Genomic DNA, 45,462 nt, shown 5'->3' with positions numbered 1-45,462 from the left:
CTACCGCAAATCACCTCCAACCTCCGCCGCTTCGCATGCCAACCCCGAAAACTCTTACGCTTCCTAGGCATCATGAAAAACTGATTCGCCCTGCCCTCGCGCGGCGGCGTGAGCGCTTAGTGATTAAACAAGAACTCCTTCGTGTTCAACAGCGCCCAAAGCACGTCTTCGTAGGCTTGTTGCTTGTTCTCGGTTTTTTCGAGGTGCGCCACCGCCACTTGCAACTCCTCGGCGATCGGCTCCCGTGAATAGACCCACAGGTACAGCTCGCGCACTTTTTCTGTCGGCGTACGGGCCGCATCGGCCGCCAGTTTGGCCGCGCGGCCGTTGGCATCGGAGAGTTTGCCTTGCACTTCACTGGAGTTCAGTAAGTGTAGACTCTGCGCGAGGTTGGCTTCTTGCGAACGTTCGCACTCGCAGGCCGTGTCTGCTTCCGGCTTGCCGAACACTGCGAGGAAATAGGTGTTCGCGCCGCTGTCCGGCAGTTGAATCGCCTGCGTCCCGAGCGGCAGGCCGCCGAACTTGGTTTGCGTGCCGGTTGCCAGATCGATCGCGTCCAGCAGCGATTCCGCCGCTAGCCTGCGCGGATAGTATCGCGAGTAGTTCTGCTTGTCGTTGGCGTTGTACTCGTTCGGAATTGAACTGAGTTGATACGTCGAACTGCGGCAAATCGTCCGCACCAGGTCTTTCAAGTCGAACCCGCTGTCGATGAAATGTTTGGCGAGCGCGTCGAGCAATTCCGGATTCGACGCCGGGTTCGTCACTCGCATGTCGTCTTCGGGGTCGACCAGGCCACGGTTGAAGAAGTGCTTCCAATACCGGTTCACCAGCGCCGGTGCGAAGAAGCGATTGTCGCGGTCCGACATCCAGTCCACCAGGTAATGTCGGGGATCGTCCTCGGCCGCAATCGCTTCGGGCGGCACGTCCAATCCCGTGGCCGGAATTTTCTCCCCCGTCTTCGGATGATCGGCCGAGGCCACGCCGTAGCGATGATAAATCGTCGGTTCGTCGGGCGTCATGCCCTCTTTGCGTCCGACCCGCGAGAAAAAGGCGGCGAAGCCGTGGTAGTCGCGCTGGCTCCATTTCTCGAACGGATGGTGATGGCACTTTGCGCATTGAATCCGCAGCCCAAGGAACAACTGTGCGCTGTCTTCCACTTGCTGCTCGGCGGTCTTCACTTCGCGGTACCATGCCACCGGCGGATTCGTGCCGATCTCGCCCGACGCCGTGAGGATCGACCGGACGAACTCGTCGTACGGCATGTTGTCGAGCAGGGCTTGCCGAATCCATTCGTGAAACGCGTAGCTTCCGCGCATGGCACCGGGGCTGCGGCGCTTGTTGCGGAGAATGGAATTCCATTTGTTGGCGAAGAAATCGGCGTAGTTGGGATCGTCCAAGAACGTGTCCACCAACCGATCACGTTTGTCGGGCCGCGTGTCCGCGCTAAAGGCCAGCACCTCCTCAGGCGTCGGCGTCCGACCAGCAATGTCGAGCGCTGCGCGACGGATGAACGTCGCATCGTCGCAGACCGTGGACGGCGGCATGCCGAGCGCATGCAACTTGTTGAATACGAGATCGTCGACAAAATTGCGCACCGGCGGGACCGTCTCAACCGGCGCGCCGAGCGGAATCGTAGCGCGGAACACCGTTACCTGACCTTGATAACGGCACATCACCGCCACGTCGCCGGTGAGTTTCAGCGTCTTTACCAAGCCCGTCACGGTGACTTCGGACATCTCTGTATCGTTCGGCGTGAACTGCGTCATCCGCGTCACGTCCTCGACCGTTCCGTCGGAGTATTTCGCGAGCACGATCAACTGCTGTTCGGCGTCGCGCCCCAGCGAACGCGCCGGCGGCACGACTTCAATCGCCGTCACCTTGGGATCGCTGTCTTTCCCGTAAGGCATGCCTTGCGAAATCCAACGCCGCATCAGGCGATACTCGTGCGAATCGGCCTGCATCCGCTGCCCGCCGCCATGCGGCGAGGCGTTAATCGGTTTCGTCAACAACAAGCTGCGATCCGGTGCGGCCGGAAACACGCGGCGTCCGCGCGATTCCTTCACCAGGTGCTCGTAGTCTTCCGTCGGCTCGAAACCCAGCAACGAGAGCTTGAAGCCATTCTGCCCGCTGGCCTTGCCGTGGCAGCCGCCGCCGTTGCAGCCGAACTTGGTGAAAATCGGTACGATTTGATTCGGAAAGTTGATCGGCAAGTCGTTGGAGATTCCCTCAACCAACACCGAAAGCTTCGCCGCCGCGACGCCTTCCAACGACGCCAAGACCATCGCTTCCCCATCCGCCAACGGTGTCACCAATCCTGTCGGATCGATCGAAACCACGCCCGCCGGCTCCGCGAAAAACTGCACGCGCCGCGTCAGATCGCTCAAAGCGCCATCGCGGGCGACGCCGGTCACCAACAACTGCTGCCGCGCGTCGGCCCCCTTCAACTTGGCGACCTCGCCGTCCGGCAGCCCGGCGCTCACGTCGAGATGATCCCAGACCGGAGTCGATTCGGCCGAGCCGGGGGCATCTTGCGCCGCGGCAATGCCGGCGAACAAGCCGGCGATCAACAACGTCAAGGTCGACGAGACGATGGCATGACGACGAAGCATAGGTGTCCTTCCTGCGTCGTTGCTCGTGGCGGGAAACATTCGGCGGGAGCCGTCGTGGGCGCGTGGAGCGCCCGCGACCGGCCGGTAGCCGCATTATGATGCCTCACCGGGGCTTACATCAATAGGCGTTGATGTTTTTCTGGGCTATTTCCCGCTGCATCCGGCAGCGGGCCCCTGCGTTGAAGCATGCGATTGATTGACGGATCGGGTGCCACTGGCGGCTCGTCCGCCAGTGTTTAGAAGCGTCCACTCCAGCACTGGCGGACGAGCCGCCAGTGGCACCCCACATTCGGTCAAATGGCAAATGTCGCCGCCGGCCCTAGTGAATTCCCGGCCTGCCCGTGACAATGGTTGGACGCTGGCCATTCTTGGGCCGGCGGCATCGACCGATTTGGAGCGCAACTTGTCCACGACTTCCGCGACCGCTGAACCCGAGGTCGCCACGTATCCGCGCGTGCTGCTCAAGCCGCGCAAAGCGAACCCGTTCTACGCCCGGCATCCCTGGGTGCTCGATAGCGCGATCCATCGCATCGAAGGGGACCCGGCCGATGGCGCCGTCGTCGACCTGATCTCCGACAAAGGCAAATGGATCGCCCGCGGCGTGTTCAATCGGCGCAGTCGAATTCAGGTGCGCCTGTATTCTTGGCGCGCGGACGAAGCGCTCGACGAGACATTCTTCCGGCAACGGCTCGAACGCGCGATTCGTCTCCGCGCAGATCTGGGACTTGCCGACCCGCGCGGCGGGGCGCGCCTCGTTTACAGCGAAGCCGATGAGCTGAGCGGCTTGATCGTCGATCGTTACGGCGAACATTTGGTCATCTATGTCACGGCACTCGCGATCGCGCAGCGCGTGGAGATGATCGCGGGTCTGCTGGAAGAATTGCTCCACCCTGTGAGCATTCTCTTGCGCATCGATCCCACGCTGGCCAGCACTGAGGGCATCGAAGTCGCCGACGGCGTACTCCGCGGCGCTGCGCCCGAGGCGCCGGTGCTGATCAACGAATATGGCGTGCAGTTCACGGTGGATTTGACCACCGGCCAGAAGACCGGCTATTTTCTCGACCAGCGCGAGAATCGTCGCGTCGCCGCGGAATATCTGCGCGGGCGCCGCGTCCTCGATATGTTCTGCTACACCGGCGGCTTCGGTCTCGCCGCGGCCAAGCTCGGTGGCGCGACGGACGTGCTGGCCGTCGATTCCAGCCGCAAAGCCCTGGCCATGGCCGAAAGCAACGCCGCGCTGAACGGCCTCACGCAAATTCGCTTTCAAGTCGGCGAGGCCTTCACCGTGCTCGACGAGCTGGTGGCCGCCAAGGACAAATTCTCCGGCATCATCCTCGATCCGCCGAAATTCGCCCGGGGGCGCAAGTCGCTGGAGCAAGCGCTGCGCGCCTACCATCGCCTTAACCGTCAGGCGTTGGAATTGCTCGAACCGGGCGGCATCCTGGTCACGTGCAGTTGCTCCGGCCACGTTACGCCCGACGATTTTCTCTACATGTTGATCGGCGTCGCGCACAAGTCCGGCCGCAGTCTGCAATTCCTCGAACGCCGCGGGGCTGCTCCGGATCACCCCGTCAGCGCGGATTGCCTCGAAAACGAATACCTAAAATGCATCATCTGCCGCGTGAGTTGACGCCGCCGATCTAACACATTCGCGTTGGGCGCCTGGGGCAGGGGCAATGGAAAACGGCCCTATACGTCCACGCATCTGGGGCTTCGACACTTTGTATTGACGCGTGAAACGATGCCCCAGCGGATAGGTCAATGACGTCAAATCCGCTGCCCCAGCCCCAGGCACCCGCGCTTCATTTCTTGGCGTTCACGTAGGCGCGCTGGCCCACCGACGATCCGCTTGTAACGATTGCGCCGATCGCTCCTTTCATCTCCTCTCGCACGGATAATACCTCTCCCGTACGGCCTGTCGCAAGCCGTTTGCGCCCTATCCTTTTCCGGGATTCCGCGCCGCGACCGAGGCCAGTACATGTTCGCGAAAGAGCAGGATTGGGATTTGTTCGGCCAGAGCGAGCTGATTAGCGCGCTGGCCGAATTGGAGCAAAGCTCGCAAGAGAATGTTACGCGGCTCCGCGCACACGAGCGGTTGCAAATCCGCGTGCCCCTCAAGGTACAGCCCGGCAATGCGAGCGAACGCGGCCGGAACCCGCTCGATTGCGTCACCGCTGATATCTCCAACGGCGGTTGCATGGTGATCGGCCCGCGCCCGCTGCTGCCTGGCGACGTTTTTTGGTTGACCTTCGACGCCGAGCGACTCAACGTCGGTTCGCTGTTCGCGCGTTGCATGCGCTGCCGCATGATCAGCGAAGAGGCCTTCGAAATTGGCTTCCGCTTCTTCGCCGATGTGCAGATCGCCGGCGCGCTCGCCGAGGAAGTCGAACTCAAGGCCTAACCCAGGCCAGCCACCGCTCAGACATCCGATGTCCACCCCTGCGACTTCTCCCGCCGCTTCGACTGCCACGGCGTCCACCACGATGGACGTCTGCGCCGCGCTGCGCCACGCCGCCTCGACGGCGCGCGACGCCAACGAATTCCTCGCCCAAGTGATGCGCATTCTGGCCGAACGCTTCGAGGCCGCGTACGCACTTGCTCAACTCGAAACCGCCACGGGCGCACGCCGGCATGAACTCGCGCGTGCGCCGCAACAAGCCGACGAGTGGAAACGCCTCGCGGACGCGCTGTTGCTGGAAGCGCGCTATCACAACGTTGGAAAAGCTCGGCTCTCCGCCGCCGGCATTGGCGGCCAGGCGGCGCTCGCGGTGCCTTTGGCGCTACTGGAGCAAGAGCCCAACGGCGCCATTGCCTTGATCGTCCCCGATCTCGGCAAAGCGGTCATGCAAGCACGGCTAGGTGAGTTCAAAGCGCTCGCGGCTCTCTCGGGATCCCTCTACCAGCCCGCGCCGACGAAACCTGCGGCCGCCGCTTCGGGTGACGAAGCCCGGGCGTCGCAGTCGCTCACCAAAGCCGCCGCATACGACAATCTGCGGCATTTCGTGTTCGGCGTCGTCAACAGTTTGAAGAGCCGCACCGGCTGTGAGCAAGTCGCTCTCGGGCTCGTCCGCGGCGCGAACATTCGCATCGAGTGCATTTCCGGACTCGACGATGTGCTGCCGCGATCGCCCGGCGTTCGCGAAATGCAACAGGCCATGGAGGAATGCCTCGACGCGGGCGTTCCCGTCGGCTGGCAGCGCACGGGGCAGCCGTTCGAGACTGCCACGCCCACCGGCCAGCTGCTCCACAAGCAATGGCACCAGCACATCGGCGGCGCGACGGTCGCGTCGATTCCGCTCACGCACGAAGGCCAGGTCGTCGCCGTCGTGAGCTTTCGCGCCGATTCCCAAGAACAATTCTCGCGCGACTTGATCACGGATTGGGCCGGGTTGCTCGCGCCGATCGCGCCGGTGTTGCTCGTGCTCGCCCGCGCGGAGCGCGGCATCGCGCGACACGTCTCCGATCGCGCTCGCGAAGGCTGGCGGGCGCTTCGCACGGCGCCGCGCTTCAAACAGTGCCTGTATTTGGCGCTGCTGCCGGCGCTCGGCTGGTTGCTGTTCGGCAGCACGACGTACGTCGTTACGGTCCCTTGCGAGATCATTGCCGCCGAGGAACGACGCATCGCCGCGCCGTTCGAGGGAACCTTGCTGCGCGCCGCGGCACTGCCCGGCGAACGCGTCCGGGCTGGACAACTGCTCGCCGAGTTTGATACCCGCGACATCCTGTTGAAGCGTGACAAAGTGGCCGCGCAGTTGCGCGCCGCCGAATTGGAACTCACCGCCGCGCTGCAAGCACAAGACACCGTCGCCGCAGGCATGACCGGCGCGCAAGCCGAGATGCACCGCGCGGAGTTGGAGCTGCTCGATTACCAACTCGCCCGCGCCAAAATCGTCGCCCCCGCCGATGGCATCATCCTCGAAGGCGATCTGCGACGTCGCATCGGCGAGATCGTCCCGCTGGGCGAGCCGCTGTATTCGATCGCGGCGAACGACCGTTGCGCCATCGAACTGCATGCGCCGGAGCACGCCGCCGTCTTGCTGAAAGCCGGCCAGCCAGGCGTGTTTACGACGCTCTCGCAACCCGACGAGCAAGGCAGACTCAAGTTGCTCAATGTTGAGCCGCTCGCGCAAGTCGTCGATTCCCACAACGTATTTCGCGCCGAAGCCTCGATCGAGGCCTCGCCCGATTGGGTCCGTGTCGGCATGAGTGGCGTGGCGCGCGTCGAAACCGGCCGACGCCCCGTCTATTGGGCGCTGTTGCACCGCGCCATCGACACCGTGCGCTTGCAATGGTGGAAGCTATGAGCCAAGCGCCGGGGGCTCCCGTCAATTTCGCTGAACGTCTGGGAAAAGTCTGCGTCAGGCTCCGCCCGGAACTCGAAGTCAGCCGGCACGTTTTCCGAGGGCAGTCGGCCTACTTGCTCCGTGATCCCATCACGTTCCAAACGCATCATCTCAACGACACCGACTACCGCATCGTCTGCGAATTGACCGCTGATCGATTGCTCAGCAACGTCTTCGAGCGCCTCGTCGCTGGCGACATCCTGGCGAAAGACGACGAGGAAGGTTTTTACCGCTTCGTCGTGGGACTCAACCAGCGCGGACTGCTCAGCTTGCCGGTTTCCGACGGACAGCAGCTCTACGCCCGCTACGAGCGCCGCAAACAATTGGAACGCCAGGCCGGGCCGATGCGGTATCTGTTTTATCGCGTGCCGCTGTTGCGCCCGGACGATTTCCTGCAACGCACCGTCAACTGGTTTCGCCCGCTGTTCACGCGGACGGCCTTCATCATCTGGGTGCTCGGCTCCCTGGCCTCTTTCACCGTGCTCTGGCTTCGGTGGAGCGATTTCTGCAATCCCTTGGGCTCGATGCTCGCGCTTGGCAATTTGCCGATGCTTTGGAGCTTGCTCATTGGGCTCAAGGTCGCCCACGAATTCGGGCACGCCTACGCCTGCAAACATTACGGCGGCCGAGTTCCTGAGATGGGCGCGTACTTCGTGCTGCTCACGCCTTGCGCCTATGTCGACGCCTCGGCCGCTTGGGGCTTTCCGCGCCGGCTGGACCGCATCATCGTCTCGCTGGCCGGCATCTATGTGGAATCCTTCCTGGCGATGGCCGCGCTCGTAATCTGGTGTACGTCAGAACCCGGCTTCATCAACTCCGCCGCGCACTACGCGATGGTGCTCAGCACCGTGGTGACCGTCGGCTTCAATATCAACCCGCTGATGAAGTTCGACGGTTACTTCGTCCTCACCGACCTGCTCGAGATTCCCAATCTGGCGCAACAATCGAAGGCGGAAACCCACGGACTAGTACGCCATTGGGCGCTCGGCACGCCGTACGCGTCGCCCCATCGTCGCGGCGTCCGCTACGGCCTGATCGCCTACGGCATCGCCTCGAGCGCCTACAAAGTCCTGATCACCTTGGGCATCTGCACGATGCTCGCGCTCACGGTGCCCGTGGCCGGCGTTGGTTTTGCGATGTTCTACGCCTTGGGGGCGATCCGCGACAGCTTCCGACAAATCCGCGACTTCCTCAAAAACGCCGCCGTCGGGCCGGCGCAGCGCAAACGCGTGTGGGCTGTCGTCGGCGGCTTGGGTTTCGTCGCTCCGGCGTTGTTCCTGCTCACTCCCATTCCGCTCGCGCGCCAGGCGGTCGGCATCGTCGCGCGCGAGGACGATCAAGTCCTTCACGCCGAGGCCGATGGCTTTGTGCGCGAGCTTTCGGTGCACGAAGGCGACAAGGTCGCACCGGGCAGTACGTTGGCCGTGCTGGAAAACGCCGACCTCACCGCGTTGCGGCGCATCCGGCAGGCGGAAGTCGAACGGATTCGCTGCGAATTGCGCGGCGCATTACAGACCGATCACGCCGCCGCCGCCGAAGCCGCTGCGCGTCTCGCACAGGCGGAACGCGAGCTCGCCGAAGCGCAGCGCCAACTGGATGCGCTCGTCATCCGCACTGTCGAGGGCGGCGAAGTTACCAACGTGGCCCGCCTGGAAGACGCCGGACGCTTTATCCACATGGGCGAACCCATCGCCGAAGTCGCCCGCGGCGCCTGGGTTGTCCGCGCTTTGCTGAATGCCGACGGTTACCTCGCCGCACAGCCCGTCGCCGGCCAGCCGGTGCAGGCGATTCTAAGAGGCGCCGCCGACGAGACCCTGCACGGCCGTATTCTTCGCGTCGCCGCGGCGGGGGATCGCCGCGTCGACGACGTTGCCCTCACGCACCTGGGCGGCGGCGAAATCGCCGTGCAAAGCGCAACCATGGAAGCGGTCGAGCCGTTCTATGTGGTGACGATCGCGCTCGATCCCTCCGATTTCGACCTCCGCCACGGCCTGACGGCGCAGGTCAAGTTTCCGCCCCGTACCGACGCGCTCGGCATGCGCATCTACCGGGGCGCCTTGCGCTTCCTCAACCGTCTCCGCGCTGCGGTCTAATCGCGGGGAAAGTCGTCCCTTCACGCCAATTTCCAAGCACGTGAATTCACATTAAACCTCGGCATCGAATGCCCTTTCGTGCCTTTCGTGTCTTTCGTGGTTCCCCTTCCCTCCGCCCCTGTTCGACTGAGTTTTCTATCCCCTCGGGCCGCTTCGACTTGCCACTTTTCCGGACTGGCCTTTACCCCGCGGCCGATTCTCGGCAGAATATCGCCCCGAAATGTCCCATTGGACGGGACGTCGTCAGGGTCAGGTACGACCCAGCCGAAACCGCAAGGAGTGCGAACGTGAAGCAACTCGTTTCTGCCGTCGTTTTGGCGGCGCTCATGGCGGCGAGTCCCGCCCTGACGGCCCAGGCGCAACAACCCGCCGCAGCGCGTCCGACCGTCGCGATTATCGACTTGAGCTACATCTTCAAGAACTACTCGAAGTTCAACGAGATGACGGCCAACATCAAGCGCCAGGTCGAAGGCGCCGATGCCCAACTGAAGGGCAAACAGGAAGAGCTGAAAAAGGTCGCCCAGCAAGTCGAAGGCCTGCCGCTTGGCTCGCCGGAGCGCAATCAGCTCGAAGAACAGGCCACGAAGATGCAGGCCGACATCCAGGTGGAAGTCGCCACGCAACGCAAGGACTTCCTCCGTCAGGAAGCGGCGATCTACTACAACATCTATCAAGAAGTGCAGGACGCTATCAAATCGTACTGCGAGCGGAACGGCATCCTGTTGGTCATGCGCTTTAACGGCGACCAGCCCGACGCGAACAATCCGCAGGAAGTGATGCAGGATCTGAACAAGGCGGTCGTGTACTACAACCGTTCGATCGACATCACTTTCCCCATCAAGGAAATGCTGGAAGCCAACCGGCCGCAAGCCGGCGCGCGTCCGGCCGCGACACAACCGGGCGTCCGTCCGCAGACAGCGCGGCCGACGGCTCCGCGCACCAAGTAACCTGTCGCGCGCTCACTTCGCGTCCCAGCGCCGCGGCGGCGCAAGCTCGCCGCCACGGCCTGGACGCGATTCGGGCGCACGCAACGCCGGCATTGCAATTCCAACGCCTCGAAACCAACCTCCTGCTGAAATACATCCATGCGGTTTGAGGATCTGAACTTCACCCGGGGCCGCCACGGGTCGCCTCCGACGGGAAAACCTGTCCGGGGCAAAAGCGCCTTTCATCTGATGCCTCCGCGCAACCAACAAACCTTGACGCACCCTGCGCTCGTCACCGGCGCCGGCTATTGGTCCGGGCGCGACGTGCGCGTGGAATTACATCCCGCGCCGATCGACGCCGGCGTCACGTTCATTCGCACCGACCTGGCGAAATCTGCGCGCATTCCAGCGCATGTTTCCCATCGCATCGAAACGCCGCGCCGCACGGTGCTGAAGCATCAAGGCGCGACGGTCGAAATGGTCGAGCACGTCATGGCCGCACTCGCCGCGTTGCGGGTCGACAATTGCGAGATCCGCGTCGATCAACCGGAACTTCCCGGCTGCGACGGCTCCAGCCTGGCGTATGTCGAAGCCATCGACGGCGCCGGCATTGCCAAGCAAGCCGCCGCGAAGGCGCAGCTTGTCGTGCGCGAAGTCGTGCGCGTCGGCGATGACAACGCCTGGATCGAAGCCAGCCCGCCGTCGCATCAAGGGCTCTCGTTTAAGTACCACCTCGACTACGGCCAGGACAACGCCATCGGGCGGCAAACGCTGTCGCTCGATGTCACGCCCGACGTATTTCGCCAGGAGCTGGCGAGCAGCCGGACGTTCTTACTGAAATCGGAAGCCGATTGGCTCCGCTCGCAGGGACTCGCTTCGAAGGCCACGGTCAAAGACCTGCTGATCTTCGGTGACGAAGGCCCGATCGACAACGAGCTGCGCTTTCCGGACGAATGCGTCCGCCACAAGGCGCTCGACCTGATCGGCGACCTGGCCCTCGGCGGTTACGACCTCGTCGGCCACTTTGTCGCCCACAAGACCGGCCACCGCCTCAACGCCGAGTTACTGCGCGTCCTCCTCCAAGAAGGAGAAGTCGTCGGCCACCGCCGGCGCACTGCCTGAACCAAGTCACAACGTCATAAAAACGTAGACAACGAAGAAGCCGAAACGCCAGAACCGCTCTCAGGATGAGAGCCCGAAACGCTAAATTCGCATGGATGCGGAGGTCTCGAGCATGGCTGCCTTCATCTCGCCGCAAGCGGTCGTTGATCCCGCCGCGGAGATTGCCGACGACGTCCACATCGGTCCCTTCTGCGTCGTCGGACCCAAGGTCCGCATCGGGCGCGGCACGCGACTCGAAAACAGCGTCACTCTGATGGGCGACGTCACGCTCGGCGAAGAAAACCATCTGTTCCCCTACGTGGTGATCGGCGCCCATCCGCAGGACATTTCCTACCGCGGCACCGACACCCGCGTGTTGATCGGCGACGGCAACATGATCCGTGAAGGCGTGACGATCAATCGCGCCACGGAAAAAGAGGACGGCGTCACCCGGGTCGGCAGCGATAACTACCTGATGGCCGGCTCGCACATCGCCCACGATTGCCAGCTCGGCAGCCACATTAAGATGGCCAACGGGGCGATGCTCGGCGGCCACGTCCACATTCACGACTACGCCACCCTCTCCGGCGCCGTCGGCGTCCATCATTTCGCCACGATCGGTGCGTACAGCTTCGTCAGCGGCCAAAGCCGCATCCTGCATGACGTGCCTCCCTACATGTTGGTCGACGGCGCACCGGCCCGCCCGCGGTGTGTGAACGTCGTCGCGCTGAAGCGCGCCGAATTCTCGGACGATGCGATTCGCGCGTTGTCCGAAGCGCATCGCCTGATGTATCGCGCCAAGGTCGGCTTGCACCATGTGCGCGAACTGCTCACCGGCGGCCACTTGCTCCATCCGGCCGTCCTACAACTCATGAACTTTCTCGAACAACAGCAGCAAGGCCGACACGGCCGGGCTCGCGAACGGAGGCGTGCGGCGTGAACGAGGTTCGTATCGCGGTCATTGGCGTCGGCCACTTGGGGCGTATTCACGCCAAGCTCTTGGCCGGAGTGCCCGGCGCGCGGCTGGTCGCCGTCGTCGATCCCTCGGAAGCCAACCGGACGCAAGCCGCGGCGGAAACCGGCGCGGAGCCATTCGCGGATTTCCGTTCCGTCATCGGGCGCATTGATGCAGCCGTAATTGCCACGCCCACGCGTTACCACCATGCGGTCGCCGCCGAGCTGCTGGGCGCCGGCATTCACGTCCTCGTCGAAAAGCCACTCGCGCCGACGGCCGCGGAATGCGCCGAGCTTGTCGAACTCGCCGATCGTCACGGCGCGATCCTGCAAGTCGGCCACGTCGAGCGCTTCAATCCCGCCTGGGAACACGCCCTCGTCCGCGCCGGCGAACCGAAATTCATCACCGCCAATCGTACGAGCGGCTACTCGTTCCGCTCGACCGATATCGGCGCAGTGCTGGATCTGATGATCCACGACATCGATCTGGCCCTCTGGCTCACCAAGTCGCGGGTGGTCCACGTCGAAGCCCTCGGCATTGCTCTGTTCGGCCGCGAGGAAGACGCCGCGCACGCTCGGCTCGTCTTCGAAAACGGCTGCGTCGCGGTGTTGAGCGCCTGTCGCGCCAGCTATTCCGCGGCGCGCACATTCCAATTCTGGTCGCGCCGCTCGCAGGTCAGCGTCGACCTCGGGCAACGGATCACGGAAATCATCCGCCCCAGCGAAGCCATTTTGCGGCGAGAATTGAACCTCGCCACGTTGCGGCCGGATCAAATCGGCACGGCCAAAGAGAGCCTGCTCGCCGAACACCTGCCGCGGACCACGCATACGGCCCCGGCCGGCAATCCGCTGCAAGACGAGCTCAAGGAGTTCGTGCGGTGCGTGCAAACTGGCGCGGAACCGAGTGTCTCTGGCGCTGCCGGATTGGCTGCCGTGGAAGTGGCCGAACGGATCCTCGACAAAATCGCCGAACACGCCTGGGACGGCCAGCCCGCCGGCCTCGTTGGCGCCACAGCCGTCGCCTCGCCAGCTGTGTTACCAGGCCCGCACTGGCGGCTCAAAACGTCGCTCGACACCGTCAAGTTCGAACGCCGCGACGCCGGCTAAAACGGATTAACCGCGAAAGACGCCAAAGTTCGCGAAAAGTCGGCGAATGTTTGTCCACGGAATACGCGGAAGAACACGGAAAAGAATTGCGCGATCTAGTCCGCACCGATCCTCGTCTTCTTTCCGTGAGCTTCCGTGTTTTCCGTGGACACGAGCCCCTGCTATTTCGCGATTTTTTCGCGCCTTTCGCGGTTCAATTTCCTGCAAGTTTACGCCAGGTCGCGGTCTTCGAACATGATCAGGGCCGCCAGCACGGCGATTGTGCTGTAGATGGCGCAATAGCCGAACGCCCAGAGCACATACAGCCAGGGCACGGGTTTTCCGGCGGCGATTGCCGACTGGATGTTGAAGTGGTCGAGCACCGGAAAGATCGTCGCCAGGAACGTGCCCATGAACTGCACGATCTGATTTTCGCCCACGGCGCTGGATTGCATCAGCACCGGTGTTAAGTGCCCTACCAGGTAGATCATCAAACAGATGATCAGGTTCGGCAGCACCGGCAGTCGCGTGGAGATCGCCACGCTGATCCCGGTGAATACGATCGCCTCGAACAGCCCCAGGATCAGCCCCGGCGAGGTGTGTACGACCTCTTCCATGCACTGCGACCATTCCGGCACCGGATGCGACGTCTCGCGCGCGTCGTAGACCACCTTGTACGAAATCGTGGCCAGGAAGATCGTCCCCAGCAGGATGAACAACATCGCCACCGGAAACACGATTCCCAAGAACTTGCCGATGATGAACTGCCGGCGTCCCACCGGCTTGGACAAGAGCGTCAGCGCGGTGCGACCTTCAATTTCATCCGCCACGGAGATGCTGGCGTTCCACACCGCCACGAACACCGCGGCCAGCAGAATCACCGTCAACCCGGAATCCTTGACGATCTTGATATCCTCGCCGAACGTGTTGTAAGGCAAGAAGGGGAACAGCAGCAACATTACCGAGGCGATCATCGCCACGACGAAAAAAATCGGTTGTGCGAGCGCTTCTTTGCTCGCCGCCTGCGCGATGGCCGCGGTCTTGTGCGAGATCGCCACGACGAGGAAATAGAGCGCGAACAGCGCGATCACCGCCCCGATGGCGGTCGCGCCCACGATTGCCAAAGGCGTCAGCCAAGGCGTGATGTCCGCCAACAACAGTCCGTTTGCCACGTCGATACTCCGCCGTTGCCGCCCCTGAATCAGAAAAGCCCGCTCGCGCTAATGGCGAATGGTGAATCCGGTGAATGCGCCGCTGGCCGGCAGGCGATCCACCAACGTCTCGCGGATGTGCCCGTCAAAGGCCCGTTGAATCTCGCCCAGAAATGAGCGCAATTCTTCCGCCTGTCCTTCTACGGTCATCCGCACGCTTCCGTCCGGAAGATTTTCCACCGTGCCCGAGACTTCAAAGCCCCGGGCGATCCCCACGGTCGAGTACCGGAACCCGACCCCCTGCACATGCCCTACAAACCGCACATCCCAATGCTCGCAGGCCATGCGCAAACTCATCGCCAATTTTGGGGAAGCTTCGAGTATATCCACGCCCCCAACAGCCCGCCAGCCGCTCAAGCTTCCTTCACCACATAAGCCGGCGTCGCGCCGAACGACAACCTGCGAATCTCCGCTTGGCCGCCGAAGTATTCGTCCACCGCCCGCGTTTCTCCGGGAAATACGCCGTAATCGTCGAGCAGGAGGATGCCGCCCGGCGCGATCCGCGGATAAAGCTGCTCCAAAATCACCTGCGCCGGTTCATAGAGGTCGGTATCTAGATTCAGCAGCGAGATCGTCAGCTCCGGATACTTGGCCAGATACTCCGGCACGGTCCGCGTGATGTCGCCCGCGACGAGCTCGACATCTTCGCCGCAGCCTTTCCGGGCCAACACCTGGCGCAGTTGGTCCGTGGAAATACTCTCGCCGCCGGCCGCTGAGATAAACCGCTCGCGTAGCGCTTGATCCGGCTCGTGCGCCGTCGTGGGGAACGGCCCGAAGGAATCGAACCCTACGATCGGCCGCTCCGCCGCGCGGTCAAACAATCGCCGAAACATGGCGAACCGCGCCAATGACGCCCCTTTGAACACCCCGCACTCGACAATCGCCCCCGGCGCCGCCATCGCCAGCCGGAACAGCTCGTAGTGCGCCAACAGCTTCCCCAACCGCGACGGATCGGAGGTCAAATAGAAGCCATTCTCAAAATCCCAGGCCCGCTCAAAATCAGGCAGTTCAATCATGGACAGATCACGACGTAAATGAAAAACCCAGCACCAATCAGCGTTCCTCGATCGGTTCACGCCGCAAGCGCAGCGCAACTTGCCTCACCGCGCCAGCTCCCGCCCGACATAAACTCTCGCCAATGGGTCCACCCGTTACAGGCGGCGCGGGAGAGAATTTCGTCTCGCACGCCGGGCGATATGACGTAATAATTCCACCATGCTAGCAGGATCGACACGGACCAGCACAGTCTCGTGGCCAGGCGCGCCGCTCCCCGCAGGCGGTGTTCCGGTTGGGCGACTTGCCCACAATTCCGCCCAGCTGGCTGGCGACCCAGTCACGACGCTTCGCAGTACAAATTACCGCACGACGGCCCGCCGCCCACTCGCAAACGACGGCCCTGAATGCGCCACCCAAGAGGAGGGGTGCCCATGAGTTTACGGATGAACTTTCGCCGCTGGGCCTGTACGGCCTTAGCCCTCGCGCTGGCCGCGCAAGCTGGCCATTCGATTGCTCAACAGCCCCGTGAAGGCCTGCGCGAGCCGGTCTACCGGGTGGCGCAACAACAGGCTGCCGCCGATACGGCCGTGGCCGTGGCCGCGGTCGGCTCGCCGGCCTCGCGCAAGCTTTCCACCAAGGACCTGGCTGACGCCGCCCCTGGCGAGCACCCGCTGCTGCCGGCCGTCCGCTGGGCGAAGCATGGCCTGGAAGACGTCCGCGCGAAACAGGACTACTCCTGCGATTTCGTCAAGCGCGAACGCATCGACGGCGAATTGGGCGAAGCGCAATATGTCTTCATGAAAGTCCGCCACGAGCCGTTCAGCGTGTACCTGCGCTTCAAAGGCCCCGATTCGATGAAGGGTCAGGAAGTCATCTACGTTCGCGACAAAAACAACGGCGAACTGCTGGCGCACCCGACCGGCATCAAGAAGCGCCTTGTTGGCACGGTCTCGTTGAAGCCGAATAGCATGCTGGCCATGTCCGGCAACCGCTATCCGATCACGGAGATCGGCATCCTGCACCTCGTCGAACGCCTGATTGAAGTCGGCGAGCACGACATGCAATACGGCGAGTGCGAAGTCGAGCTTTACCGCGAAGCCAAGATCAACGAGCGCAGCGCCACTTGCATCCAGGTGCATCACCCGGTCGCGCGGCGGAACTTCCTGTTCCACCTGGCCCGGATTTATGTCGACGACGAGCTCAACGTCCCGGTCCGCTACGAGGCCTACGAATGGCCCAAGGCCAACGACCCGGAAGGCGAGCCGGTCCTGCTCGAGGAATACACCTACTACAACATCAAGTTCGACAACAACTTCACCGACCTGGACTTCGATCAGAAGAACCCGGAATACGATTTTTAGTCGGAGCGGAGCTCACTGTCGCAAACCAAATCGGCCCTCACGTCGTACCAGCGGCGTGGGGGTTTTTTGTTAACAGTTTGAAGTTTTCGGGGGAGTTTGAAGTTTTCAGTGTTCAGTTTTCAGTGGGAGAAAAGCGCCGTTGTGGCCGGTCTCCCGACCGTGCCACTGGTTCCAGGACAAGTTGAGCCATCAGAGCATCCACCATTGCCTCCCAAGCCGTGCGTCCAGGAGACTGAAAACTGAACACTGAAAACTTCAAACTCACGCTCCACCGCTTATCTCGAATCAGCCTGCGTCTTTCCTTTCTCGCTTTCCTCGCTTGGCTCGGACTCGTCACCGCGATGTGGAGTTTCGAAAACTATCTCGTTTTCCGGCCTTCGGCCTATGCCGCCGCAGATCCGCGCTGGCAGCCCCGCGATTTGGTTTACGAGGACGTGGAAATCCCATCATCCGACGATGTGACGCTACACGGCTGGTTCGCGCCTGTCGATTCGCCCCGCGCCACACTCTTGTTGCTCCACGGCAACGGCGGCAACATCCGCGGGTTGGCGGACGAATTGCGCATTTTGCAACAGCGCCTCGGCGTGGCGGCGCTCGCCATCGACTATCGCGGCTATGGCAAGAGCACCGGTTCACCCAGTGAAGCCGGCATCCTCGCCGATGCCCGGGCAGCGCGGAAATGGCTCGCCGAGCGCAGCGGGCAGCGCGAACCGGACATCGTCCTCTGGGGATTCTCGATGGGGGGCGGCGTCGCGGTCGATCTCGCCGCTGAGGACGGCGCCCGCGGCTTGGTCCTGCAAAGCACGTTTACTTCGCTCCCCGACGCTGCCGCTGAGCATTACCCCTGGCTGCCCGTTCGCTGGCTGATGCGCAATCGCCTCGACTCGGCGAGCAAAATCGCTCGCTATCGAGGTCCGCTCCTGCAAAGCCACGGCGACGCCGACGAGGTCGTCCCCTGCCACCTCGGCCAACAACTCCACGCCCTGGCGAACAGCCCCAAGCGCTTCCTGGAAATCCCCGGCGGGGACCATAATGATCTGCCGGAGGAGTTGTTTTACGCGGCGCTAGATGAGTTCATTGCAGGGTTGGAATGAGTGAGTTTGAAGTTTTCACGGGAAGTTTGAAGTGTTCAGTGTTCAGTGGGGCGATCAAAGGCTCACTGAAAACTGAAAACTTCAAACTCCGACTTTTGCTCGCCTTGGAAGTGCCGCCCCGTACGAATCTTTGATCACAAGAAACGGCTTCTCCACCGCGAAGTGCAGGGCCATGGCTGCCAGCATCGAGACCACCGCGAACACCGGGAAATAGATTAGGAACTGCAGGCCGCGCGGTAGGTTGTCGAAGCCTGGTAATGTCCGCACTGCGGACAGCGTGACGCCGATGAAGCACATGTGGACGAGGTACAGGCTGTACGAGAGTTTCGACAGCACCAACATCGCGCGCGATCCGAGCAGCGGCCGCTCGCGTTTGGGTTCCAAGACCAGCCCCAGCAGCACTGCGCCGAAGCCCCAGGCCAGTAGACTGAACAACAGCGTGCTGCTGAACCCGTTGATCTCGTTCAACAACGGCTTGAATCCAATCAGCGCGGCGACCAGAGCCGTTCCCGCCAGCAACAACCGGCGCGGAGTCTCCGGACGATTTAGCCAGCCGAACGCCTGGCGATCGCGCACCAGAAATGCGCACAGCGAGCCCACCAGCAGCGAATCCAACGCCAAGTGAAACGGGCTGCGCATCGTCCAGAAGCAATCTTCGTAGCCCTCGAACGCACCGTGCCGCGCGTAGGTCAACGCCCGCAGCCCCAGCGGAACCAGCGTCATGAGCGCGATCAGCGCCGCCCGCCGCGCCGGCGATTTCATTCTCGCCACAGGGACAATCAACAGCGGAATCGAAAGATAGAACTTCTCTTCCACGCCCAGCGACCAGAAGGCCACGACGATCCGGCTCGGCACATAGTCCTGCAAAAACAGCAGGTGAACCCAAAGCTGCTCGCGCACTACGCTGGCCGGCACGCGATAAAATGGCAACAGACCGCCCGCCACGACGAATAGCCAGGCATAGTACGCGGGCACGATTCGCAAAATGCGTTTGACGAGATAGTCGCGCAATTCGCCGAAGCGAAACTCCGCGCTCCAGCGTTTCAGGATATGGTGCGAGACCAGAAACCCGCTCAGCACAAAAAAGAGATCGACGCCCGCCCAGCCATTCACCATTGGCGTCATCAAATCCCAGCCAAACCCGCCAATCGCCGCCTCGCGCGAATCATAAAACGGCCGCACACCATGCCGGAACAACACCAGCAAGATCGCGATTCCGCGCAAGCCATCGAGCGCCGCGATGCTCCCAGGGACAGCTTCGAAGCTGAAGTATTGCCGGCACGAGAAAGTTGAAGCAACGCGTGACATATTGGACATCTGCCACGATGGGTCGGCCAAACTCTGGAATTGGAGACCTTCGGTCGGGCCCGTGGCACGGTCGGGAGACCGTGCCACAACAGAGACCGTGCCACAACACGGATATTGGCCCCTCTATCTCCTCTCACCTCCGTGCCCTCCGTGGTGAAAGTTTGCAGCCGCCCTGCTCTAGCCGACCGCCGGCTGCGGCGATTTTTTCCGCGATTTCCAAATCATCCCATCCACCACGTAGTGATGAAAATTGATCACCATGAACGCGAACAGCGTCACTGGCGCCGCCAAGGTCGAGCTGATCGGGTTCGTCACCGTGCTCAGCGCGGCGTAGGCCAACGTGGAAATTCCCAAACAGACCGCAAAGTACGTGATCATCTTCCCGTTCTGGCTGATCGTCGACAGCAACGGGCACGCCGGGTCATAGCCCTGCTTGAACCGATTGTTGTTGAACCACCACACCAACAGGATGTACTGCAAGTTGTGCCAGACGTTCAGCACCAGCCAACCCGTGGTGATATCGTCGATCAACACGTAGCCGGTCAAGAACACTGCGTGATGCGAAATCATGTACACCGTATGCGCGAGCGCCAACCGCCCTTGCCACAGCGCGATCAGCACCGTCACGACCCAGGCCACTAACGCCCCGATCGCCATCGCGCCGATAAATGTCGTCACCGGCATCCCGATCGGCAGGTACAGAACGTCCATCCCGAGGAACTTCGGCGCGGCCTGCTCGGACCGGTGCAGAATGCCGTAGAGCGGCAGCAAGTACAGCGACCACTTGGCGATCGAATCGTCGATCTTCGCCGCGGGGTCGGCCTTGCGGCGATAGATTCGCTCGATCCCGTAACTCTGCCGCGTGTAGTGGAACCATTGCCAATACAGATACGTCGTGGCCAGCACCCATTCGCCGCACGTCACCACGGCCACCAAGGTCACCGCCAGGACGATCAGCGGCAGTTGCAGCACCAGGAACTTATGCTGTTGAAAACTTGCTTTGTCGAACGCCAGCCGCGTAAAGGTCGAGACGACGTGGTGGTAGCCTAGCAACCACAGGTCGAGCATCAGCATCCAACCGAACATCCCCGGGTTCCAGAGGCCGACGACGCCGGTCAGGACGGCAACCGCCGCCCCCGTCACGATGAAATTCGCGTCAAACAGCGGACTCCGCAGCCAGCCGGGGCTGAGCGTGGAGATCGCGGACCAGGAGCGTGTCGTGGCGACGGTGGACATTGCAATCCGCTTGGAAATCAGGGAGTTACGCCGTTTTCGTCAACGGCCAGGAGCGCGGTGTCGAAACCCTAGGTCGATAGCAGGAACGAGGCAAACTTCTTGCTCCCCAGCCCTGCCCTCGTGACCGAATCCCCCTGGGCGGCATCGAAAATGGCGTCGGGGCAATCAGGCCGCGCATCACGGTTGCCGGTGCACGGCACGCAACTTGCCCCTATAATCCCCACAACCGGACCGCCCACCGCCAGGGCGCTCCCGCCTTGGCTCGCAAATCACTTGGAGAGTTCTGATATGACGTTGTTTCGCGGCCTCGTCGGGGCCTTGCTGTTGGGAACGGTCGCCTCGGTTCTGGCCTGTTCGAGGGCCGTCGCGCAGGACGAAGGTTGGACGGCCAACATGGCCTCCGCCATGGAACAGGCGAAGTCGGAAAACAAGGACTTGCTGATCGACTTCACGGGCTCGGACTGGTGTGAATTCTGCATCGTGCTCAAGGACGAAGTCTTCAGCCAGACGTCGTTCCAACAGGAGGCGCCGAAGCATTTCGTCCTGGTGGAGTTGGATTTCCCTAACGACACTTCGCAACTGAGCGAAGCGACGCAAAAGCAAAACAACACGTGGCGCGAGAAATTCGAAGTCACGGGATTCCCGTCGATCTATCTCACCGACGCCACGGGTCGCCCCTACGCGGTGACCGGCTATGAGAAGGGGGGCGCGGACAAATACCTGGCTCATCTGGAAGGACTGCGCAAGATTCGCGAGCAACGGGATGCCGGGCTCGACGCCGCGGCCAAGACAACGGGCATCGAGCGCGCCAAGCATCTCGACGCGGCGCTCACGGCCGTCGGCGATGAATTGACGGTAAAATTCTATCTGCCCGAACTCGAAGAAATCCTGACGCTCGACGGCGCGAATGAAGCCGGCCTGAAGCAGAAGTACACGCAATGGCTGAACAATGCCAAATTTGACAAAGCCTTCTTCGTCTTGAAGCAGGAGTTCTCCCCGCAAAGCGCGCCCCAGGCGATCAAACTGTTGGACGAAATGCTCGCCAAGTTCACGCCCGATGCCAAGCGGGCGCTGGAAGCCAAGCTGTTCCGCGCCGATATCTACGGCGCGATGGGCCGCATGGACGAGATGCTGGCGCTCATCGATGAGCTCTTGCCCGAAGAGAGCTTCGAACCGGCCCAGCGCGTGAATCTCGGCCTGGTGAAGGTGAGCCTGCTCCGCAAGGCCGGCAAGAACGACGAAGCCATCGCCTTCTTCGACGAAGTCATCTCCCTCGCCGGCGACGACAACTTCCTCAAAGCCCAGGTGATCTACTTCAAAGGCCGCGTCCTCTCGCTCACCGGCAAGAACGAGGAAGCGCTGAAGCTCTACGACGAAGCCATCGCCACTTCGGACGACAAGACCTTCAAGGCCGAAGTCGAAAAAGCCAAGCTCCAACTCAAGCTCGCCCCGGGCAGAATCTCCGCCGGCAAGAGCGAATAGCGGCCGCGGCGATTGCCGTTAGCTCAGCACTTCGATCGTGAACTCGCCCGGCGCTTGAAAGTAGAACGTCCACGACCCATGCTGCTTCGATGGCGGCGGCACGTCGAATCCGTCCGCTTTGAGTTGGGCGTTGATCTCGTTGACGCGCGCTTCTGATTCCTGGATGAAGCCGATGTGAAAGGTCACCGGATACTTCACCGCGGTTTCCTTGCCGAGCTTCATGTTCGTGAGCGACAACACCATCCCGTTTTCGTCAGTCAGAAACGAAATCGAGTCATTCGGCTTTCCCATCGAAGCGAGGCCGAAATACTTGATCAGGAAATCATGCGTCGCGATGGGATCAATGACCGTGAGGTTGAGATGATTGAGCTTCATCGCCAAGGGCTCTTTACAGAATCTGGAACCTCGACTGCAACGAGGTACGTGCTTCGTTTGGTCGCGTGTCGCCCCAATGGGGCTAAAAACCTCTTCTGGCAACGTTTTCCAGGGGTTGCCACCCCTGGCTACTGTCGGTCGCCCCTTAGGGGCTAGAGATCGCCGCGACGCGGCCTACACCGAAGGCGCCGCCAGGGCGTTATCCGCTTCGGCATCGGAAACCTGCCCCAGGCATCGTCCAATCTGGCGCACCGCTTGGCGCAAACGATTCTCGTTCTCCACCATCGCGAGCCGCAAGTATCCTTCCCCCGCCTGGCCGAATCCCGAGCCCGGGCTGACCGCCACGTTGGCCTCTTCCAGCAACTTCATCGCGAACCCCATCGTGTCCATCTTGGCCAGGTAGACCTTCGGCACTTTGGCCCAAACGAACATGCCCGCGCGCGGCTCGGTGATGTCCCAGCCCAGGCGGCGTAGGCCCTGCACCAATACGTCGCGGCGGCTTTGATAGATCTTCGCCTGCGCCTCGACCGCGGCGTCGGTATGTCGCAGCGCCATGATCGCGGCGATCTGGATCGGCTTGAACATGCCGTAGTCGTAGTAGGCCTTGGTCGTGGCCAGCGCGCGGATCATCTCGCTGTTGCCGCAACAGAAGCCGACGCGCCAGCCGGCCATGTTGTAGCCCTTGCTCATCGTCGTCAACTCGACGCCGACGTCCTTCGCGCCCGGGGCCGCCAGAAAACTCGGCGGCACGTAGCCGTCGAAGCCGAGATCGGCGTAGGCCGAATCGCTGATCACCATGAAGCCGTAACGCCGCGAGAGCTTCACCAACTCCAGCCAGAAGTCCGGCTCGATCGTGACCGCCGACGGGTTGTGCGGAAAGTTCGCCACGACCACCTTCGGTTTCGGATACACGTGTTCGCAGGCGTCGGCGATGTTCGCCAGATACTGCTTTGGATCCGCGATCTCGAGCGGCATCACGTTCCCGCCGGCCAACACCACCGCATAGACATGCGCCGGATACGATGGCGCGGGCACGATCGCCGTATCGCCCGGACCGATCAGCGCCAAAATTAAATGGCTGAACGCGTCCTTTGAGCCCATGCTGACGAGGGTTTCCGTCTCCGGATCGAGCCGCGCGCCATACTTCTTGAAGTACTTGGCGGCGATCTCCCGGCGCAGATTGAGGATCCCCGTCGCGTGCGTATACCCGTGGTTGTCCGGGTCGCGGGCCGCTTCGGCCAGCTTCTCGATCACCAGCTCCTGCGGCGGATCCGAGGGGTTTCCCATCCCCAAATCGATCACGTCGATTCCCGAACGCCGCTTCTGGTACAAGAGTCCGTTGATCCGCGCAAACAGGTACGGCGGCAACCGGTGGACCCGGTCCGCAACTTTGATCGCAAACGGCTTAGTCTGATCGATGGGACGCTCGTTTTCAGGCTCGGAACTCATAACACCACGACAAGTTCAAGAGACGTTGGACCTACTCCAGAATACCCCGTCGACAAGGTGAAGAAAACGCCACCCTAGGTTCGCGCCCGTAGCATTCGGCCACGCAATCACTGAAAACCGAACACTGAAAACTTCAAACTCCCCCTAAAACCCATTCCACCACCCGCACCAACCCGTCCTCGTCATGCCCCGGGGCGATCCGGTCCGCCGCGGCCTGCACTTCCGGCAATGCGTTTCCCATCGCGACGCCCAAACCCGCCCCTTCGATCATCGGTAGATCGTTGACGTCGTCCCCAACCGCGCAAATCTCCTCTGCGGCAATGCCCCACTCGTCCGCAAGCTTTAACACCCCGGACCACTTCGTCACCCCGTGCGGGGCAATCTCGCACATAAACCCCAGATACTTCGGGCTGCGCAGCACGTGCGTATAGAGTTCCCCCGGCAGCTCGCTCGTGAACCGCTCATGCAGCGCCAGCATCTCGTCGCGGGCGCCAATGCAACAGCCCGCGAAAATGCCCGCCGGCGGGGCGCTCATTAGCTCCGGCCAGAGCCGATGACAGTTCACATTGCGCGAAAAGAAATCCCGCGCCAACGGGTGCTCGACCTCGGTCGACGCGCAGTAGTAGTCGAAGCCATCGGCGAACGTGTCGCCGTACAAGAGCGCCGAATACCCCGCGCGATCGGCAATCCCTAACAGCCGCGTCAATAAATCGCCGTCGAACCGCGCGCGATACAACGTCTGGTGATCGCTGGCCCGTTTGATCAGCGCCCCGCTGGCCGTCACGACTGGGGCTTCGATCCCCAATGGCGCCACCAAAGGCAACGCCCTGCTGTATCGCCGCCCCGTCGCCAGGACGATGCGAATCCCTGCCGCGCTCGCTTCGAGCAACGCCTCGCGCGTCCGCTCCGTCAGCTCATTCCGGCTGTTGACCAACGTCCCGTCAATATCCAACGCCAACAACCGGTAATTCAAAGCCATGCAAAACTTTCTCACACCAACCCGAAGCGCCAGCGAGGGGGAGAAGACGCAGCCATGCCCCTAGATATTGCGCTGAAGCTAAGCCGCAATTCTAACGCTTGCCAACCAACCTCGCGCGCCCCCGCGCAAACAAACGGCCCCGGCGACCAAGTGATCGCCGGGGCCTGAATTCACGTCCTCAAACAACTACTTGGCGCAGCAAGCGCAGCCGCAGTCGTCACACGAGCAGCCGCCGGAGCAGCAGTCGCAGTGGGTGCAATCGCAGCTCGCGCCGCAGCAGCAACCGCCGTCACAGCAACCGGCCGTCTTGCTCGCGCCGGCTTGCGCGCCGCCAAAACCGCTCAACGCCAACGAGGCCAACGCCACCGAAAACAACTTCAACATGATCGAGCTCCTTGTCAGGCGCCACGCGTCAGGCCAACGGCCCGCATCGCGTGATCGCCCTGGTGATGATTGAGTGCCAATAGTGCGCAGCCAAGCGGGCAGAGAAAGCCGGCCCGGCCGACGAACGAGAACAACGGTCTCAACAGAACTCGCGACGCCGCCCGCTAGAGCGGTTCTTGGCGCACGAGGAGACCATTAGATCCGCAGCACCCTCAACTCGATCACGAGGTTGCGAATCGGAATATCAGCAGCCCAAGCCGTCTGCAACTTGGCGTCGGACAATCCCGGATGCAGGTGGTCGCAGCCTGTCATCCAGCCAGCCGCCAAAGGCGGATCGACCTGGACGGCAGGGCCGCCAGGGACCGTCGGTGAATCCACCTGCACGGTGCATTCGCAGCCGCCGGTGGAACTGCCTTGATGGTGCTGCTGGGGCGAGCAAGCGCAGTCCGCTCCGTGCAGATCGCAACAGCAAGACTCCGCAGCAATCTCCGCGTCCGCCGCACAACAACCGGCCGGGCTATCCGTGGCCGCGCAGACACAGGCGCACGCCATCGCGGGCGAACTTAGCGCCAGCCCCGGCAGCAGCAGCCAAACAGCCGCCCGCACCAACCACGAGGATGTTCCGGTATACAACATCTGCGATTCACCTTACGGCGCAATTCTTCTCACCCGAACCTACTACGTCAAGTTGGAACCGCCGGTTCGCGGATTTCCAACAAAAGATTTCGTTGGTCGATCCAGCCCGAAAGCCCACTTTTCCCAAGTTTTTTGTGGGATTTTCATTTCAATCGTGTTAATCTATCGCCCGCCCAATTCGGCAGGCGCTTTCGTCGCCCACGCCTACTTATCCGCCCCACTTCCGCTGAGAGGCCCACCCATGTTCAAAAAGCGCGTCTACATTCTCGCCGCCGCTTCCGCGACGTTCGGCCTGAATTCCGTCCAAGCCACCGTTTCCTTCGGTCCGGGCGGCAGTGGCGTCACGGTTGGCAATTCCTCGCTGATTCCCACGCTCGATTTCTCCGACACTTTCACGGGATTCGACAACGGTGGCAGCAACCCCGCCCGCGTCTATGTGGCCGCCGTTCAGGGGCCCGACGCCTATCCGCTGGAAAACACCTACGGCAATCCGCCGACCAATTTCGAAAGCTTCACCACCCCCGGTCGCGGCGAATTCAGCTTCGCGGCCGATGGTCCCGGCATGCCTGGCCTCGTCGACGGCGTGCCCGTTTACCCGGGCAGCAGCGGCGGCGGTAGCGACACCGGCTTCACGCAAACTGGAGGGGGCGTCGACTTCGGCATCAACTACGGCATCCGCACCAAGTATTTCGTCCAGGCGGATTTCGTCGCCTCGGGAGATCGGATCGATTTCACCTCCGCTCCCGCCCCAGGCAGCATCTTCCAAGGCAACAGCCTGTCGATCTTCATCCGCGGCGACGGCTCCGGCAACGCCAGCCTCTACAACGGCTCGCTGGATACGCCGATCCAAGCTTCCATTCCCGCCTTCAACACCGGCCTCGCCAATGATGGTCGTTGGCACAATTACGCGGTCCAATTCGATCAAATCGGTAAGACGGTCGAAATCTTCGTCGATGAAAGCTCGAAAGGCATCATCGACCTCACGACGTTCGCCGGTGGTCTGTATCAGAACTTCTCCAACGCCGCCGTTGGCGCTGGTGCTGGTCTCGCCGCCGGGCAAAATCGCACCTGGAGCGACAACTTCCAAGTCGGCGGCGAAGGACCGAGAATCGAACCCGATCCGAATCTCCCAGACCCGGGCAATCTCGCCAGCTTGCCGGAAGGCCTGGTTTCACATTGGGATTTCGATGAAGCTCCAGGCCCCGTCCCCGGTTTCAAGCTGAACTTTGCGTACGATCGTCAGGGGGACAACGACGGCTCCTTCCAAGGCGGCGCAACGCGCGTGCCGGGCATCGTCGGCAAGGGGGCGGCGTTCTTCGATAACGTCAACGGCAGCACGGTCAGCGTCGGCAATGGCGGCAATGCGGACTTCACGGTCTCGACCGGCGTCTCGATTGAAGCCCTCATTCAGACCAATTGGACTCCCGATGCCGTGGACACCCATGAGGAGATCTTCCGCAAAGAAGATGGCGCTAACCGCATCCTCTTTTCGTTCCAGAACGATTCCTTGCCGACGGCCTTCCCGCCGGTCCCGGTCGGTCCGGCCCTTTCGCTCGGGCTCAACATCGGGGATCTGTACGATGAGCTCGATATGCCGCTCAATATCGACATCGAATCGCTGGAGGGCGGCGTCGCCGGTTCCGGGATCATTTACCTCGACGACCCCGGCACTCCGCTCGGCCCGAACGACGTAGTCCTCAAGGACGGCAATGCCCATCACGCCGTCGCCACCTACGATAGCGTCACCTCCGAAAAAGCCATCTACATCGATGGCGTGAAGCGTTGGGCGTACGTGATCGGCGCGCCTGGCACCCTCATCACGTCCGGCGGCGAGGCAGCCGGTTTCATCGGGTCGTCGACGGGCACGAAAGTGTTCAACGGCGTCATCGACGAAGTCGCCTTCTGGAATCGCAGCCTGACGCCGGCGGAAATCGCCGAGCATTACGCCAACGTGCTGGATGGCAAGAACTACTTCGGCCAGACGCCGCCAGGCGGCGAACCGGGCGACACGGACGGCGACGGCGATGTCGATATCACGGACTTGAACAACGTCCGCAACAACTTCAGCGGCACTGGTCTCGGCGATACCGACGGCGACAACGACGTCGACATCACCGACCTCAACAACGTCCGCAACAACTTCGGCGCAGGCCCTGCCGCGAACAGCGTCCCGGAACCCTCGACCTGGGCGTTGCTCTCGATCTCCGGCCTGGCCACGTTTCTCTTCGCTCGCCGCAAAAATAAACGCGGCGTAGAGTAGCGCAACGCAGCAATCCGTCGACCATTATCCGTTCCACGCTGGCGGCAGTTGAAAAAACTCCGCCAGCGTTTTTCTTGCGCGGCCCTCGACCGACCAACCTCAAGCCCAGGAAAGGTCGCGTTGAACCGCACACTCCGCATGTAAACGAATGGCAAGAGGAGACTTGCGCGAATGCAGGCGATTCCGTGCGAAACGCTGCGAAGTCAAAAACGGAAGTGCATGGGAATCGAACCCACCTGCCGCGCGGTTCACGCACGGCACAGCGATTTTGAAGACCGTGGCCACCACCAGGTGTGCAAGCACTTCCAGTACGACCGAACGAAATCCGAAGGAACAAGTTCAGCGTTCAGTTAACTCAAACGTATCATTCGACGTTCGGATTTCGAATTTCATCATGCTTCACATACATTCCCTCGATCTCCGCGGCGAAGTTCCGCGCGATGTTGGTGCGGCGGAGTTTGAGCGTGGGGGTGAGCTCGCCTGTATCGATCGAGAACGGGCGCGGAACCAGGCGGAACTTGCAGACCTGTTCATAACGCGAGACGTCGGCCAAGCGCTGGCGGATGCGCTGTTCGTACTGCTCCAGGATGGCCGGATTTTCCATTGCCGTTTCCAACGACTGCCAGGACGCCCCCTGATCGGCGCGCAGGTTTTCAACATTGGGGACGATCAACGCGGTCAGAAAGTTGCGCGCGTCGCCAATCACCATTGCTTGTGCGATCCAGGGATCGGCCGTGAGCAACGCTTCGAGCAGCACTGGCGCGATGTTCTTGCCGGCGGCCGTGACGATCAGTTCTTTCTTGCGTCCGGTAATTTTGAGATACCCTTCGGCGTCAAGCTCGCCCAAGTCGCCGGTCAGGAGCCAGCCGTCGCGGATGGTTTCGGCCGTGGCGTCGGGGCGTTTCCAATAGCCCTGCATGACCAGATCGCCGCGGCAGATAATCTCGCCGTCGGGCGCGATCGCCACTTCCACGCCCGGCGCCGGCTTGCCTGCCGTACCAATCCGGTTATTGCCGGGACCATTGATGGAAATCACCGGCGACGATTCGGTCAGGCCGTAGCCCTGTCCCAGTTCGATGCCGTGCTCGTTGAAGAACCGCGCGACATGATCTGGCAACGCCGCGCCGCCGGAGCAGCAGAAGCGCATCCGCCCGCCGAAGAGTTTGCGCAGTTCCTCGGGACTCGGATCGCGGCCTCCCTCCGTAACGTAGCGCATCACTTTTTCATAGAAGTACGGCACCGCGGTCAGCACCGTGGGGCGTACCTCCGCGCAGTTGGCGAGTACCTGCTCCGGTCCCTCGCCGATCGCCAGCTCGGTGCCGCCAGCGATCCAGAAATACAAGTCGCAGGTCCGCGCGAAAATGTGGCTGAGCGGCAGCCAGTTGAGTTTCAAATCCCCTTCGACGGGCGGAAACGCGGCCAAGGTGGACAGCACGTTCGACGCCAGGTTCCATTGGCTGAGCATTACGCCCTTCGGCTCGCCCGTGGTGCCGGAGGTGTAGAGAATCGTGGTGAGATCTTCCGGCCGCGTCTTAGCGACGGCGTCGGCCTCGATGCGCCGCGCTTCGGCGTCGTTGACTTCGGCCGCCAGGTCCCAGAGTCGCGGAATAGGATGCCCGCCGAGCGATTCCTCGCAGGCGTCATAACTGACGAAGCGAACGCGATCGCCCAAATGCCCTTGTTCCGGCGCTAGCTTGGTCGCCTGATCGGGACCGGAAACGATGGCGAGCACCGCTTCGCTATCCACGATTTGGTAGGCGATCTGCGCTCCGGTTAATAGCGCGTGGACCGGCACCTGTACGCCGCGAGCAAGTTGAATCGCCAGATCCGTGACGATCCACTCGTAGCGATTGCGAGACAGATGAATCACCCGATCGCCCGACCGCACGCCCAACTGCACGAGCGCAGCCGCGACGCGCCGCACGTCCGCCGCTAGCTCGTCCCAAGTGATGGCCTGATACGCGCCGTCGCGCTTGGAATACAAGGCCCGCTGCGGCCCCGACTCGGCGATCCGCGAGGCGTAGAGGTCGAGCAGCGTGGTGCGGGTGGAGTAGTCGTACATCGGAGAGAGTAGGTGGAGTAGTTAGTAGGTGAAGTAGGCGGAGTAGGTGCGCTGCTGAGTCGGTGAAGGTTCACTGCTTCACCTACTAACTACTTCACCTACTTTCTTGGCGATTACGCGACACGCTCGAACACCGTGGCGATTCCCTGGCCAACGCCGATGCACATCGTCGCCAGGCCGAGCGTCGCGCCGGTGTCGACCATGGTGTGAATCAACGTCGTGGCGATTCGCGCGCCGCTGGCCCCCAGCGGGTGGCCAATGGCAATCGCCCCGCCGCGGACGTTCAGCTTGTTTTCGTCGACGCCCAGCATGCGTGCGCAGGCCAAGGCTTGCGAGGCGAAGGCTTCATTGATTTCAATCAGGTCGATGTCGGACAGTTTAAGCCCTGCGCGCTTGAGCGCCTTCTGCGTGGCTGGAACCGGACCCGTGCCCATCACCGCGGGATCAACTCCGACCACGGCCGTGGCGCGAATGCGGACCAAGGGCTTCAAGCCGAGCGATTTTGCCCGTTCGTCGGACATGATCAACATCGCCGCAGCGCCATCGTTCAGCGGCGAGCTGTTGCCCGCGGTCACCGTACCAATGCCCGGCATGAACGCCGGTTGGAGCGCGGCCAGTCCTGCGAGGCTGCAATCGGGACGCACGCATTGATCGAAGGTGATCAACTTGCGATCGCCATTCTCGTCACGCCCCCAGACCGGCACGATCTCCGGCTTGAACAAGCCGCCGGCGTGCGCGGCCGACGCGCGCAGGTGACTTCTTAAGGCGAAGGCGTCTTGTTCCTCACGAGAAATCCCTTGCGTCTGCGCGAGGAACTCCGCCGTGTAGCCCATGTGCAGCGCGCCCTTCGACGTCCGCTGGAAGAGCTTGGGATTGAGATTGATATCCTTGTCCATCGGGATGTGGTGCATGTGCTCCAGCCCGCCGACGATTTGCACGTCTTCGGCGTCGGCCACGATGGCGTGGGCCGCCTGGTTCAAGGCTTGCAGGCTCGAACCACAAAGGCGGTTGATCGTCGCGCCGCCGGCATGAATCGGCAAGCCGGCCATCAGGCCCACGGCGCGGGCGACGCAGAAACCTTGCTCGCCTTGCTGCTGCGTATTGCCGAGGACGACGTCTTCCACTTCCTCGGGATCGATGCCGCTCCGTTCCACGACCGCCTTCACCACTGCCGTGGCGAGGTCGTCCGAACGGACTTCCCGGAAATATCCCTTTTCAGCGTGGGCACGGCCAACGGCCGTCCGGGCGCACTCAACGATGACGGCATGTTTCATGGGATTAGTTTGAAGTTTTCAATGAAGAGGAAGTAGGTGGAGTAGTTCAGGAACAATTCTATGCGTGAGAGCACGATCGACTGGAAACTGAACACTGAAGACTTCAAACTCTACCCGTAAAACGCCGCTCCTTCTTTCGCCATCCGTTCCAACATCGGCGTGGGCTTCATGCGTTCGCCGAGGTGCTGGTACGGTTTCAGTTGCTCGAGGATTTTGGCGGCGCCGAGCGTGTCCGCCCAGAACAGGAGGCCCCCTTTGAACGGCGGGAAGCCGATGCCGAAAATCAGGCCGAGATCGACGTCGCGCGGGTCGCGAACAATCTGTTCGTCGAGAATCCGCGTCGCTTCCAGCACCATGGGCAGGAACAGTCGCTCGGTGATTTCCTTGCCGGGAATTTTACGGGTCTCGCGCATCAGCGGGGCGATCAGTTGATCGAGCGCCGGATCCGGGGAAGGTTTCCCCTTCTTGCCGGTGTAGAGCGAGAAGCCCACGCCCGATTTTTCGCCCAGTCGGCCGGCTTTGACCATTGCTTCCAGCAGCGGCGACTTGACCACGCGATCGGGAAACGCCTCGTGCATCACGTTGCCGGCATGGAAGGCGGTGTCCAATCCAACAACGTCGTAGAGTCCGATGGGCCCGATCGGCATGCCGAAGGCCTTGGCGGCTTTGTCAATGTCCTTGATCGGCGCGCCTTCGAGCAACAATTCCAGCGCCTCGTTCATGTACGGCAGCAACAGGCGATTCACCAGGAAGCCGGGACCGTCGTTGACGACGATTGGCGATTTGCCGATGAATTTGCAGTAACCTACTGCCGTGGCAATGGTCTGGTCGCTGGTCTTCGACCCGCGGATCACCTCGACAAGCGGCATCTTGCGTACGGGATTGAAGAAGTGAATCCCGACGAAGCGCTCCGGCTTGTTCACCGCTTCGGCCAGTCGGCCGATCGAAATCGCCGACGTGTTGGAGGCCAAAATCGCATCGTCGCGGAGCTTCGGTTCCAAGCGGCGAAACAACGCCTGCTTGGCGTCCGGCTTTTCGATGATCGCCTCGATCACCAGGTCGCAAGTCGAAAACTCAATGTCGTCGACCGCCGGGTTGATCAGCGGCGCGAATTCCAAGGCTCGCTGGACGTCGGCGGCTTTCGTCTGTTTGTTGAAGGAGACTTCCTCCAGGACATTCCGCACGCCGCGTTGCATCGCCTCGGGCGAGGCGTCGTTAATCACCGTGGCGAGCTTGCGCTTCACGCCGGCGGCCGCGATGCCCGCGCCCATGATGCCGGCGCCAATCACACCGACTGATTTGATCGCCGCGGGCTTGATCGAGGCGTCGCCGACGCCGGGGTCTTTCTTGTTGCGGTCCGTCAGGAAAAAGACGTTGATCAAAGCGCGGCTGATCGGCGAACCGAACAGCGCCGCCATGCCTTCCGCTTCCGCCACGCAGGCCGAGGTTTCATCCACGGCGATCGAGCCGAGCATCAGTTCCAGTGCCGCCAGTGGCGCGGGGTATTGCCCCTTCGTCTGCTGTTGGATGTACGCCGAAGCGGTCGCGCCGAGGAACGCCAATTCCGTTTCGCTCATCTCGATCGGCTTGGCCCAGCGCTCGCGATCCCGGAGGAAATCGCCGGAGGCTTTTTCCGCGCGAACGAGGGCGACGGCGGCCGCTTGCAATCGCTCGGCGGGCACGACGTCGGTGGCCAGACCCATCGCATAGGCCGCGCGCGAGTCGATCGATTCGCCGCTGCTGATCATTTCGATCGCATTGCTCAGCCCGACAATCCGCGGCGTACGGACGGTGCCGCCCCAGCCGGGGAAAATGCCGATCTTCACCTCGGGAAAACCGAGCTGCGCCTGCGGGCGATCCGACATAATTCGGCGATCGCACCAGACGGCCAACTCCGCGCCGCCGCCGACGCACATGCCGTCGATGGCGGCCACGGTCACAAACGGCGTTTTGGAGAGCCGCCGGAACAACTCCTGCCCGCGACGGCACATCGCCACGGTATCGGCAGGCTGGATGTCCTTGGCGGCGGCGAATTCCCGCAGGTCTGCGCCTGCGATGAAGATGCCGGGCTTCGCCGAAACAAAGATCAACCCCGCCAGGTCGGTGCGCTTTTCCAGCCCGGCCAGGTGGCTGTCGAGCTCGTCCAGCACATGGCGGGAAAAAATATTGGCGCTCTTGTCCGGAGCATCGAGCGTAATCAGCGCGATATCCGGTTCCGGAAACGAGACGCGCATCGCCGCGGCAGCCATCGGGCGGTCCTTCAAGGCAACGTGCATCGCACGGCCCGTCGGGGGCCGGTGCGATCCACTGGTTCCTGCACTCACCGAGTAGTAAGCTGACCCCGACAACGCGTGGGCGCGGGCCGCGTCAAGCTTGATCCAGCACCCTTATAGCATACGACGCAAGATGCCTGCCAGCACTTCGGCGACCAGCGCGAGCGCCGTACAGGTCGCGACGCCAGCCCGTAGCATCCTCACACTAGCCCGAAGCGCCAGCGAGGGAGAGTTGACAGCGGCTACCATTACGGCCGGAAACTCTCGTGCCACGTCGTCTCACCCTCGCTGGCACGACAGGCTAGCGTCGATTTGTCTCGCGCTCGCGATCATGCTCTGTTTCGCCACGCCGGCACTCGCCGCGGACGAAATCGAAAAGCCAGCTACCCCAATCGCCGTGGCGGCGATGGGCGTCGCGGCGGTGCTGTCGATTGCCGGCGTGATCGCGGCGATTTGCTTCGGCCCGCGTTTGACGGCCGCCATCGGCGTGGTCGGCATGACGCGGATCGCGCTGCTGAGCGGCGTGCATTTCGCGATTTCCTTTACGGCGCGAATCGCCGACGCCGTGATTAGCGTGTTAGTCGGGCCATACTTTGTCTTCGTGAGCGGATTCGGCGGTGAAGTCCTCCCGACGTTGATTCAGGCCGTCACGGTGGCGATCATCCCGCGCCCCGGGACGTTGGCCCTTTCGAACCTCACGGTCGCCATTCTAAACGGCATCTGCGCCGGCGAGTTAGGGCCCACGGATATCTGGTTCGCCATTGTTGGTGCGAGTCTCGGCGAACTTTGCCTGTTATTGACCGGCGCGACGCGCTGGTCGGGAGACATCACCACGGTCGCGCCGCGCGGTTGGTCGTGGCCGTTACGTTGTGCGCTCGCGCTATCGGTCTACAACGGCGGCGCCTGGTTCCTGCAGTATTGCATGTACGAAGTGCTGTTCGATCTGTTCTACCCGGCCAGTTACATCGCCGCCGTGGCGCTCGTCGTCGGCGCGTTGTACGGAGGACTGGGCGCGATCGTCGGCGCGCGCTGGGGCGTGCGGCTGCGGGAGATCTGTTGATGCCCGCGGCGATCCATTGCCAGGGGCTGTGCTGCTCGTTTCCGACGGGTGACGCCCCGGCCCTCAATAACGTTACGTTTTCGCTACCGGCCGGAAGCGTCACGCTGGTGATCGGCCCAAGCGGCGCCGGCAAATCGACCCTATTGCACGCGCTGGCCGGGTTATTGGCGGACAGTGTTCACTCGCGGCGACAAGGTGAGATTAACATTGCCGGGCATGACCCACGGCGACTGCCAGCCGCGCGCCGCGCGGCGCTCGTAGGGCTCGTGCAGCAATCGCCCGATACACAGATTTGCACGACGACCGTGGAATCCGAAGTGGCCTTTGGGTTGGAAAACCTGGCGATCGAGTCGAGCGAGATCGATCGCCGCATCGACGAGGCGCTGCGACTCGTCGGTCTACAGGAACTTCGCCACCGCCAGGTTGCACAACTCTCCGGTGGGCAGCGACAACGGCTGGTCTTGGCGGCAGTGTTGGCCATGCGCACGGAAGTGTTGCTGCTCGATGAACCGTTGAGCCAACTCGATCCCGGCGCGGCGGCGCAATTTCTGGCGGCGATCGACAATTTGCCCGACGGCGGTCCGACGATCGTGGTCGCCGAGCACCGCACCGCAGCCTGGACGGAGCGGGCCGATCAGTTGCTCGTGCTAGACGAGGGGCGACTTGCCGCGAATTTGCCGCGAGGCGATTTCGCCGCTTGGGACGCGGAGATCAAGCGGTTGCGGTCGTCAGAGTCCCCAGATGGTCCGCTCAATACGGTACTGGGTGCGCCGCTAGTCGAAGTCGAACGCTTGACCTTCACGTTCGATCGACGACGTCCAGCCGTGTTGCGCGACGTGAACTTCCGAGCACAGGCCAGCGAGCGTATCGCACTGCTGGGCGCGAATGGTTCCGGCAAAAGCACATTGCTGGCGATCTTGGCAGGGCTGCATGAACCGGAAAGCGGAGCCATTCATTTCTTGGGTGCGGCGCCCGTCGGACTCGTGCGCCAGAATCCGGACACGTTGTTGTTTTGTCGCACTGTTCACGAGGAACTGGCCTTTGCGCCGCGACACGCCGGCTGCTCGCGCGACGAAATCGCCGAGCGCGTGCGCGATGCGGCGGAGCGATTCGAATTGAAGCGATTGCTCGATCGCTCCCCATTGCTTTTGAGCCAAGGCGAGCGCCTCCGCGTCGCCGTTGCGGCGACGTTTACCATGCGCGCGCCGCTGCTACTGCTCGATGAACCGACCACGGGACAGGACCCTCGGCACGAAGCTCAGTTGATGAGCACGCTGACAGACGCCGTCGCTGCCGGCGGCCCTCCCCAGACGTTGATCTTCAGTACGCACGACCTCCAGGTGGCCAGGCATTTCGCCGACCGCGTGATCGTGCTCGACGGAGGGCGGATCATCGCCGATGATGTGCCGAAGTTCGCCATCGAAGCGTTCGAGGCCTGTTTGCGCGAGATGGCGTCGCGGGAGCGCGCGTCATGAATTGGTCGCACGCCTTGCGACAAGTCGAGCCGCGGCCTTGGCTCGTGCAAGTCGACCCGCGCTTGAAATTGCTGTGGGTCGCGACGATTTCCATCGGCTGCATCTGGTTCGATTCCGTCGCGATGCTGGCCGCCCTGAGTTTCGTCGCCGCCTGTCCCCTGTTCGCGATACGCTTTCCTTGGCGCGCCGCGGCGGCCTATGCGTTCATCGCGCTGCTGGTGATTTGGAGCACCGTTTCGTCCCAAGGTTTGTTCTATTATGACACGACGCGCCCGCCGCTATTCACCATCGTGCCGGCGTTTACATGGCTCGGCAGACACTATGCCGGCCTGCACTTTTATACCGAAGGCGCGCGCTACGGCGCAGGGCAATCGCTCCGGTTTGTCGCGAATCTGCTAGCCGGCAGCTCCGTGGCCTTGTCCACCAGCCCGGAACGCTTGATGGCGGCGCTCGTGCGGCTGCGAATTCCCTCGCCGCTCAGCTACATGGGCACCGCGGCGCTCCGTTCGATACCGCTGGCCCTGGAAGAATGGGCGGCCCTGCGGCAAGCGTACCAACTTCGCGCCGGCTTACGGCGCGCCGGACGTTTTCAGTTTCGAAGAATGCGCTTGCTGGAAGAGCTGAGACTACTCGAGCCGCTACTGGCCAACACGCTGCGCCGCGCCTCGGCGCTGGCCTTCGCCGTCCAAGCGCGCGGCTTCGACCCTCAGCAACCGCGCACTCATTTCCCGCCGCTGCTGATGCAAGCATGGGAAAAGGTTGCCTGCGCCATACTGGTCGGCCTGTGGATCACAGCGCTGACCATTTCGCTCGCAAAACGGTAGTTCAGGCACATCGCTGGCAGACGTGAAGGATGCGGGCTGACGTAGAACTGGCGCGGCGATGATGACTTCGTCCGCGGTGCTCGACCTACGGGACGCTCGACCATCGCCGCACAGCTGGCTATACTGCCGGCCAACTCGGTCCACCCGCAGGAGGCGATGTCGATGGCCACGGTTCCGCCCGTCACGGATCATCTGGTTGAACAAGTCCTGGTCGTCCCGACCGAGGTTTTTCATCGGCTCGGGCATTTTCAGGGCTTTTCGCCGGACGTCGACCGTTACCTGGACGAACTGCTCAGCCCCCAGCACACGCGTTTCATGGTCCGCGCCGACGCCGAGCGTGATTCTGAGTTCAAGCAGTTAATCCCCTACTGCGTGTTCCGTTACACCGACGCCGCCGGCGTGCCGCATCTGTTCCAGTACACGCGAGGTCGCGGTCAAGGCGAAGCCCGGCTGCACAGTAAACGCAGCATCGGCGTCGGCGGGCACATCTCCACGCTCGACGGCGTGGAGGCCGACCGTGGCGACCTCTATCAATCCGGGCTCGCGCGCGAATTGGCCGAAGAGGTCGAAATCGCCGCGCCATACCAGATGACCTGCGTCGGTCTGATCAACGACGACGAAACCGAAGTCGGCCGCGTCCACTTGGGCGTCGTTCACATCTACGACATGGAACGTCCGGCCGTCGCCTCGCGTGAAACCGACATCCTGGAAAGCGGCTTCCGCCCCATCAGCGAACTGCTGGAAAACCTCGACCATTTCGAAACCTGGTCGAAGATTTGCCTCAACGCGTTGTTCGCCAACTAACGCGAAGGCACATCCCGACTAGTTCTTCTTGCGCTTCAGCGAACGCTCAAGATAGACGACGTTCGCTCGGACGCCTTCCAGATCGGGGCAGAGGCGCAGAGCGCGCTTGAAGCTTTCCAAGGCGTCGGAATGATTGCTCAGGTGCAAATGGCACTGTCCCATGCCGGCGGCGGCGAGGAAGTGGTAGGGATTGATTTCGAGCGCCTGATGGCAGTCGCGGATCGATTCCTTGTGCCGGCCGCCCTGGAAGTACGCCACGGCGCGTTGGTTCCAGGCTTCGGCGAACCAGGGGGCCTGCTCAATGAGTTCGGTGGCCCGCACGATGGCTTCGTGAAAACGCTGGGCGGCGTTCAGGCGGATGACCGATTCCAGCAATTCACGTTGCTCGTCGCTGCCGGAGCGGCGCCAGACGTTGCGAATGGCGTTTTCGGCCAGCGTGCGAACGGCGCGGTCCTTGTCTTGCAGGCAGCGGCCGAGCACCTGGTTGGAATCGTAGTCGGCCAGGAAACCGAGCGCCAGGACGGCCGAGCGCCGCACGGTCGGGCTGCCATGCGCGCTGAGTCGCTCCAGCGTGCCAAGCGTATAGCGCTGCGAAACCTTCTTGATGAACTTGGCGGAATCCGGGTTCGTCAGGTAGGCTTGGTAGTAGCCCTGCAGCAGCGCGATGCGCATCGAGGGACTGCTCATGGTGCGACTCCGAAGTGCAAAGAACTTGAGCGACTGCCCGACTTGCCGATCCATCCCCGGTGCGACGACCCAATGATCGCCGCGCCTCGCTAACTTCCATTCGCTTCGACGACCAGGACTGACCGAGCGAAACGAGCTCCCGACTTGGAGCGAAAAGGAACGGCCCACACGCTCCTTCCCTGCCGCGTCGTCCTGGCCTTAGCCCTGAGTGTAACCATGACCATCCATCCAGCCAACCAAAAAGCGCCGGGCCAATCGAATTTCACGGTTCCCTGGTTGGGAACGCATCGGCGGCCGTTCATGCTGCGCATGCGACATCAGAATTTCACGCAATTCGCGCCAATTGCAAAGCGCGCAATTGGCCTATTTCGCCATTTTTTTTGCTTATCACGGGTGCGAGTCGCCTGCGCGCTGCTGGCGGCGATCCTCATGCTGGCGATCAATCGCGCTGCGACGTGTCGCGCCGCAGAAGCGGCGGCCTGGCGGCAGCCCGCATCGGTCACTTGGTCTGGCGCCGCGTTGCGCGATGCGCTGCGGCGTTTTGCCGATGCGCAATCGTTGTTTGTGCTGATCGATCGCCGCGTGGATGCGGGCCGCGAGTTAGAGTTGTCCGCCGCTCAAGCGCCGGCGCGCGAGATCATGCTATCCGCCGGCAAACAGGCCGACGCGGGGGTTTCGTTTCTTGGTCCGCTGGCGTACCTAGGACCAGAATCGAGTTGCCGAAGATTGGCGACGACAGCGGCGTTGCGCACACAGGAGGCGCAGCGGTTGCCAACAGAACTGCGGAAAGCATTGCTCGAGCGCGGCGCGTATCATTGGGACGATTTCGCGACGCCGAAAGAACTCATCGAAACGTCCGCCAAAGAGGCTGACCTGCAAGTCGAGGGATTGGAACTGATTCCGCACGACCTCTGGGCCGGAGCGAAGCTGCCGCCGCTGACGCTCGTAGCGAGGTTGACCATCATTCTGGCGCAGTTCGATTTGACGTTCCACGTCGATGCCGAGCGGAAGTCACTCGTCTTGGAACCGCTTCCGGAACGTGTGTCGATTGAAAAAGACTACGCTGGCGGCGCAAAGGCTCAGCAACGCGCCGAGGCCTGGCGCGCGCGGACGCCCGCAGCGGAGATTGAAGTTCGCGGCCAACGCATCGTCGTGCGCGGCACCGTCGAAGAACACGAGACGCTCGCCTCGCCTGACAAGCCGGATCCCCGGCCCAACGCGCCGGCGCCAGGCGTCCAAGTCTACACCCTCACGGTGTCAGGAAAGCCGCTGAGCGCGGTACTACCGCAACTCGCGAAGCAACTGCAACTAGAGCTCAAACTCGACGAAGCCTCGCTGCAAGCCAACGGCACCACGCTCGATCACATCGTCGAATTGCAAGTCAAAGAAGCCACGCTCAAGCAGTTGCTGGACGAACTCTTCAAGAACAGCAGGCTGGCGTACCAGGTCGACTTGGACCAAAAAACACTGACCGTCACCGCGACGCACGAGTGAGGCACGCGCGGCAATCCGGCTTCAAGCCCAATCCAGCTTCGATTCATGCATCACGCGGTGTTCGTAGTCGCCGAGCAGGCCGCCGATGATTTCCCAGCCGGTCTTCAAGCGTAGCTCGATATCGCCCTGGCGATTGATCCGCACGACGCTGTCGTCGGTCACGCCCGCGGCGCGCAGTTCATTGGGGTCGACCTCGTCGTGACTGATCACCTTCCAAAGTTGCCGGCCGGTAAGCTCGATGAATTCCATGAGACGATTGAGACACGGGTGAATGCGGTAGAGAAATGCTCAGCGCTCGGCCAAGTCGGCGGCGTCGCGGCTGTGTGGTAGCATGATAACCGGCCGAGTACACACGATGCCAGTCGCCACGGTCACCGCCCGTCAACCGTAGTGAATTGAAAATGTCTACCGCACCGCGACTTCTTATCCTCGGCGCCCATCCCGACGACGCCGATTTTCACGCCGGCGGACTGGCCACGCGTTATCGGGCGCTCGGGAACACAGTAAAAATGGTGTCGATGACCGACGGCGCGATGGGGCATCAGAGCGAATTCGGTCCTCGACTGGCGGCGCGGCGCAAGGCCGAGGCCGCTGCAGCCGGGGCCGTGATCGGCGCCACGTACGAGGTTTGGGAATATCCCGATGGCGGCCTGCTGCCGACGTTGGAGTTGCGCCAGCGGATCATCGCCGAAATCCGACGCTTTCGCCCCGACGTCGTGTTGACGCATCGTCCGAACGACTACCACCCCGACCATCGCGCCGCGGGCCAAGCGGTGCAGGACGCATCGTACCTGGTAACCGTGCCCGGCATTGTCCCCGAAGTGCCGATCGTGGCCCATGATCCGGTCGTCGCCTACATGGTCGATCGCTTCACGAAGCCCTGTCCGATGCAGCCGGACGTAGTGCTCGACGTCACGAACGAAGTCGACACGATCGTGCGGATGCTGGCCTGCCACGAATCGCAGATGTTTGAATGGCTGCCGTTCAATCGCTGCGAAGCGGAAAACATGCCGGCGGAACCTGCGGCCCGACTCGCCTGGCTCAAGGAGTGGTACGGCAGCCTCTTCCGACCGCTGGCCGACCGTTTTCGACACGAGCTCGTCGCGAAGTACGGCCCGGAGCGCGGCCAGCGCATCCAATTCGCCGAAGTCTTCGAGATCAGCGAATACGCCGGCGCGCTCGACGCCGCAGCCCGGGAACGATTGTTCCCCGGTTAGTTGGGACAAATTGTCATCGATAGTGAGAGTGTAATAACGAAAAAGCCCAGGGAAGGCCCTCATAGTCGTTGCTACCAACAACGACTTTGGGGGCCTTCCCTGGGCTTAGCACGACGGCGGCCGCGAACTCAACGCCGCGGTGGCGCCGGTCCCTCGGACTCCAGAATCTTTCGAGCGACTTCGATCAGCTTTAGATTCTGATCGCGCGACAGCTTCTGCATCGTCCGAAACGCGTCATGTTCCGCGAGCCGAGTTCGGCGCATCAGCACGCCTTTCGCCTTTTCGATCGTTTTGCGATCTTCCAGGGCTTGCTTCAAGTCCTTCGTCTCCTGTCGCAGCGATTCGAACTCCGCGAACCGTCGCCGCACGATCGCGATCGCCGTCTCCAAATGCGCCCGCTCCACCGGCTTGATCAAGTACGCCAGAATGTAGCTTTGTTCGGCCCGGGCGATGTATTCCGGATCATGGAATGCAGAGACCAGGATGATCGGCGTTTGACGCTCGCGCGAGATTTCGGCCGCGGCGTCTATGCCGTCCATATCCGGCATGCGAATGTCACTGATGACCAGGTCGGGATTCGTCCGCTGGCACAGTTCCACCAATTCCCGCCCCGTGGCGGCCGCGCCGACAACTTCGTGTCCCAAGTCGGGCAACACGTCTTGAAAATAGGCCCTCAGGAACGGCTCGTCGTCGGCCACCGCAATCCGCAATGCAGAGTTCATACATTCCCTCGAGGCAGTGTTAAAGTCACTTCGGCGCCGCCGCTGGTACTGTTATGGACGGCGATCGTGCCGCCATGGGCCTCGACGATCCGCTTCGAAATCGCCATGCCCAGGCCAGTGCCGCGTGATTTCGTCGTGAAGAACGGTTCAAAAATCCGCTCCAATTGTTGCGCGTCTAGCCCTGGGCCATTGTCGTGAAATCGCAATCGCAAGGCGGCCTGGCCGTGGGAGTCGATCGGCTCGTAGGCCACGGTGACGACCGCGGGATCGGCCGCGCCAATGCTGTTTTCCAGGATGTTGCGGATGACTTGGCCCATGGAGAAATGATCCACATTGCAAACGAGCGATTGGCCGTTGCGGCGATCGAGCAGTTGATCGTCGCGCCCCACGCGCGCCACCGCCAACTGCTCCCAAACGTCGTGCACTAATTCGCCAAGATCGCAGGGCTCGCGCTCAGGCCGAATGGGTACCGCGTAGCCGCGAACCTCTTCGTACAGGCGATGGAGATGTCGTTGCGATTGCTGAATCTCGCCGAGAATGGCCTCCGCGTCGGGCTTGTCTTTGACCCGCTTCGCCAGCATTTCCAAGCCGGCCTGGCTGCGCTGCAGGGCGTTGCGGCTCTCATGCGCCAGTCCGGTCATGGCTTCGCCGATGGCTGCAAGCCGCTGCGTCTGCAGTTCGCGCTGTTGCCGATCGCGCTGGTCAGTGATGTCTTCCGCGAGTCCGGCCACGCGATACGGCTTCCCTGATGCGTCGCGGACGGCAAAGCCGCGATCGCGAATCCAACGCACGGAACCGTCGCCGCGCACAATGCGATACTCCAGCTCAAACCCGCCGCGGTCCGGAATCTTGTCCAGCGCGGCCCGGACCGCTGCCGCATCCTCCGGATGCACCTGGGGCGGCCACTCGCGGCGCTGCTCCGTCAGGGCCAGTGGCGCAATCCCCCAAATGCGCTCCAATGCCGGGCCCACGTAGCTAAGTTTGCCGTCGGGTAGGTCGATCATCCAGAAAACTTCGTCAATGTTCTCGGCAAGTTGGCGGAAGCGTTCTTCGTTGATGCGCAACTCATCGATCGCGCGTTCACGGTCCTCTCGGTAACGGGCGATAATCCACGATAGTCCGGCCAACACCGGAAGGAGCCCCGCGTAAAGTAACCCCAGACGCGACCGCATTTGCTGCGTGCCGCCCGGCAATTCGCTCGTCGGGACGACAGTCAATACCTTCCAGACGTACCCGGTGCGCAGCGGCACCGTGCGTAGGTCATGCGGCGCCAGCAATCGTACGGTCAGTCCATCGACCTGAAACGGTTGCAGCGAACGGTAGGTAATCAGGCCTTCGCGCGTGGTGACTTGCCCCCTGTCGCCCCCCAGCACCACGGGCCAGGCTTGCGGATATTTCTGCGCGAAACTTTCCTGATTGCGATCCGGGTACATGAAAGCCCAGTCGGCGTCGTCGCCGCCGAACAACCAGTATCCGTCGGCGTTCAACAACATCGTGCGCCCGGCGGAGCTGAGCGAAGCCTGTTTCAACGAATCCAGTAACGCCGCGCCGGCGTAGTTCAGGACGACGATGCCGCGTTTGTCGCCGTCGCGATCGAAGACCGGCGCGGCGAAGCGAATCGTCGGTTGCGGCTTTCCCTCGACGCTCAATTCGAAATCAAGATCGAACGGCGACACGAAAGTCTGCCCGGCGGCAAGTTCATAGGCGCGTTCAATATACTGCGGTCCCGCTTGCGCGCGCCACAGCGCTTTGGGAACCACAGCGGTACGTCCGCCGCCAGTGCTGACGCGGACGATTTCATTGCCCCGTTCATTGAGAAAGCGCAACTGCGAATAGTTGGATTTGCTTTCCAGGAACCGCTGGAGTTCCGCCGCCAATCGGCCCTGGTCCGCGCTTGCGCCGGTGGCCAGAAAGTCCTTGAGGGCGAGCGTCTCCGTCAGCACCCGCAGATCCGAGAGCACGGCGGCGAAGTCCGTCGTGATCATGCCCGCCTGAAGGCCGACGTGGTTTCGCTCGTTCGTTTCGGCGACCAGTCGCGCGGTTTTCAGTTGCTGCAAGAACAGCACGGTCGCCACGCAACCGATCGAGCCGGCGAGCAGCAGGAACACGCCGCAGGCGCGCGCCCAGAAACGCCGCCGCGACGGCGACGTTTGCTGACTGCGAAAGTCACGCCGAGTTGCCACGCGTGTTCGACCCGCCGAGGAGAATGAACGACGAAAGGTGCTCTCGCTTCATTCTAACCCGGTGGTGAGCGTTTGCACGCCAACGTTGCCGGAACGAACTTCCGCACAATCGTTACCATCGCCCAGCCATCAAATGCCACAAGGCCATCGCGTCGCGAAGACGCCATGGCCCTGAAGGCTGCCCATTCCGTGGTCCGGCCCCAATTCCAACCCTAATTGCGACGCAGCGGATTCGACCGTCGACTCCCTGCGCCCGAGCTACTCGACCGCAACGGATTGCCGCCGGTGGCCGCTTCACTCCCGGCCGGTTCCGCCGCGGTTTCAGTCCAATTCGCAACTTGCGAGACGGCGGAGTCCGCCGTCAGTTGCGACGTGCTCCGATCCTCGAACGCCTCGCCAGCGCTGGACGGCGTCGCCTGGAGCGCCGGTCCGTCGGCCGGTTCCGGCATCAGGTTTGGCTCGTTGAGGACCGGCCCGCCGATCGTTGTCTTCTCGCCATTCACATTGCGAACGGGCGCGGCCTGCCAAGGATCTCGCGGCGCCTTGGCTTGAGCGACCGGCGCTGTCTTGGCCTTTAACCCCGCGGAAAGCGCGCTCAACGTCCGATTCGGATCCCGCTTTTTCGATGCGCCCGATTTCTTGGAATCGAAAGGTGGCGGAATATCGCCCGGTTCTGTTTCCACGGGGGCTTCGTTCGTCGGCGGCGTGTCTTCGTCCTGGAACAGTTTCTCCAAATCGATCGGCGGTGCGGATGGTTCCGCCGCAGGCGCACGCACTCCTGTCGCGCTGTCCGGCATCGGAATGCCGTTTGAACGGGGAACGCTGCGCGTCGTCGAGGGGCTCGTAGTGGGCGCCGAGGTACTATTTCGGGAGCCCGGACCGCTGCTGACCGGAGTCCTCGCGCCATTCCCGCTCATGGCTGGCGTTTGTGTCGGCCGCGCCACGGGAGTGGGCATGTTGAACGAAGGCTTCGCACTGACCGGTTCCACGCGATCACCGCGCCCCGGCGATGGCAACAACTTCACGGTGCCCGGCCAGCGCCGCCATTGCGTTTGATGCCAGGCGTAAGTCTGCGTATTCACGGCGCAGCCGCTTCCCTGGCAAACATTTTGTTGGGGGATGCTGACATGCTCCATGACGTGAAAAATCTCCCCCGCGCTTGCCACCGTCGCTAGGCTGCTGAAGGTCAGCGTCGCCGCAAGGCTGGCGGATGGGAAGCAAATGAAACGTCGCAGCGAATAGATCATGAGGCGGTCCTTCGGTTGACACGCAGGTCGTGAAGGTCGAGTTGGGGCGATTCTTGTGACGGCTTTCCTTTAGCTCACCCTAGAAGCTCCCTTGGCGGAGGCCTTTCGGGAAGCGGTTGATGTTTTGCACGGTTTGCGAGCCTAGCAGGGCGAAGCCCAGCGCTCGTTCGAACGGGTTGATGGTTTTGTCGATCCAGTTGTCGGCGGCTCGCCAGGGGTCCTCGCTGAGGACGATGCGATCGCCGGGCAAGAGTTGG

38 protein-coding genes and 1 tRNA gene are annotated in these 45,462 nt (G+C 62.3%); 19 read left to right on the top strand and 20 right to left on the bottom strand.

Annotation, left to right across the window (positions count from 1 at the left end; genetic code table 11):
- Positions 1 to 116: 116 nt before the first annotated feature.
- A complete protein-coding gene (locus SGJ19_03470; GenBank protein ID MDZ4779293.1) occupies positions 117 to 2,609 on the bottom strand; it encodes a DUF1549 and DUF1553 domain-containing protein in 2,493 nt (830 codons plus the stop codon).
- A 403-nt stretch (positions 2,610 to 3,012) separates the two neighbouring features.
- Between SGJ19_03470 and SGJ19_03465 the strand changes: the two genes are divergently transcribed.
- The 8 genes from SGJ19_03465 (at position 3,013) to SGJ19_03430 (ending at position 13,133) form a co-directional block, all read left to right on the top strand.
- Positions 3,013 to 4,239: a class I SAM-dependent rRNA methyltransferase gene (locus tag SGJ19_03465; protein MDZ4779292.1), complete on the top strand. Its 1,227-nt coding sequence runs from the start codon at positions 3,013 to 3,015 to the stop codon at positions 4,237 to 4,239.
- Between the two features lie 348 nt (positions 4,240 to 4,587).
- Complete coding sequence (locus tag SGJ19_03460; GenBank protein ID MDZ4779291.1) at positions 4,588 to 5,010, top strand: PilZ domain-containing protein; 423 nt, start codon at positions 4,588 to 4,590, stop codon at positions 5,008 to 5,010.
- A 28-nt stretch (positions 5,011 to 5,038) separates the two neighbouring features.
- A complete protein-coding gene (locus SGJ19_03455) occupies positions 5,039 to 6,913 on the top strand; it encodes an HlyD family efflux transporter periplasmic adaptor subunit (GenBank protein ID MDZ4779290.1) in 1,875 nt (624 codons plus the stop codon).
- Entirely contained in the window at positions 6,910 to 9,045 is a 2,136-nt protein-coding gene (locus SGJ19_03450; protein ID MDZ4779289.1) for a hypothetical protein, read from the top strand. Before SGJ19_03455 ends, SGJ19_03450 begins: the two co-directional genes overlap by 4 nt.
- 287 nt (positions 9,046 to 9,332) lie before the next feature.
- Entirely contained in the window at positions 9,333 to 9,992 is a 660-nt protein-coding gene (locus SGJ19_03445; protein ID MDZ4779288.1) for an OmpH family outer membrane protein, read from the top strand.
- 228 nt (positions 9,993 to 10,220) lie between these two features.
- Entirely contained in the window at positions 10,221 to 11,093 is an 873-nt protein-coding gene (gene lpxC, locus SGJ19_03440; protein ID MDZ4779287.1) for a UDP-3-O-acyl-N-acetylglucosamine deacetylase, read from the top strand.
- A gap of 112 nt (positions 11,094 to 11,205) precedes the next feature.
- Positions 11,206 to 12,012, top strand: coding sequence for an acyl-ACP--UDP-N-acetylglucosamine O-acyltransferase (gene lpxA / locus SGJ19_03435; protein ID MDZ4779286.1), 807 nt, complete (start codon positions 11,206 to 11,208; stop codon positions 12,010 to 12,012).
- A complete protein-coding gene (locus SGJ19_03430) occupies positions 12,009 to 13,133 on the top strand; it encodes a Gfo/Idh/MocA family oxidoreductase (GenBank protein MDZ4779285.1) in 1,125 nt (374 codons plus the stop codon). Before lpxA ends, SGJ19_03430 begins: the two co-directional genes overlap by 4 nt.
- 209 nt (positions 13,134 to 13,342) lie before the next feature.
- Here SGJ19_03430 and SGJ19_03425 read toward each other — a convergent pair whose 3' ends face one another.
- Genes SGJ19_03425 through SGJ19_03415 form a run of 3 tightly spaced genes read right to left on the bottom strand, consistent with a single transcriptional unit; the run spans position 13,343 to position 15,339 of the window.
- Positions 13,343 to 14,284, bottom strand: coding sequence for an ABC transporter permease (locus tag SGJ19_03425; protein MDZ4779284.1), 942 nt, complete (start codon positions 14,282 to 14,284; stop codon positions 13,343 to 13,345).
- Between the two features lie 48 nt (positions 14,285 to 14,332).
- Positions 14,333 to 14,620 carry an acylphosphatase gene (locus SGJ19_03420; protein ID MDZ4779283.1) on the bottom strand — a complete coding sequence of 96 codons (288 nt, stop codon included), beginning with the start codon at positions 14,618 to 14,620 and terminating at the stop codon, positions 14,333 to 14,335.
- A gap of 56 nt (positions 14,621 to 14,676) precedes the next feature.
- A complete protein-coding gene (locus SGJ19_03415; GenBank protein ID MDZ4779282.1) occupies positions 14,677 to 15,339 on the bottom strand; it encodes a TylF/MycF/NovP-related O-methyltransferase in 663 nt (220 codons plus the stop codon).
- Positions 15,340 to 15,750: 411 nt separating this feature from the next.
- On the opposite strand from SGJ19_03415, the gene SGJ19_03410 reads away from it, so the two are divergent.
- Together SGJ19_03410 and SGJ19_03405 are read left to right on the top strand one after the other, a co-directional pair.
- Entirely contained in the window at positions 15,751 to 16,680 is a 930-nt protein-coding gene (locus SGJ19_03410) for a DUF1571 domain-containing protein (protein MDZ4779281.1), read from the top strand.
- A gap of 341 nt (positions 16,681 to 17,021) precedes the next feature.
- Positions 17,022 to 17,774: an alpha/beta hydrolase gene (locus SGJ19_03405; protein MDZ4779280.1), complete on the top strand. Its 753-nt coding sequence runs from the start codon at positions 17,022 to 17,024 to the stop codon at positions 17,772 to 17,774.
- Between the two features lie 81 nt (positions 17,775 to 17,855).
- On the opposite strand, the gene SGJ19_03400 is transcribed toward SGJ19_03405, so the two are convergent.
- Positions 17,856 to 19,082, bottom strand: coding sequence for an acyltransferase (locus SGJ19_03400; protein ID MDZ4779279.1), 1,227 nt, complete (start codon positions 19,080 to 19,082; stop codon positions 17,856 to 17,858).
- A gap of 177 nt (positions 19,083 to 19,259) precedes the next feature.
- Positions 19,260 to 20,318: a hypothetical protein gene (locus SGJ19_03395; protein MDZ4779278.1), complete on the bottom strand. Its 1,059-nt coding sequence runs from the start codon at positions 20,316 to 20,318 to the stop codon at positions 19,260 to 19,262.
- Positions 20,319 to 20,606: 288 nt separating this feature from the next.
- On the opposite strand from SGJ19_03395, the gene SGJ19_03390 reads away from it, so the two are divergent.
- Positions 20,607 to 21,800 (top strand): thioredoxin family protein, encoded by a 1,194-nt coding sequence (locus tag SGJ19_03390; GenBank protein MDZ4779277.1) that lies wholly within the window; start codon positions 20,607 to 20,609, stop codon positions 21,798 to 21,800.
- Between the two features lie 18 nt (positions 21,801 to 21,818).
- Here SGJ19_03390 and SGJ19_03385 read toward each other — a convergent pair whose 3' ends face one another.
- The 5 genes from SGJ19_03385 to SGJ19_03365 all read right to left on the bottom strand — a co-directional run bounded on the left by SGJ19_03385 (position 21,819) and on the right by SGJ19_03365 (position 25,623).
- Positions 21,819 to 22,175, bottom strand: coding sequence for a VOC family protein (locus SGJ19_03385; GenBank protein MDZ4779276.1), 357 nt, complete (start codon positions 22,173 to 22,175; stop codon positions 21,819 to 21,821).
- Between the two features lie 174 nt (positions 22,176 to 22,349).
- Positions 22,350 to 23,624, bottom strand: a complete 1,275-nt coding sequence (locus SGJ19_03380) for an aminotransferase class I/II-fold pyridoxal phosphate-dependent enzyme (GenBank protein MDZ4779275.1) — start codon at positions 23,622 to 23,624, stop codon at positions 22,350 to 22,352.
- Between the two features lie 133 nt (positions 23,625 to 23,757).
- Positions 23,758 to 24,603 carry a Cof-type HAD-IIB family hydrolase gene (locus SGJ19_03375; GenBank protein MDZ4779274.1) on the bottom strand — a complete coding sequence of 282 codons (846 nt, stop codon included), beginning with the start codon at positions 24,601 to 24,603 and terminating at the stop codon, positions 23,758 to 23,760.
- 186 nt (positions 24,604 to 24,789) lie between these two features.
- Positions 24,790 to 24,987, bottom strand: coding sequence for a hypothetical protein (locus SGJ19_03370; protein MDZ4779273.1), 198 nt, complete (start codon positions 24,985 to 24,987; stop codon positions 24,790 to 24,792).
- 195 nt (positions 24,988 to 25,182) lie between these two features.
- Positions 25,183 to 25,623 carry a hypothetical protein gene (locus tag SGJ19_03365; protein MDZ4779272.1) on the bottom strand — a complete coding sequence of 147 codons (441 nt, stop codon included), beginning with the start codon at positions 25,621 to 25,623 and terminating at the stop codon, positions 25,183 to 25,185.
- 241 nt (positions 25,624 to 25,864) lie between these two features.
- Here SGJ19_03365 and SGJ19_03360 point away from each other — a divergent pair, with 241 nt between their 5' ends.
- On the top strand, positions 25,865 to 27,883 hold the full coding sequence (locus SGJ19_03360; protein MDZ4779271.1) for a LamG-like jellyroll fold domain-containing protein: 2,019 nt from the start codon (positions 25,865 to 25,867) through the stop codon (positions 27,881 to 27,883).
- Between the two features lie 210 nt (positions 27,884 to 28,093).
- Here the strand turns inward: SGJ19_03360 and SGJ19_03355 are convergent.
- The 4 genes from SGJ19_03355 to SGJ19_03340 all read right to left on the bottom strand — a co-directional run bounded on the left by SGJ19_03355 (position 28,094) and on the right by SGJ19_03340 (position 33,495).
- A tRNA-Sec gene (locus SGJ19_03355) sits at positions 28,094 to 28,190 on the bottom strand.
- A 57-nt stretch (positions 28,191 to 28,247) separates the two neighbouring features.
- Positions 28,248 to 29,945, bottom strand: a complete 1,698-nt coding sequence (locus SGJ19_03350; protein ID MDZ4779270.1) for a long-chain fatty acid--CoA ligase — start codon at positions 29,943 to 29,945, stop codon at positions 28,248 to 28,250.
- A 113-nt stretch (positions 29,946 to 30,058) separates the two neighbouring features.
- The gene (locus tag SGJ19_03345; GenBank protein ID MDZ4779269.1) at positions 30,059 to 31,219 is read right to left on the bottom strand and encodes an acetyl-CoA C-acyltransferase; all 1,161 of its coding nucleotides are present in this window, start codon (positions 31,217 to 31,219) and stop codon (positions 30,059 to 30,061) included.
- 110 nt (positions 31,220 to 31,329) lie between these two features.
- The gene (locus tag SGJ19_03340) at positions 31,330 to 33,495 is read right to left on the bottom strand and encodes a 3-hydroxyacyl-CoA dehydrogenase NAD-binding domain-containing protein (GenBank protein ID MDZ4779268.1); all 2,166 of its coding nucleotides are present in this window, start codon (positions 33,493 to 33,495) and stop codon (positions 31,330 to 31,332) included.
- Positions 33,496 to 33,823: 328 nt separating this feature from the next.
- Between SGJ19_03340 and SGJ19_03335 the strand changes: the two genes are divergently transcribed.
- From SGJ19_03335 to SGJ19_03320, 4 genes are all read left to right on the top strand, one after another.
- Positions 33,824 to 34,552, top strand: coding sequence for a hypothetical protein (locus SGJ19_03335; GenBank protein ID MDZ4779267.1), 729 nt, complete (start codon positions 33,824 to 33,826; stop codon positions 34,550 to 34,552).
- On the top strand, positions 34,552 to 36,027 hold the full coding sequence (locus SGJ19_03330) for an ABC transporter ATP-binding protein (protein ID MDZ4779266.1): 1,476 nt from the start codon (positions 34,552 to 34,554) through the stop codon (positions 36,025 to 36,027). The genes SGJ19_03335 and SGJ19_03330 overlap by 1 nt, the downstream gene beginning before the upstream one ends.
- Positions 36,024 to 36,851 (top strand): energy-coupling factor transporter transmembrane component T, encoded by an 828-nt coding sequence (locus SGJ19_03325; GenBank protein ID MDZ4779265.1) that lies wholly within the window; start codon positions 36,024 to 36,026, stop codon positions 36,849 to 36,851. The genes SGJ19_03330 and SGJ19_03325 overlap by 4 nt, the downstream gene beginning before the upstream one ends.
- A 162-nt stretch (positions 36,852 to 37,013) precedes the next feature.
- A complete protein-coding gene (locus SGJ19_03320; protein ID MDZ4779264.1) occupies positions 37,014 to 37,655 on the top strand; it encodes a phosphoesterase in 642 nt (213 codons plus the stop codon).
- A gap of 18 nt (positions 37,656 to 37,673) precedes the next feature.
- On the opposite strand, the gene SGJ19_03315 is transcribed toward SGJ19_03320, so the two are convergent.
- Positions 37,674 to 38,342, bottom strand: a complete 669-nt coding sequence (locus tag SGJ19_03315; GenBank protein MDZ4779263.1) for a tetratricopeptide repeat protein — start codon at positions 38,340 to 38,342, stop codon at positions 37,674 to 37,676.
- A 393-nt stretch (positions 38,343 to 38,735) separates the two neighbouring features.
- On the opposite strand from SGJ19_03315, the gene SGJ19_03310 reads away from it, so the two are divergent.
- Complete coding sequence (locus tag SGJ19_03310; GenBank protein ID MDZ4779262.1) at positions 38,736 to 39,836, top strand: hypothetical protein; 1,101 nt, start codon at positions 38,736 to 38,738, stop codon at positions 39,834 to 39,836.
- 21 nt (positions 39,837 to 39,857) lie between these two features.
- On the opposite strand, the gene SGJ19_03305 is transcribed toward SGJ19_03310, so the two are convergent.
- Entirely contained in the window at positions 39,858 to 40,085 is a 228-nt protein-coding gene (locus tag SGJ19_03305; GenBank protein ID MDZ4779261.1) for a hypothetical protein, read from the bottom strand.
- Between the two features lie 152 nt (positions 40,086 to 40,237).
- Here SGJ19_03305 and SGJ19_03300 point away from each other — a divergent pair, with 152 nt between their 5' ends.
- Positions 40,238 to 41,053: a PIG-L deacetylase family protein gene (locus SGJ19_03300; GenBank protein ID MDZ4779260.1), complete on the top strand. Its 816-nt coding sequence runs from the start codon at positions 40,238 to 40,240 to the stop codon at positions 41,051 to 41,053.
- A 128-nt stretch (positions 41,054 to 41,181) separates the two neighbouring features.
- Here the strand turns inward: SGJ19_03300 and SGJ19_03295 are convergent, their stop codons facing one another.
- From SGJ19_03295 to SGJ19_03285, 3 genes are all read right to left on the bottom strand, one after another.
- Positions 41,182 to 41,775 carry a response regulator gene (locus SGJ19_03295; protein MDZ4779259.1) on the bottom strand — a complete coding sequence of 198 codons (594 nt, stop codon included), beginning with the start codon at positions 41,773 to 41,775 and terminating at the stop codon, positions 41,182 to 41,184.
- The gene (locus tag SGJ19_03290; protein ID MDZ4779258.1) at positions 41,772 to 43,958 is read right to left on the bottom strand and encodes a PAS domain-containing protein; all 2,187 of its coding nucleotides are present in this window, start codon (positions 43,956 to 43,958) and stop codon (positions 41,772 to 41,774) included. The genes SGJ19_03295 and SGJ19_03290 overlap by 4 nt, the downstream gene beginning before the upstream one ends.
- Before the next feature lie 212 nt (positions 43,959 to 44,170).
- Positions 44,171 to 44,755: a hypothetical protein gene (locus SGJ19_03285; GenBank protein ID MDZ4779257.1), complete on the bottom strand. Its 585-nt coding sequence runs from the start codon at positions 44,753 to 44,755 to the stop codon at positions 44,171 to 44,173.
- A gap of 4 nt (positions 44,756 to 44,759) precedes the next feature.
- On the opposite strand from SGJ19_03285, the gene SGJ19_03280 reads away from it, so the two are divergent.
- Positions 44,760 to 45,014: a hypothetical protein gene (locus tag SGJ19_03280; protein MDZ4779256.1), complete on the top strand. Its 255-nt coding sequence runs from the start codon at positions 44,760 to 44,762 to the stop codon at positions 45,012 to 45,014.
- Positions 45,015 to 45,462 lie beyond the last annotated feature (448 nt).

This window comes from Planctomycetia bacterium, assembly GCA_034440135.1.
In the GTDB taxonomy this organism is placed as follows: domain Bacteria; phylum Planctomycetota; class Planctomycetia; order Pirellulales; family JALHLM01; genus JALHLM01.
Note: the sequence above shows the minus strand (reverse complement) of the source record. Positions and strands in the feature narration are given on the sequence as shown.

Bases quoted from the DNA above. Each gene is read 5' to 3' on its own strand.
- SGJ19_03470 (MDZ4779293.1), bottom strand. From the start codon at position 2,609: ATGCTTCGTCGTCATGCCATCGTCTCGTCGACCTTGACGTTGTTGATC.
- SGJ19_03460 (MDZ4779291.1), top strand. From the start codon at position 4,588: ATGTTCGCGAAAGAGCAGGATTGGGATTTGTTCGGCCAGAGCGAGCTG.
- SGJ19_03455 (MDZ4779290.1), top strand. From the start codon at position 5,039: ATGTCCACCCCTGCGACTTCTCCCGCCGCTTCGACTGCCACGGCGTCC.
- SGJ19_03450 (MDZ4779289.1), top strand. From the start codon at position 6,910: ATGAGCCAAGCGCCGGGGGCTCCCGTCAATTTCGCTGAACGTCTGGGA.
- lpxC (MDZ4779287.1), top strand. From the start codon at position 10,221: ATGCCTCCGCGCAACCAACAAACCTTGACGCACCCTGCGCTCGTCACC.
- lpxA (MDZ4779286.1), top strand. From the start codon at position 11,206: ATGGCTGCCTTCATCTCGCCGCAAGCGGTCGTTGATCCCGCCGCGGAG.
- SGJ19_03420 (MDZ4779283.1), bottom strand. From the start codon at position 14,620: ATGAGTTTGCGCATGGCCTGCGAGCATTGGGATGTGCGGTTTGTAGGG.
- SGJ19_03415 (MDZ4779282.1), bottom strand. From the start codon at position 15,339: ATGATTGAACTGCCTGATTTTGAGCGGGCCTGGGATTTTGAGAATGGC.
- SGJ19_03410 (MDZ4779281.1), top strand. From the start codon at position 15,751: ATGAGTTTACGGATGAACTTTCGCCGCTGGGCCTGTACGGCCTTAGCC.
- SGJ19_03405 (MDZ4779280.1), top strand. From the start codon at position 17,022: ATGTGGAGTTTCGAAAACTATCTCGTTTTCCGGCCTTCGGCCTATGCC.
- SGJ19_03400 (MDZ4779279.1), bottom strand. From the start codon at position 19,082: ATGTCACGCGTTGCTTCAACTTTCTCGTGCCGGCAATACTTCAGCTTC.
- SGJ19_03395 (MDZ4779278.1), bottom strand. From the start codon at position 20,318: ATGTCCACCGTCGCCACGACACGCTCCTGGTCCGCGATCTCCACGCTC.
- SGJ19_03390 (MDZ4779277.1), top strand. From the start codon at position 20,607: ATGACGTTGTTTCGCGGCCTCGTCGGGGCCTTGCTGTTGGGAACGGTC.
- SGJ19_03385 (MDZ4779276.1), bottom strand. From the start codon at position 22,175: ATGAAGCTCAATCATCTCAACCTCACGGTCATTGATCCCATCGCGACG.
- SGJ19_03380 (MDZ4779275.1), bottom strand. From the start codon at position 23,624: ATGAGTTCCGAGCCTGAAAACGAGCGTCCCATCGATCAGACTAAGCCG.
- SGJ19_03375 (MDZ4779274.1), bottom strand. From the start codon at position 24,603: ATGGCTTTGAATTACCGGTTGTTGGCGTTGGATATTGACGGGACGTTG.
- SGJ19_03370 (MDZ4779273.1), bottom strand. From the start codon at position 24,987: ATGTTGAAGTTGTTTTCGGTGGCGTTGGCCTCGTTGGCGTTGAGCGGT.
- SGJ19_03365 (MDZ4779272.1), bottom strand. From the start codon at position 25,623: ATGTTGTATACCGGAACATCCTCGTGGTTGGTGCGGGCGGCTGTTTGG.
- SGJ19_03360 (MDZ4779271.1), top strand. From the start codon at position 25,865: ATGTTCAAAAAGCGCGTCTACATTCTCGCCGCCGCTTCCGCGACGTTC.
- SGJ19_03350 (MDZ4779270.1), bottom strand. From the start codon at position 29,945: ATGTACGACTACTCCACCCGCACCACGCTGCTCGACCTCTACGCCTCG.
- SGJ19_03345 (MDZ4779269.1), bottom strand. From the start codon at position 31,219: ATGAAACATGCCGTCATCGTTGAGTGCGCCCGGACGGCCGTTGGCCGT.
- SGJ19_03340 (MDZ4779268.1), bottom strand. From the start codon at position 33,495: ATGCACGTTGCCTTGAAGGACCGCCCGATGGCTGCCGCGGCGATGCGC.
- SGJ19_03335 (MDZ4779267.1), top strand. From the start codon at position 33,824: ATGCTCTGTTTCGCCACGCCGGCACTCGCCGCGGACGAAATCGAAAAG.
- SGJ19_03330 (MDZ4779266.1), top strand. From the start codon at position 34,552: ATGCCCGCGGCGATCCATTGCCAGGGGCTGTGCTGCTCGTTTCCGACG.
- SGJ19_03325 (MDZ4779265.1), top strand. From the start codon at position 36,024: ATGAATTGGTCGCACGCCTTGCGACAAGTCGAGCCGCGGCCTTGGCTC.
- SGJ19_03320 (MDZ4779264.1), top strand. From the start codon at position 37,014: ATGGCCACGGTTCCGCCCGTCACGGATCATCTGGTTGAACAAGTCCTG.
- SGJ19_03315 (MDZ4779263.1), bottom strand. From the start codon at position 38,342: ATGAGCAGTCCCTCGATGCGCATCGCGCTGCTGCAGGGCTACTACCAA.
- SGJ19_03305 (MDZ4779261.1), bottom strand. From the start codon at position 40,085: ATGGAATTCATCGAGCTTACCGGCCGGCAACTTTGGAAGGTGATCAGT.
- SGJ19_03300 (MDZ4779260.1), top strand. From the start codon at position 40,238: ATGTCTACCGCACCGCGACTTCTTATCCTCGGCGCCCATCCCGACGAC.
- SGJ19_03295 (MDZ4779259.1), bottom strand. From the start codon at position 41,775: ATGAACTCTGCATTGCGGATTGCGGTGGCCGACGACGAGCCGTTCCTG.
- SGJ19_03285 (MDZ4779257.1), bottom strand. From the start codon at position 44,755: ATGCCGGACAGCGCGACAGGAGTGCGTGCGCCTGCGGCGGAACCATCC.
- SGJ19_03280 (MDZ4779256.1), top strand. From the start codon at position 44,760: ATGCCGTTTGAACGGGGAACGCTGCGCGTCGTCGAGGGGCTCGTAGTG.